Below are 56,415 nucleotides of genomic sequence, written 5' to 3'. Positions count from 1 at the left end.
AGTGTCGGCTGCACAAGATGATGTCACGGTAGAAGGCGTCATAGCACTCGGGGAAATTGCTAGCAACGGCGAGAAAGCAACCAACTTTTATAACAAAACATTTGGCATCTGTAGTTTTCATGACTGATCATCCAGCTGATATTTGGTCTGACCTCCAGCGAATGTATGAACTTTCACTTGCTGTTGGAAATAGCCTTGATCCTAATGAAGTTTGCCGCCAATTTGGTAATGAGCTCATGCGCCAGAGCGAACTCAATTATGTTGGAATTTGGACGCTACCAGAGAAACATGAAGCTGAGCTTCCTATATACCATTTGCAGTACGCTTTCCCTTTCAGTCGAGCGATACACTCACAACTAACTCCTGAGCATCCGGCTCTGCAAATAGATGATGAAGAGAGCTTTATCTTCTATAGCTGTGCCGACTCTCTATTGGCAAATAGATCCCGCAGAAGAAAATACATCAAACAGTTTTTGCGCCCTGTTTCGCTTAGGCTCATTAGGCTATATACGCCTTCTAAGGGACAAAGAAACGTTCAATCTACGAGAATTACGTCAATTAAGAACCCTTATCGATAAATTTTACATCGCATTAAAGGGGGCCTTAGCTTACGAACGTCTTAATACCGAACGGATTTTCTTAACCTCTTTAATCAACAATATTCCTGATCTTGTCTGGCTTAAAGATATGGAGGGGGTCTATGTATCTTGCAACTCCCGTTTTGAAGAGTTTTTTGGTGCCCTAGAGCATCAGATCATAGGGAAAACGGATTACGATTTTGTAGACAAAGAGCTCGCCGACCATTTTAGAGAAAAGGACCAAGATGTTACAGATGCAAACGCCCCTCTGGTTAATCAGGAGTGGGTGACCTTTGCTAGTAATGGACAACGGGTTCTGCTTGAAACCATCAAAACACCGATGGGCTCCCCAACCAATGAAACATTCGGTGTGCTGGGCGTTAGCAGAGACATCACCCCTCTACATCACGCTCAACAAGCCGTTAAAGCTAGCGAATCACTGTTTAGAAGCTATTTTGAATTAGGTTTAATTGGAATGGCTCTCATATCTTCTGAGGGGAAATGGATTCAAGTAAACCAGTATTTATGCGAAATGCTGGGCTACTTGGAAACAGAATTAAAGAGTGAACCACTCACAAAATATATCCACCCTGATGATCAATCCATCTTCGCCGATATGCTTACAGAACAAGAGCTACCGCTACGCAAGAACAGACGCGTAGAGATCCGTTTTTTGCATCACCAAGGCTTACTTATCCATTCTGAAATTGCCATGAGCACCCTACAGACAGAAGATAGGGGGCTTCAATACATCACTCTAATTTCAGACATTACGGAACGTAAGCAAGCTGAGCAACAGCTAAGCCTAGCTGCAAGTGTTTTCGAACATGCAAGCGAAGGCATCATGATCACTAATGATCAAGGTCTGATTATTAATGTAAACCAAGCCTTTGAAAGCCTGACTGGGTACAAATTAAAAGAAGTGATTGGTAAAACGCCCAGCATGCTTAAGTCAGGACACCACAGTGAAGAGTTCTTTGCTTCTATGTGGCACAGCCTTCGCCAAGACAAACATTGGAGAGGAGAGGTCTGGAACCGTAATAAATCCGGTGAGATCTATGCAGAGTTACTAAATATAGCGGCCGTGCAAAACAGACATGGTGTAACAACTCACTATGTGAGTATCTTTTCAGACATTACCCAATTGAAAGAGCATCAGCATGAGCTAGAGAAAATGGCACACTTCGATGCACTCACTCAGTTGCCTAACAGAGTGCTCTTATCTGATCGTTTGAAAACAGCTATCAGTCACTGCCAGCCCTCTGAAATGATGGCGATCGCCTATATTGATCTTGATGAGTTCAAACCGATTAACGATACCTACGGACATGATACAGGTGATCTATTACTTATAGAGGCCTCAAAGCGCATGCGTAATCGACTTGATAAGCACAACGAACTTGCAAGGTTAGGAGGTGATGAGTTTATTGTCATACTTAATAATCTAACCTCCGCATCCCAATGCAGAAAGATTTTAGAAGAGCTTCTGGATACGCTTTCTCACCCATTTATTATTAGGCAACAGACACTTACTATTTCAGCCAGTATCGGTGTCACCGTATACCCTGAATACAATGCAGATCCAGACACACTGATAAGACATGCTGACCAAGCGATGTACACTGCAAAACAAACAGGCCGAAACCGGTATCATTTCTTTGATCCTGCTTTTGATAAACAAACCCAAGACCAACATAGGACTCAAGATGAGATTTCAGCCGCTCTAAGCAAAAAAGAGTTTGTGCTTTACTACCAGCCCAAAATTAATATGCATAGTGGCAAGGTATATGGTGTTGAAGCCTTGATTCGTTGGCAACACCCTACACTAAATTTGCTACCACCAAATAGCTTCCTGCCATTTATAACCGACCTTAAGCTTGCAACTGCACTAGGGAACTGGGTAATGGAAAAAGCGATTTCCCATTTGAGAATATGGCGTTTAGCCGGTCTTGATCTTTCAACCAGCATCAATATTTCTGCGCAACACTTACAAGATTCATCATTCCCGAATCACCTCTCAACACTTTTAGAAAAGTACCCTGAAGTCCCACCCGCAGCCATTGAGCTAGAAGTACTAGAAACCACCGCATTTGATGATCTAAGCGCTGCATCGGATATCATTAAGAAATGTCGTCTTTTAGGCGTTCGCTTTGCTTTAGACGACTTCGGAACCGGATACTCATCACTAACCTATCTACGAAAATTCCCTGCAGATACCGTTAAAATTGATCGTAGTTTTATAATGGATATTTTAGAGGACGAAGAGGATAAAGCGATTGTCGGTAGCATTATCGATTTAGGACATGCATTTAATAAAGAGGTGATTGCTGAAGGAGTAGAAAGTGCTGATCATGGCCACTGTTTATCAGAGATGGGATGTAACCTTGCCCAAGGCTTTGGTATCGCAAAACCTATGCCCGCTGACCATATTCCAGATTGGGTATCTGCATTTAATCTACAAAAACATTGGCAAGATCAATCCACCAAAAAGTCAAAATAGGTATCCGTATACGGCTCATCTTGCAGGGTGAAATGCCACCACTCCTGCTGAAACGGTATAAAACCATATTGAACCATAAGCGTCTGCAACAGCATTCTATTCGCTCTTGCCTGCGCAGAAATATCTTGGCTATCGATCCAAGATTCAGGACCAAAAAAGTCAAACTCTGTCCCCATTTCAAGCTCTTCACCCGTCTGCAAATCAATGAGCGTTAGATCAACCGTACTCCCTCGGCTATGGCTTGAATGACGAACCAAATAACCCCGTTTAAACAACTCCCCTCGCTGAAGGCTAGGAAAAAAACGCGCTTTTGACGCACTAGGCTCAGACTGTTCACACCAATCTATAAAATGATCAACCGCTTGCTGCGGACGATAAGCATCAAACACTTTAATACCTAGGCCAAATTCAGCTAACGCATGCTGTACACGTAGAAGCGCTTGAGCAGCTGGGGACGTAATGAGGCATGTTTCACGCTGATAACCTTTGACCCTTAAGCCAACAAAGTTATCCCCGCTAAAATACTTAAGGTCTAAAACCGCAGAGGGAACAATACTCAGCAGATCAACAAACAGTTCAGGGCGCACCGTTTTATCAGACAAATCTATCTCCAACAGCCATAAACAACTTCTTCAATCATTCGAGCCAGATCAAACTCGCTAAACGCCCTGTTTGACCATCTCGACGATAGGAGTAAAAACGTTCACTGTCACTATAGGTGCACAGATCTGAACTAGAAACATTAACCACGCCCTGACTGCGTAGGCGCATTGCGGCTAACTCATAAATATTGGCCAAGTACTTAGTATGTTTTGAATCAACAGGTTTAAACGCTACGGAAGCCTCTCGGCTGTTATCGCAAAACTGCTCGCGTACTTCAGCACCGACTTCAAATGCATCAGGTCCAATCGCAGGCCCAAACCACACATGTACATCACTTGGATCAGGATAGAGGCTTAAAGTATTTTCAAGTACGCCATTTAACAAACCTCGCCAGCCTGCGTGCGCAACAGCTACTTTACTCCCGGCACTGTCACTAAAAAAAACAGGAAGACAATCCGCGGTCATAACAACACATGCGAGTCCCTTCTCATCAGTCCAGCAAGCATCCGCTTCACGACGAACAGCATCATCCTGAGCTTGAACCAGCTCGATTCCGTGGACTTGAGACAACCATTGAGGTTCACGTGACAGTTTTAAACTGGATGACAACAATTCACGATTTTTGCGAACATCAAGCTCAAGATCAGAAACATGATCTCCTACATTTAGCGCCGCAAAAACGCCTTGGCTGACCCCGCCGAGCCGTGTAGTAGTTAGGGCATGCACATGTTTCGGGGCTTTCCAGTTAGCCGTCACAAAATCCATTATTGACTAGATCTCTTCATCAGCCGCATCAACATCCTCAACTAGAACATCGAGTAATTTTTGGAAGTCATCAGGTAGATCAACCTCCCAGGAAACCAGTTCACCCGTATGTGGGTGCCATAACTCTAATTTTTTCGCATGTAATGCTTGGCGCTTAAAATTACGCAGCGTATCAATCATTTCATCACTACAGCCTTTAGGTAAACGGAAGCGACCGCCGTAAAGCTGATCGCCCACTAAAGGATAGTTAATATGCGCCATATGCACACGGATCTGGTGGGTACGCCCGGTTTCTAGCTTCAATCGAATATGCGTATGCGCACGTAGCTTTTTCAACAAACGGTAATGTGTCACCGCCTCTTTACCTACACCTACAACCGCCATTTTCTGTCGATGCTTGGAATGACGCCCCATCGGTTCATCAACCAAACCACCTCCGGTCATTACTCCGTTAACGATCGCCTCATATTCACGTCCCATAGAGCGATCTTGTAACTGATCCACCAGCTCCGTTTGAGCAATAATCGTTTTAGCTACAACCATTAAACCCGTCGTATCCATATCTAAGCGATGTACAATCCCTGCACGTGGCACTTGGGCAATATCAGGATGATGATGAAGCAAAGCATTAAGTAAGGTGCCATCACGATGACCCACGGCTGGATGCACAACCAAACCCGCCGGTTTATTAACCACTAAGATGTGGTCATCTTCATAGACGATATCTAAAGGAATATCTTCAGCCTTATGGTCCTCAATAACCTCTAATTCAGCGTCAACTTTGACAAGTTCCCCGCCAAACAGCTTATCTCTTGGGCGCTTAATAGCTCCATCTACGGTAAGAGACCCATCTTTGATCCAGCCCTGTAATCGGGAACGAGAATAATCAGGAAAGAGCTTCGCTACCGCTTGATCAAGGCGTTTACCAATCAGATCATTACTTACTTGTGCTTCGAGTTGTATTTGGTCAGACATTAGAACCTGTCAGAACTTTCTATTTGTTGGGCCTATGTGTGTTAACAGGTCCAACCAGTTATGTTTAAATAGGCCGTTGAATTGCTTATAGCCTCTTTCTGCCCAGTATAACCGTTCGGGCCGGAGACTACACTGGGATTAATTAAAGATGCGTACTACCAAAATACTTATTATTGCACTGTTCTGCTTTATGACAGCGGCTTGCTCATGGTTTGAGGATATCCAAACCGCACCGGACATTCCTGAGCAAGACCTTTACCAAGAAGCTATGAGCGCAATGGACAATGAAAACTTCGACATTGCCATCGAAAAACTACAGCTGCTAGAAGCCCGTTACCCGTTCGGTCGTTTTTCAGAACAAGCTCAGCTGGAACTCATTTACGCTTATTTTAGTAGTTATGAGCCGGAAGCCGCACGCGCAGCAGCTGACCGCTTCATCCGCTTACACCCGAATCACGACAATATTGATTATGCGTATTACCTCAAAGGCCTAACAGCATTTGAGCAGGATATCTCATGGATCACTCAATACTTGCCTATTGATGAAACACAACGTGACCCAGGCGCCGCTCTCGATTCATTTGAGAGCTTTGCAACACTGGTAAGCCGCTACCCTGAGAGCCAATATGCGCCGGACTCACAAAAACGTATGGTCTACCTGAAAAACCGCCTAGCCGCTTATGAAGTCCATGTTGCCCGTTACTATATCCAACGTGAAGCCTTTGTCGCAGCAGCTAACCGTGGCCGTTACGTTATAGAGAACATGCAGGAAACACCTGCTGTACCTGACGCACTTGCCGTAATGATTGAAGCCTATACTCATTTAGGGCAACAAGATTTAGCCGCAGACACGCAGTCAGTTTTAGCAAAAAACTTCCCGAGCTATCAGTACTCACCTATTTTCAAAGGTGAGAAAACACTACTGGATGCTGCCACTTTTGACCTATTTAGTGACACAAAAGAAGCGCCAATTGCTAGCCCAGTTCGAATGAGTCAAGAGGCACCAAAACCTGAAAGAAGCATTTTCAGTACAGTAACCTTTGGTGTTTTTGATGACGATGAAAAGCAAAACGCTGAATAATTAATTTTAAGGCACCCTCGGGTGCCTTTTTTAATGGTAAAAATCACATAGACTACGACAACGCGTCAACCAGCTGAGAGAATAAACATGCAAGCCAAAGCCATAATAGAAGAGATGAAAGTTTTAGCTGAGATTAATCCAAACGAAGAGATCTTACTCAGAACAGCCTTTATCAAAGACACACTTCATAAGTCTGGCTTAAAAAATTTAGTTTTAGGCATTAGCGGCGGCGTGGACTCTTCCACCTGTGGTCGTCTAGCTCAATTAGCTGTTGATCAACTAAACAAAGAGCATAACAGTAGCGATTATAACTTTATTGCCGTCCGCCTTCCTTATGGTACTCAGCACGATGAAGAAGATGCGCAAACTGCATTGAACTTTATCCAGCCCAGCCAGCGATTAACGGTTAATGTTAAGCCCTCGGTTGAAGGATTACATGCTGAGGTCTGCCAATCTTTAGCCTCGAACAATCTTAATCAAGCGACAGAATCAGCCGTTGATTTTGCTAAAGGCAATGTAAAAGCGCGGGCACGTATGATGGCTCAATATGAGGTCGCAGGCATTGTTGGCGCTCTTGTTATTGGAACAGATCATTCCGCAGAGAATATAACCGGTTTTTATACAAAATGGGGCGATGGCGCCTGTGATTTAGCCCCTCTTTTTGGGTTAAGTAAACGCCAAGTAAGAGCAGTAGCCAAAACTCTTGGTGCACCCGCTCTCTTAGTTGAGAAAACGCCCACAGCAGACTTAGAGTGCTTGGCTCCGCAGAAAGCAGATGAACACGCATTAGGGCTTAGCTACGATGAAATAGATGATTTTCTTGAAGGGAAACCGGTAACGGCTGAAGTAGAGAAACGCCTCATCGATATCTATACAAAAACTCAGCACAAGCGCGCGCCGATTCCTACCATTTACGACTAAGATCAGCGGTGTATGACTAAGGGCATCGCTCATCTACCTTGTAGGAGCTCAGCCCTTTATTCTACAAGTTAAAGCTATCTATCCCCTGCTATCTATCAAACCGATAGGGTTCAGCTGGAATAATCGTTTCTCGCTGCAACATAAGATCTACCAACAAACGGGTAGACGCAGGCGCAAGCACTAAGCCGTTTCGATACTGCCCAGCATTTACAAACAAATTGTCGTAACCGGGCACAGCGCCAATATAAGGAATTCCTTCAGGTGAACCTGGGCGCAAACCAGACCAGTGATGCTCCACTGAATAATTATCTAGCTCAGGGATAATATCGAGTGCCGTTGCATGCAAAGAAGCCGCTGCCTCTTGCGTGGTACGTTTTTCGAAACCGAAGTGCTCCAAGGTACTTCCAACAAGTACGCGCCCGTCATTACGTGGTATCACATAGCGACCACCCTTAAGCACCACCCGATCGACTAACCCAGGTTTTGCTTTGAACAGCATCATCTGCCCATGTACAGGCTTAACAGGGATCTCTTGACCTAACAGTTTCAACAGATCAGCACTCCATGCCCCTGCAGCGATAACTACTTTATCCCCAGTAACCAACCCTTGTTTTGTATTAACACCCACAATCCGATTAGCATCTTGAGCAAAACTTTCTACTTCCTGCTGCTCCAACAACCTTACATTAGGCTTTCTAACTAAGCTCTCACGCAGCGAACGTCCTAAACGCGGGTTACGAATGCTGCAAACCTCTGGCATCCATAACGCCTCTTCCAACCCTTTTACTAGATTAGGCTCTTTTTGATAAAGAAAATCAGCGTCAACTTTACGTAACGGGCGATGGTATTTTTGCGCCCAAGCCAAAGCATCTTCCTGATCTTCCACATCAACCATAAACATACCCTTCTGACGAAGCTCAGGGTCATAGCCAGTTTCATCTAGCAGCTCATCAGCAAGGTGGATATAACTACTTTGCGACCAAGTAGCTAACTGCGTGACCGCCTCAGGATAACGCCAGGGGTACAATGGGGAAACAATCCCGCCACCCGCCCACGAAGACTCCTGAGCACACAGTTTACGATCCACTAATGTAATTTCAGCCCCTGTTTGCGCTAACTCTCGCGCCAACATCAAACCGATCACACCACCGCCAACAATTAGAAAATCAGACATTGTAATATCCTAGATACCGACTAAACGGGTTCCATTGTGAAGATAAACGGAAATAGAGCATATAATACGAGGTGCTTAATTTGGAGATTGATACCGTAAACGACCTGTTCTCGATAAAACAAGCAGCGCTGCGGTTACCCCGTTACCATCCGTTAATGTAAAAGTACCATTATACCCCGGAGAACTCCCATTGGGTTGAAAGATCACCTTTTCCCCATTGTTCCATATAATGTTATTACTTAACGTAAAAGGAATAATTTTAAGCTGTTGATCAACCAAAGGGGTCCATATCTTATTTTCATCAATATCGATATAAACAAGCAAACCCATCTGCCACACTAATGTCCCTAAGCCTGCATCGCCAGTACAATTATTAATTCCGTCCCAACGGCAAGCGATAACCTGTTTATTTTTAGAGAGGGCAGCCATCCGAGAAAAGGAAAGCCCTGCACGGATAGCCGAAACGTCGGAATCTAACTGCAGACGGGTAAGTAAAGAAGAAAAGCTAGGAAATGCAACTGCCAACACCACAGACAGCAACGCCAACGACATCAGCAATTCGATTAATGAGAAGCCTTTTAAAAAGCCAACAGATAACGTCCAGCGAACTCTGGCGTAAAATTCCTTTTTCATATGTCTCCCCGCAATCCTTTGCAGGTTAGAAAGCTATTTTATTAAAGCAGTACTACCAACAATCATTCTCCGAAGCAGACTTCTGCCCTAAATGATTGACCGTCATATCGCCACAACGATCACCTGCCATCCCATTTTTGGGCCTTGCACGTAAGATATAAGTAGTTGCCGTTTGTACTGGCAAGGCCAAATCATAGAACTTATCCGCACCATCCTTTGGAGCTTCGTTATAAGGCAATGCAGCCCCTACATAAGTTCCATTTTCTGTATATTCTCGCTCCATATGTTGAGCTAAAGATAAAATATTGGCTTGGGCATCAACACGGCGCCCATCTGCAACCTGCTCTTGGTAGCTAGGGTAAGCAATAGATGCCAAAATGCCTACAATAGCCACAACAATCATTAACTCTAATAGAGAAAAGCCTAATTCATATTTACCCTGCATTACCTTACCTCTCTCCATCCTTTACGGCCTTGGCTGAACGTTCCATTAAATTCAGGGCAACTAATCCCAGTACTACTACTATTACTCAAACAAGCACGAACAGTAGTTGATGTTTCACCATCTGCGGGAATCTCCCTTACAAATGACCCATCACCTAAATTTGCAAAGCCCCCACCTTGGTTCATCATAACACCAGAGCCAACCTTATTCTCCACAACAGGGTTACCATCCGCATCAGTCCCCGGCGTAGCCACTAAATCTGAGGCCCCAAAATCACCATCTTCGTCATAGTCAAATGTTGAATTACTCAAAGCAGAACCCGATTCATAGTCAAGAGCCATAATCCAACTGCTCCCCCCCGCTGCGCAAGGATCAGAGGAAGGAATTTTAGTAGCAACCAATACTTGTCCAATTCTTAGCACTGGGCGCGTATCAATTAACTCACCAATACCTCCTGGGCCACTGTAGGTAGTAGACCACGCTAAATCTAAAAACCAACCTTTATCCGATAGCTGTAAACTATTATCTGAAGTAACACGCGCTCCATGATTACCTATTACCCCTTCATAGATAATATCCTGTTGTAATAATTGCGTGCGATCACTAATAATTATCCCTGTATCTAAAACGCCATACAGAGATTGCACTTGAGGGGTTGAACCGACTTGGTTATCACCACTCAGGTAATAGCTACCTGTGCCAAACAGCACCATATGGCGCCCCTTACTATCAAAGGCAGTATTCACAGGTCCCGTAATAGGCTGCCTTGTTCCTGAAGCATCTTTTGCAACAAAAAAAGGAACGGGGGTCGTACCGCTCACTAGCGCTGCAGGCGGAGCCCAGTTTGCAGGTAGGGTACTGGTAATATCAAAGCGCCAGACGTTACCTAAAGTATCCCCAACAATAATACGATCTGCAATTTTGTCTCGATTCAAATCAACTACTGCCGGCTGGCCTACCCCCCCCGTTGTAGGGATGACAATATCCCTAATAATTGACCCATCTGCTATATTTAAAACCCAAATATGCCCCTCTGTAGCCCCATGTGAAAAACCGCTTGTGACTATCACGCCGAATTTACCGTTATGTAAAGGAGTGATAAATGGCTGCTGAATTAATACCCCCATATCCTCATGAGAAAACTCCCATAAGACTTCATCTTCAGTCATATTTTCAGGGTCACTAATATCCAATAATGACACCCCAGCACCTCCTGCTCCGGGGGTAATAGCAACAACGCTTTTCCAGCCACCGGATACTCCGGTAGGTACATCCGCTGGATCAAACCAAGCATCAAACGCTCTTGGAACGCCATCAACATAGTAACGATGGCTATAATCTGGATACACTAACTCATACAAATTACTAAACACGCCTGAAGGGACATAGGCAAATAACTCCTTACCTCCGTCACTACCCAATGTCGCATCAAAGGCATGCAGCATGCCATCATTGGCTCCCACCAACAAAATGGGTGGTTTATTAACATAAACCGAGGATGCTCTGTAAGTCAGATAATCACTTCCTATCGAACTCGTAAAAACAGGAGTACCTAAAGCACTATAGCCAAAGTTATTTTTATTAACATACTGAGGCGAAGAGTTTACGATATCGCCTAACCGGCTCCCACGTTGACGGAATGGATTCGAGTTATTTGTGACCGTCTGTTCAAGCAAGCGACTACCACGTAAAAAATCTAATCTCTGCTGGGCTATTGCTTCAGTGGTCAAAGGACCACTTGAAGGGGTTGTTCGTAGCATCTCTTTTTGCTCTGCGGATAGACTCGCCCACTTAAATTCCACTCCACTAGTATTTAACGTAATACCTGTAATCGAGTCTTTCGAAGCATAAGTACTTGTAAATATTTTCCGATTCGTAAGGGAGGACTCAGCCAACGCATCCATAACGGTGGCCGCACTCCAAGTATCTGAAGTAGCCAACACCCCTGTAGAACTAATCCCGCGAGCAACAAGATCACCTGACCATAAGGTAGTATCCATCAAAGCATTAAATAACGCAGATCCCGTACCTAGACGGGAAGTATTGGCAGTTAAGGCTGATGCTGCACCACGAACCGATGCCGCGATGGAAGCAAATGCATCCGTCAGGCCATCAACCATTTTCCGCGCATCTCCCGCGGTATAGAAATTATCCGCTCTCTTATAATCACTGCCTGAATTTGGGTCCAATATATCTGTATTGGTATACCACCACCATTCTGGCAGAGCATCTGTACGAAGGTAAGGATCACCTAAACTTTGATCATCGCACTCTGTTCCTGTTGGAGTATAACTAGGCAAAGAACAACTAGGGTGCTTACGGACAACAAACCCACCATACTTTGCCGTGAGCCAGAATTGATTGTTTCTCTTGTCGCGTAAAACTTCATTCTCTAATACATCGACCCAATAGGTTTGAACTGTCTGAGTGCCCGCATAATCACCACTATCAGACCGAATATCGGTTGTATTTGCATCATAAGCAAGACCTGCCATAAATGCAGAATTATTTCGTCCAGAATAGCTAGCAGCGCTGGTATCAATACTTATACCTTCAAGGGCTGCGATTTTATCTGTTGCCGTTCGAACATCAACAGTGATGTCATTCGTAACTCCTGAAGGTTTTGAAGGCTCATCAGTTCCAGATGTATTACCAGGCAAATTCTTATCTCGGTGAGTATTTACATCACCAATCCCTAAAACTACGTTTTTCTGGCAAGCGTATTGAATAGGATCACTCCACGTCCGAACAACAGGAAATCCATCAACCCATTTCGCTATTTCAGTGCTACCAGGAGAAGAGTTATGATTAGGCGTTTTCGTATAATATTCTTCTATGCTGCTTTGGTTTTTGTAATACCTAAGCGCCGTATAATATAGTTCACTTACAGGATCATAACTTTTAAAGTTATTGCTATTAAGCTGCCCAAACTTATTAAGGTAATTAAGAACACCACTATTTGATACACTTGCCCCATAATATGTTGCGGTATCAGATGCATCGGCAGCGTCAGGATTTTGAATCAGCACCCCTGTACTAGCATCCCATTCGGTATTTGGATTGGTAATAACCCCCAAGGTAGGATCCAACTGCGTAGGACCAACATATTTCTTGCTAGCCCTTAAAACGCCACCATCTCTATTGTAATTAGAATCATTAAGGTAGCCAAAAATACTGTATCGGATTTCATCTGAATATCGTTGAATAAGACCTTCAGGTTTCCAGTTAGAGCCATACTGTTTACAGTTATCCTCTACTCCAATATTAGAATCACAGACCTTAACCCTTACTGTTGTCCCATATTTATCACTAGAAACATTATCGTAGGCAACCGATCCAGCACTTGTAATTTCATGAATAGTAAGATTATCTACATAATACTCATGACCTCCATGTACATATAACCGACTGAAATTATTATAGTTAGTATCTGCATTGCTAGTAACTGTGCCTAACTGTGTACCAGAACTGTTAAAAACAGTTAACTTGAATTTATTACCAGATACAGACTGAAAAACAAAACGATACCACTGATCAGAGGGGCGAGAAATCGAGACGCTACTGCTTATTGTTGTTCCAGATCCCCCGTTACGACGCTCAATTCGAATGTTTCCGGAAGAAATATTAAAACCATAACCATTCGCGCTGCTATTAGATAAAGCTAAGCGATCGGATTGCCCATTTTGAGTACCGACTGTAGGCCGATAAATCCAGCCATCAAAAATGAAGTCATCATAATCCACTGTGGTGCCAAGATTTTTATACCCCCCATTAGGGTCGTCATTGTTAGTCTTTTTTAGAGAAAAACTATCATCCTGCGCTTGAGTTGAGCTTCGTGAAACCGATCCACTAGAATACGTACTCCATCCCGAACTAAAATCAGTATCATGAAAAGCTATAACAGATGCGGCACCTGTCAGGTTTGTAAACCCATGACCTGATGGCAACGTAAAATGCATCTGGTTAGCCAGCCCACCTACCTCTGACTTAAAGGTAGCTGTAGAAAACGGTGTCGCATTATTTACAACAGTCGCTCCCGAGATCGTCCTTTCATCAAAATAATTATTTTGACCGCTATGACGAGCTTTCTCTAACCAAGTTTCAGTGGTTGTGTCTTTAACTCTATAACCGCCTGTCAATGCCCAACGAAATGGATCAATTGTCTGGGTCGTAGCCCAATTTAAATAATTTCCGCTCCATACATCTCCGGAACATTTAAAATCACTTGTGAGACTGACCGGATAAAAGTGACGATCGGCTTCTGTTGTTTCATACTGGTAGCGATAACATTTTCCTGAATCAAAATACCCGATGCTTTCCACATCCTCATCATAACTACCTATATTCGCAGCACTTAACACCGTCGGCCATTCAACAGATGGGACTAATGCTAAATTTCCTGGCACATTACCTTCACCTAAAAACAAGGGGGTTTGAGCTACAGTAGAAGCCATACTTAAAGGCGTCCATAAGCTAACAGAAACAAGCGCAGAGACTAACCAACAGAGGCTTGTAGATTTTGAATACTTCATTGAACAGTCTCCCATAACCGTGAAAGTAATCTTATTCTTCCACTACATAAATTGATTCAAGCCGAACATCCGATTGTCCGGTAAAGCCCGCTGATGAGGCTGTCACTCTAATCACAGCTCCAGAAGAATCAGCATCAATACCTGTACTTACGTAAATCTCCGCCAACAATTCAGCATTCCAAGAAGGAACTGCTGCCGAGGAGAAAGAGGCTGCATAACTTCCACTAATCGATGTATCTTGATCTAGAGCGTCATCGAAATAATCAGTTCTTGCCTGCCGTTCCCCTTCTCGTAATCCAGCCTCTGCTGCATTAAAAGCAGAATATTGGTCTCGCAAGTTACCTGACATTGTCTCCTGCATCGTCGTTCCCTGCATGGAGCTAACGCCAATCAATGATAAAACTACCAAAAAGATAAGCGCAACAATCAACACAGCGCCCTTCTGATCTGATTTAATCTGACGCTGAGTAATCATTGCAAACGATTCCTTATCGCTATAGTGGTAGAAAACTGGTGCGATATATTTTGGTCTCCTACAACATCCACCGTCACCCTGACTGCTACAACATCATCCCACTCATTAGCTGCCGTTATCTGAACAGCAGTATTCGAGTAGTTGAGCGCAGGCCCTGCACCCGATACAACAGCGTAGTTAAACGTGAGATCCGTTACACCTTCAACCAACTCTTGATCATCAGGAGCACCATTATCATAGCTAACGCTCCGAAGCGCACTTGAGGTAGTTAAGCCCGAACCTACATAAAATAGAGTACTAGACAATAACGAAATATCTGTACTCCCCCCGGAAAGATATGAGTGACTTAATGCTTGCGTTGCCACAGTTTTATTATTCATCGTTTCCCCAGCGGTCCCTCGCTCTAAGTCAGCAGTATCACTCGCGGCCGTGTTCTGAAAAATATCGCAACCTATTGCATCCGAGAGGACTAAAATAGCTCCCGGCGTTTCACCACCAATCGTAGAAAACGTAGTATCAGTCGAATCTACATTTGCCGATAAAATAGCTCCAGCAGCCTCGGCAGCATGCTTCACTATTATCAAATCCGTGCCTGCCTGATAGCCCGTTAAATCACCTGCAAAGAATTCACCTGTAGAATTGGCCCAACCTTTAATTGGATCATTGAGATCATAGGCATCCGACTCATAATCTGAATCTGCTGTATTAATAACATCTACCGCATCCACAAAACAGCTACCTTTATAGCCTGTATTTCGAATATCTTGAGCGATGAGTTCCAAGGCAAAGCGTCCGTTTTCCTGGACTCTGGACAATGCTTCATTGGATCTAAAGCTTTGAGAGCTACCAATAAAGACCGAGATAACACCACCAATTACAAACAAGCCAAGGACTAAAGCGATCATCAACTCTACTAAACTAAAACCCTTTTCCTTCGCGCTCAGCCCCCTAGCCCTCATTCACTAAAACTCCATCTGGTAATTAAAACTAGTTAATACTGACTCATCAGCATCACTTGCAGCACGAATTCTAGCCCTATTATCATTCCACTGAATCGTTATTGATGCCGCATTCGCAGTAGAACCTATAACCATCACTACCTGCCCAGAAGCACCAGAACCCAACTGATTTACAACTCGCGCATCCCATTCTGCTCGATCACCACCTTGACCATCATTATAATCGCCATTTTCTGCAGAATCGGGAGCAGCTCGAATCCTATCCGCAAGATCGTAGGCTAAAAAAGTAGCCTGTGATCTTAAATAAGATCCATTATTACTTTTCAGGGCAACTGTTTGTAAAGCGGCAACAGATAACAACCCTATAGAAATAATCACTATAGCAATCAGCACTTCAATCAACGTTGTGCCCTTTTGTTTTTTTGATTGGCAAGCTTTTGAATCAATCATGGGCAACTATCTCCTGCGCTAATTTCCTGCACAGCAGTTCGTCCAGTTATATTCACAGATATACACCGATGATCTGTATCATTCTGAATTCTCACCCCTCCAATGGTAATACCTCGTCCTAAGCGATCAAACGCAAAACCATTCGCTGCTCCTGACGCAACCAAATCAACAGATTCCCAGATTTTTATTACGGTAACATCCGCTGCGTCCTCTAAATCAGAACCCTGCTGCGCAACAACCATCCAACCACTACTCCAATCCACATCAAAATCACAAGCGTCTTGAGCTGAATTTGAACGACAAACAGCCGCATTTTCCCTGCGACTTAAAGCCTCAGAGCGAGCAAGTTGAACCGCGGTATTTAAACTATGGGTTGCAGCCCGAAGTCGAGACGACTCAATGAAGGAATTGAAGCTAGGAACTCCAAGGCCGAGAACGAACCCCAGTATGATGACTGCGATCATTAATTCTAATAACGTGAAGCCTTTTTCCTTTACAGACATTACCTACTTCCAGTAAATAAAAAATACTTTATATACTTAAGATTAGTCGTTTAAGGAAACATACGCCATACAAACATTAAGGGGGGTCTTAGGAAAGCGTAGACCTAAGATCGTCATAATACAAAAAACCCGAATAATTTTATTCGGGCTTGGGTGTTTGTTGCTTAGCTGACTTTAAGTATATCTACTTCAAAGTCTAGCTGTTTCCCTGCTAATGGATGGTTAAAATCCACCGACACCATTTTGTCGTCAAATTCCGATATTACTCCAGGAAGCTCTCCGTTACCAGCATCCGCAAATGAGATCACTAACCCTTGCTCTAACTCCATTCCCTCAAACTGTGAACGGGGTACCTTCTGTATATTGCTTGGGTTTGGCATACCAAAGCCGTTTTCTGGCAGTATTCTTAAGGTCTGTTTCATCCCTTCTTCAAGACCAAACAGTGCTTTTTCAAAACCTTCTGTAAGATTACCATCACCTACCGTAAACGTAGCCGGCTCTTTATCAAAGTTAGTGTCGATGATCTGCCCATCTTCTAATTTAATAGCAAAATGTAGAGTGACAGTTTTTCCAGGGCCTATTAATTTACTCATTACTCATCTCTTCAGAGGTTTTACGTTTAGCTTCCAGAAAAAGCATATCAAAAATCAATATTATCGCGCCCAGCGTAATTGCTGAATCTGCTAGATTAAAGGCAGGGAAGTAATAGCCATTATAATGCAGAGAGATAAAATCAATCACGTAGCCAAGAACAACACGATCATAAAGATTACCTAAAGCGCCGCCTAGAACCATTGATAACGCTAGACCTAACCACCAATAACGACGCTCCGTACGTTGCATCCAAATAACTAACACCACACTGACAACCATAGCAATCAGAGCAAAAGCCCAACGTTGCCAGCCCCCCGCATTCGCTAAAAAGCTAAATGCAGCACCTGTATTATGTAGCAAGGTAAGATCAAAAAACGGGAGCAAAGGTATAGTTTCGGCGTAACTGATATTAGCAACAGCTAACTGTTTACTGCCTAGATCAAGAACAATGACTAATAACGAAAGCCACCCCCAAACGAGGCAGCTCCGTTTTACGCTATCGGCTTGATGGCTCACAGCATTCTGCCCAGCATCAACATTTTCACTTGTCGTTGTCATTATACAATGCCATCACACAAAGCCATTATGCAAAGCTACGGCTTTCGCCTTCGCCGGTAACATTTTCAACACAGCGGCCACAAAGTTCTGGCTCATCTGCATTTTGGCCAATGTCAGCACGATAATGCCAGCAACGTGGGCATTTCTGCTCTTCACTCTTAACAACACTCAACTTTAAGCCTTCCAGCTCGGTATCTTCAGCATTAGCAGCATCTGATAGAGGCGCCACAGCGGCTTGAGATGTAATTAAGACAAAACGCAATTCATCTTCCAGTTTAGACAGCACTTGTAACAAGTTATCATCGCAGTACAAGGTCACTTCCGCTTCCAAACTACCGCCGACATTACCCGCATTACGCTGCTCTTCTAGCTGTTTGTTAACGGCAGTTTTAACCGCCATAACCTGCTCCCAGTATGCACCACCTAACGCAGTACCTTCTGGAAGTTTAGTCAGCCCTTGATACCAAGCATCCAAATGAACAGATTCAGCTCTTTCACCTGATAACTCAGCCCAAATTTCATCCGCAGTGAAGCTGCAGATTGGAGCGATCCAACGAGCCAATGCTTCAACGATGTGGTGCAGAGCCGTCTGAGCTGATTTACGTGCAGGTGAATCCGTTGCCGCAGTGTATTGACGGTCTTTAATGATATCTAGATAGAAACCACCCATATCCTGCGAGCAGAAATGAGAGATTTTCTGGAATACTTGAAGTAGCTCATACTGTTCGTAATGACCTAGCAATTCCTCTTGTAGGCGTGCAGCACGATCAACCGCCCAAGCATCTAATGCAACCATCTCTTCCGATTGCACCATATCCGTTTTAGGATCAAAACCGTTCAAGTTAGCCAAGAAGAAACGTGCAGTGTTACGAATACGTCGATAAGCATCTGCAGCACGCTTTAAGATATCGTCAGAGCAGGTCATCTCACCGCTATAATCGGTAGACGCTACCCATAAACGTAAGATATCCGCGCCATATTTGTTCATCACTTCCTGAGGAGAAACAACGTTACCAACAGACTTGGACATCTTGCGGCCTTGGCCATCCACTGTAAAACCGTGAGTAAGCACTTGTTTATAAGGTGCGCACCCTTTAATCGCTATGCCGGTTTTAAGCGAAGACTGGAACCAACCACGGTGCTGATCTGAACCTTCAAGATACAGGTCAGCCGGGAAATTTAGCCCTTCACGCTGATCAACAACAGAGTAGTGAGTAACACCGGAATCAAACCAAACATCTAGCGTATCGGTTACTTTCTCATATTGATCCGCATCTACACCCAATAGATCAGCCGGATCAAGATCAAACCAAGCATCAATGCCTTCTTGCTCAACACGAAGCGCAACTTGTTCGATCAGTTCAGCCGTTTTAGGGTGTAGCTGTTGAGTTTCTTTATGGATAAACAACGTGATAGGTACGCCCCAAGTACGCTGTCTAGAAACACACCAATCAGGGCTTTGCTCAACCATAGATTCAATGCGGTTTTGACCCCAACCAGGGAACCACTCAACACCCTTAATAGCAGAAAGCGCATCAGCTTTTAGGCCTTTCTCTTCCATGCTGATAAACCACTGAGGCGTAGCACGGTAGATAAGCGGTGTTTTTGTACGCCAGCAATGTGGGTAACTGTGCTGGAACTTATGTTCAAGCACGAGTGCATTATTTTCTTTAAGTAAAGTGACAACGTTGTCATCTACTTTATAAACGTGCTGGCCGGCAAATACGCCTGCACCTTCACCAAGGACACCCGATGCATTAACAAGATTAAGCGTGCCTATACCGTATTTGCGACCTACCTCGAAATCTTCTACACCGTGGTCGGGTGCTGTATGTACCGCACCCGTACCTGCATCTAAGGTTACATGGTCGCCTAGAATCACAGGCACTTTACGATCGGCAAAAGGATGCTGTAGCTGAACTTTTTCTAGCGCGGCGCCCTGACAACGACCTACAATTTTATGCCCTTCAGCACCGTAGCGTGTCATCACATCGTCAACTAAACCTTCAGCTAACAGGATTCGCTCTGTTCCAGCTCCTAGATCTAGCTGAACCAACACATAATCTAACTCTGCATTGATTGAAACCGCTTGGTTTGAAGGCAACGTCCAAGGCGTGGTAGTCCAGATAACGACAGAAGTATTTCCTTCGCCCTCTTCAGCACCATCAAAACGAGCTAAAAAGTCCGCCTGATCTACCGGCGCAAAACGCACATCAATAGCAGTCGATGTTTTATCTTGGTATTCCACTTCCGCTTCAGCTAGAGCAGAACCACCTACAACACTCCAATAAACGGGTTTAAAGCCTTTAACTAAATGTCCATTTTCAACAATTTTTCCTAAGGCGCGAATGATATTGGCCTCAGTATCAAAATTCATTGTCAGATAAGGATTTTCCCAATCACCTTGAACACCTAGGCGAATAAAGTCCTTCTTCTGACCTTCAACTTGTCGATGAGCATAATCTCGGCATTTCTGACGAAATACTTTATGCGAAACTTTAACGCCAGCCTTACCGATTTTGGTCTCAACCTTGTGTTCAATCGGCAAACCATGACAATCCCAACCAGGAACATATGGCGCATCAAAACCACTCATGGTTTTAGATTTGATGATAATATCTTTCAGAATCTTATTAACCGAATGACCAATATGGATATCACCATTTGCGTAAGGAGGGCCATCATGCAAGATAAACTTATCTCGCCCAGCACTCACGTCACGAATTTTTTGGTAAAGATCCATCTTCTGCCAACCCTTTAGCATTTTCGGCTCGCGCTGAGCCAAATTGCCGCGCATAGGGAAAGAGGTTTCAGGAAGGTTCAATGTTACTTTATAATCGGTCATGGTTATTAAGTTCCGAATTAACTACGGGTACAGGCAAAAAACGCCCGCACGTCATCAATATCTGCAAAAATCTGTTGTTTCAGCTGTTCTAATCCGTCGAATTTCTTTTCAGCACGAATAAACTTCTTAAATTCGACCGTTAACAGCTGGCCATAAATATCTTTATCAAAATCAAATAGGTGTGCCTCTAACACAGGCTGTTGACCGCACACTGTTGGGCGCAATCCCACATTACATACACCTTGCTGTTTAAGACCACCACCGGTGACCTCAACCGCATAAACACCTTTTAGCGGACAGGGAAATCGATGCATACGCACATTAGCAGTGGGTACACCCAACTGACGCCCTAATTTCTGCCCATGCATCACCCGACCTGAAACCGTATAAGGGCGTCCAAGTAAACTGTTTGCTTTTTCTAATTCGTTTTCTTCCAACGCTTCACGTATTCGGGAACTACTCACCCGCTCATCAGCACTGATAAATGTTTCGGTATTCACAACAGAGAAACCATGTTTCTCGCCTGCTCTACATAGCATGGTGTAATCACCTGAACGATCGCAGCCAAAGCGAAAATCATCACCCACAACAAAATGCTCTACGGCCAAACCTCGTAACAGCAACTCTTCCACAAAACCTTCAGCTGTCATCGCTCTTAAACGCTCATTGAAGGTTAAGCATAGATGCCTGTCGATTCCTTCTGCTGCCAGTAGCCTGTGCTTTTCACTAAAACGCGTCAGCCTAGGTGGTGCGTTGTTACCCGCAAAAAACTCTCTAGGCTGAGGTTCAAAAGTTATAACGATAGATGGAAGGTTTAGCTCATCTGCTTTTGCTTTAACCTGCGCCAAAACTTTACGGTGACCTAAATGAACACCGTCAAAATTACCAATTGTCGCAACGCAACCTCGGTGTTTTTCACGTAGGTTATGTAATCCGCGGATTAATTCCATCAAGAACTCTTGTGACTAACGATATGTGAAAACTCATCCTCCAGAACAGAAACAAACGCCCTAGAAAACTTCCACCCAAAACAAACGCGGCATTATAGCTCAGATAATGGCCAACGAGTACCTTTGAAGGCAGATGTTTAAGCTGCCCCATAAACCCGGCACTAATCAGCTTATGTACAAGGTGCAACTAGCAACCGACTATCCATGTTTCAGGTGATTCGGTCTTAAACCACAGATCAATAAAACCAAAACATAAACACCGCCACCTACCGTAACTAAAATAGCCATATTCATCACCCGCTGCCACAGATCCATGAGCAACCAATTTTCAGGCGCATCCATCATAAAATAAAGCGACACACCCATTGCCACGTTCGCAGCCAACATACGCAGTAGACTGCTCAGCCAACCAGCACTCCAAGAAAAAAGCCCGGTTTTAATCAATCCATGTAACAACAACCCGGCATTTAAAAATGCCGACATTGCTGTCGCGGCCGCTAAACCTACATGCGCAAAAGGTCCAATCAGTAACAAGTTAAACACCATATTGAGCGCGGCAGCTTGAATACCAATTTTCACAGGCGTTTTCGTATCCTGTCGAGAGAAGTAACCCGTCGCCAAAACTTTGATCAGCATAAATGCCAATAAGCCACAGGCATAAGCTCTTAAGCTCATAGCAGCCATCATGACATCTCGATCACCTAAAGCCCCGTAGTGAAACAGAGTCACGAGCATAGGTTCTGCCAAAATAAACAACGCCACTGCAGCAGGTATACCGATTAACATCACCATCTGCATCGCCCAATTTAGCGTTGAGGAAAAGTGTTCGCTCGATTGCTCTGCATGTTTACGCGAAAGACTGGGCAAAATTACCGTCGCGATCGCAATACCAAAAACCCCTAAAGGGAGCTCAGCCAAACGATCCGAATAGTAGAGCCACGACACACTGCCCGTTTGTAAAAAGGAGGCCAGCACTGTATCCAAAAGAAGGTTTATCTGCGTTACGGAAACACCAAAGAGCGCGGGCAACATCAACGTCATAATGCGACGGACACCCGGATCGTTCCAACCCCACTTAGGCCTAGGCAAAAGATGAATCTGCGCCATAAACGGCAACTGAAACACAAGCTGAACAACACCTGCGATCATCACCCCCCACGCCAACGCTAATACCGGCGGGTCGAATAACGGACTTAGAAAGATGGCTGAGCAGATGAGTGAAATGTTCAGCAACACCGGTGTAAATGCCGGAATGGCAAACCGCTCATAACTATTGAGCACCGCCCCCGCAAACGCCGTTAACGAGATAAGTAGCAGATAAGGGAAGGTTATTCGCAACATTTCCGCAGCCAGTTCAAACTTACCCTCGTCGCCCATATAAAAACCGGGTGCAAATACCGCGGTTAACATGGGCGCGCCTACAACAGCCAGTACAGTGATCGCAATCAATACACTGCCCAACGTACCCGCAACGTAGTTAACGAGCATCTGCACAGCTTTAAGGTCTTTCTGGGTGCGGTATTCAGATAGGACTGGCACAAACGCTTGAGCAAAGGCCCCCTCAGCAAACAAACGTCGCAAAAAATTTGGGATTTTAAACGCCACAAAAAAAGCATCTGCACTTCCGCTGGCGCCAAAATAGTTAGCCACCACAACGTCACGCGCCAACCCTAAAACACGCGAAAGCATCGTCATAATGCCCACAATGGCACTGGAGCGTAGTAATCCGACTGATTTTTTAGGTTCTGAAGTTTGCTGTGACACCGATAAATACCATTATTTTCATGAATAACACTCAAGAGAATGCGCATATTACTGCTTCAACAAGAAAATTTCTGTAGTTTTATTGACAGCGGGCCAACAAATATGAATAATCTCGCCTCTGATTTTTCGGCTTTTATGCCGATAATAATTATTTAACTCATTTATAAGGAGCCGAACTGTGGCAAATTCCGCAGGATCTCGTAAACGCGCTCGCCAGGCAGAGAAGCGTCGCCAGCATAACGCTAGCCTGCGTTCCATGGTACGTACCTATATTAAGAAAGTTCAAGCAGCTATCGAAGCTGGTGACCAGGCAGCAGCTCAAGAAGCATTCAAAGTTGCACAGCCTATCTTGGACGGTTCTGTAAATAAGGGCATCTTCCATAAGAACACAGTTGCCCGCACTAAGAGCCGCATGGTTAAGCAGATTGTTGGTCTAGCTTAATTTAAGCTAGAGCAATACTAAAAAAACCGGCAATAGCCGGTTTTTTTATGTCTAACTTATACCTAGACGGCATACATTTTAACTATCGCTTAAGCCAGCACCAAATTATCCCGATGAACCAACTCTTCTTCACCCATAAATCCTAATATCGATTCTATTTCATGACTGGATTTACCAATGATTTTACCTGCCGCATCAACACCATAGTTAACCAAACCACGCGCAACGATACGACCAAACTCATCACTAATGATAACCATTTCTCCGCGCGAGAAATCACCACTAACGCTACGAACACCCGCAGGTAGAAGACTCTTACCTCGCTCACGCAACGCCCGAACGGCACCTTCATCCAAGACAAGATTACCTCTAGCTTGCAAATGACCGGCGATCCACTGTTTACGCGCAACCACAGGACTTTTTTCCGGCACCAGCAAAGTACCTAAAGCCTCTGCATCCCTCAAACGAAGCAAGACATCATCTTCGCGCCCACTTGCAATAACCGTCACCGCACCCGAACGCGCAGCTAACTGAGCAGCACGTACTTTAGTCGCCATACCGCCACGACCCAACTTACCACCATCACCCGCCATAGCAGACAACGATTCATCTTCAGAGCGTGCTTCAGAGATAAGCGTCGCTGTATTGTCATGACGCGGATCCGCCGTGAAAAGACCGTCCTGATCAGTTAGAAGAATCAACGCATCCGCTTCCACTAAATTAGCAACCAACGCACCTAGAGTATCGTTATCACCAAAACGAATCTCTTTCGTAACAACTGTATCATTCTCATTAACTACTGGCACCACCCCCATCCCTAGAAGAGACCGAAGCGTTGCTTGAGCGTTTAAATAGCGTTTACGGTTTGAATGATCTTCATGAGTCAATAAAATTTGAGCAGTATGCATAGAATGGCGTTGAAAATTTGTCTCATACGCCTGCACTAAACCCATCTGACCCACAGCCGCAGCCGCTTGAAGATTATAAATTTCACTAGGGCGCTCAGACCAACCTAAGCGCGTCATCCCCTCAGCCACTGAACCAGAGGATACCAGAACCACTTCAAGACCTGACGACTGGAGAGCTGCGATTTGATCAACCCAACGGGAGATCGCCTGCTGATCTAACCCCTGACCGTCATTCGTCAGAAGCGCACTACCAATCTTAACCACCCAACGCTTAGCACGTTTAAGCTTATCCCTACCCACAGCCACTCCAATACCTCTAAAATCGCAAAGAAGACTAACTACTTTATCTACTCACGAACATATTCAACTTCAACGTCATAATCATCATCGTCAAAGTCGCCGCCATCTACATCTTCACCTTCTCGACGCGCACGCATATCCGCTCGCATCTGCTCCACACGCTCACGCGCTTCCACATCTACCTGATGACGTATAGCCTGCTCTTGCTCGAGAATACTTGGATCTTCCTCTATCGCTTCGAGACGCTGATCCAAGAATGCTTGAATATCACGCATCATCTCTTCTGTTCCCTGCTTACTCAATGCAGAGATACGATAAACCGGACCGTCCCAATCTAACGCATCTAGAACAGCCTGACAGCGCTCTTCTCGCTCATCTTCAGGAACCATATCTAACTTATTCAATACCAACCAACGCGGCTGCTCAGAAAGCGTCTGACTAAACTTAGTCAATTCAGATACAGCAACTTCAGCAGCCTGCGCAGGCGTCACATCATCCCAAGGCGCCATATCAACAAGATGCAGTAAAATACGATTTCGCGCTAGATGCTTAAGGAAACGAATACCTAAACCCGCGCCCTCTGCCGCACCCTCGATAATTCCAGGAATATCAGCAATAACAAAGCTTCGAGACTGCTCTATACGCACCACACCCAAATTTGGCACCAGCGTAGTAAACGGATAGTTAGCTACTTTTGGCTTCGCCGCAGAAACCGCACGGATCAATGTCGATTTACCCGCATTAGGCAGACCCAGCAAACCAACATCCGCCAGAACCTTAAGCTCCAACTTGATATTACGCGTTTCACCAAACGAGCCTTTAGTGGTCTGACGAGGCGCACGGTTCACACTACTTTTAAAGCGCGTATTGCCCAAACCATGAAAACCACCCTGAGAGACTTTTTCAACCTGACCAATCACCGTCATATCAGCCAACACTTCATCCGTGTCAGTATCGATGATTGTCGTCCCTACAGGAACACGCAAGACAAGGTCATCACCTTTATGACCTGTGCAGTTACGGCTTGTACCGTTCTTTCCGTTTTCCGACTTATAGTGACGGGTAAAACGATAATCTATCAGCGTGTTTAAATTCTCATCCGCTTCAAAAAAGATAGAACCGCCATCGCCACCATCGCCACCGTCTGGACCACCTCTGGGGATATACTTCTCACGTCGAAAGCTCATACACCCATTACCGCCCTTACCGGCTTCCACCGTAATGACCGCTTCATCGACAAATTTCATTTTATCTCCCCAAAGTTTTCGGTAGGAAATCTACTATTAAGTCCTGCTTCAACATCAAGACTCAGCGGTAGATACCCTATTTTCTAATTTAAATAACTCTTTTAAATAACCACTTCAAATAACCATTTGAAACAATTATAAACAAAAAAGCTCCGCCATAGCGGAGCTTTTAATAAAGCAAGAAACCGTTACTTACGCATCTACAACAGAGATGTATTTACGCTTTAGCGGGCCTTTAACTTCAAATTTCACAACGCCGTCTGCTTTCGCAAACAAAGTGTGGTCTTTACCACAACCTACGTTTTCACCTGCGTGGAATTTAGTTCCGCGCTGACGAATAAGGATGTTTCCAGCAATAACTGCCTGACCGCCGAAACGTTTGACACCAAGTCGTTTCGACTCCGAGTCGCGACCGTTCTTAGTAGAACCACCAGCTTTCTTATGAGCCATCTATCTGTCTCCCAGATCGGTTAATTTAGGCAGAGATGCCAGTAATTTTAACTTCAGTAAACCACTGACGGTGGCCCTGACGTTTCATGTGGTGCTTACGACGCTTGAATTTGATGATCTCAACTTTCTTCGCGCGGCCGTGCTGAACAACTTCAGCAGTCACTTTAGCACCTTCTACAACAGGCGCGCCGATTTTTAGATCGTCGCCGTTGCCTACTAATAGAACACGATCAAAATCTACATTTGAACCGGCTTCTACAGGTAGTTTTTCCAGCTTAAGGGTTTCACCTTCCTGGACGCGGTACTGTTTACCACCGCTTACGATTACTGCGTACATGTCTATCTCCGTTTAATGCCCACCCAGCTACTAAAAAAAGAAGGCCTACTTCTAATGGATACACCATATGGTAGGGAGCCATTATTGGATGGGTCAGGGCGCGCGATTATAAAGCAAACACCACACACACACAAGTACAGATCAAACTATCGCACGATAAGCACGCTCGATTCTTGACAGCTTCATGCCAGCCCCATAGCATTCGCGTTACAACTAAACATACATTTGCCAATAAGCAGCCATCAACTATGCAGCCACACCAGCTTAACTCCGCTATTGAACCTCAATTCGAAGCCGTTAATGATTATATTATCAATCATCTGGGCTCCAACGTTCCTTTAGTCGAGAAAATAGGCCATTACATCGTGGAGAGCGGCGGAAAAAGAATTCGTCCATTATTAGTACTGCTGGCAGCCAACGCCGCTGACTACCAAGGCAAAGACCATATCCCTCTCGCCGCAATCATCGAGTTTATTCACACAGCAACACTGCTACACGATGATGTTGTCGATAATTCTGATCTACGTCGTGGCAAAGACACCGCAAATGCGAAATGGGGTAACGCTCCAAGCGTATTAGTCGGCGACTTTTTATACTCTCGCGCTTTTCAAATCATGGTAGAGATTGGCTCTATGGATATTATGTCTGTGATATCCAATGCTACAAACGTGATTGCCGAAGGTGAAGTTTTACAGCTATTAAACACGAAAAACCCTGACACAACCGAAGATGCTTACATGCAAGTTATCTTAGGAAAAACAGCCATGCTTTTTGAAGCAGCTACTGAAGCGGGCGCAATCCTCGCTAGTAGTAGCAGCGAAGAAAGAGAAGGGCTTCGTCTCTACGGACGTCACCTAGGCACCGCATTCCAATTAATCGACGACGTCATGGATTACTTATCCACAGCCGAAGAGATGGGTAAAAATGTAGGCGACGACCTTGCAGAAGGTAAAGCAACCTTACCTTTAATTCACGCTATGCGCGAAGGTAACGACGAGCAGCGCTTGCTCATTCGTCAAGCCATCCGCAAAGGCGGTTTAGACGACTTACAGCCTATTATGGATATAGTTAAAGAGACTGGGGCTATAGAATATACTCAGCAAAAGGCACAGCAAGAAGCTGATCTTGCCATCGAAGCGCTTGCATCTTTACCTGAGACTTCATTTAAAGAAACCCTAATTCATCTAGCGAACATTGCCGTTAAACGTAAGAGCTAACCCCCCCTCTATTACAGAGAGCCCTTAAATGGAAATTGAGGGTTCACACCTCCCCCATCCTCATCAAAACCCTAAAAACCTACCTCAAAAAGAGCATCGACCAGCCAATTCCTGTTCAAAAAAGCACTTTTTTTAAAACTTTTCGCTGCAGACTGACCAAGTAACAATCCTCTCTAGCCCAGTATTCACGGCACAAAACACACTACACAAGACCAAATACACCTTAAGTCTTAAGCTTTTCGATGAATAAATATGACACAGATCGTGCCTCAAGCGGCTCAAGTCTGTATAATTGCGCGATATTTTTACTTATAAAAATCTAGGTAAACAGAAGCTAATGACAAGACCTTCCTCTTTTAATCGCGATGAGCTGCTATCTTGTGGCCACGGCGAGATGTTTGGACCAGGCAATGCGCGCCTACCAATTGGCAATATGCTAATGATGGATCGCATCCTGGAAATCACCGAAGATGGTGGAGAATTCGGTAAAGGCGAAATTGTCGCTGAACTGGATATAAACCCTGACTTATGGTTCTTCGGTTGTCATTTCGAAGAAGATCCTGTCATGCCGGGCTGCTTAGGCCTTGACGCAATGTGGCAAATAGTTGGCTTTTTCCTTGGCTGGAAAGGCAACCCAGGACGCGGACGCGCTCTAGGTTCAGGAGAAGTAAAATTCTTCGGACAAGTGCTACCAACTGCGAAGAAAGTCACCTATCGTGTCCAGCTTAAGCGCGTAATCGAGCGCAAACTGGTTATGGGCATTGCAGATGCAAGCATGTCTGTTGATGGACGTGAAATCTACACAGCTAAAGATCTACGTGTAGGACTGTTCACTTCCACTGATAGTTTCTGATCAAATTAAGGCCCTTTTTTTAGGGCCTTCTCCTGTTTTCCGTCTAGTTTTTTACGAATCGGCTAGCCAAACGCTTATGATTCACGGAAAATAAGCACCTCAATTTAGAATAGAGAGAGAAGCATATGCGTCGCGTTGTTGTTACTGGCATGGGGATCGTTTCTTGTCTGGGTACAGATAAAGAGACTGTTCTGGAATCACTGCAGCTAGGTCGTTCTGGTATCAAGTTCCAGGAAGATTATAAAGAGCGCGGTTTCCGTAGCCAGGTAGCCGGCAGCATTGATATCGATTTCTCCGAGCAAATCGACCGCAAACTGCTACGCTTCATGGGCGATGCCGCTGCATATACTTATATCGCTATGAAAGAAGCGATCGCCGATGCCAACCTTACTGAAGAGCAAGTATCTAATGAACGCACAGGCCTAGTTGTAGGTTCTGGCGGCGCTTCAGCGGATAACATTGTTGAAAGTGCTGACATTACGCGCAACAAAGGCGTAAAGCGTGTTGGCCCTTACCGCGTTACTCGCACAATGGGCTCGACTGTATCAGCCTGCCTTGCAACACCTTTTAAAATCAAAGGCGTTAACTACTCAATCACTTCAGCTTGCGCAACTAGCGCACACTGTATCGGTAATGCAGTAGAGCAGATCCAACTTGGTAAACAAGATATGGTTTTTGCGGGCGGCGGTGAAGAACTACATTGGGTACAGACAGCAATGTTTGACGCAATGGGCGCACTTTCTAGCAAATACAACGAAACACCCGATAAAGCATCACGCGCTTATGATGCAAACCGCGATGGATTTGTTATTTCTGGTGGTGCTGGCGTTCTTGTTGTCGAAGAACTTGAACACGCAAAAGCACGTGGCGCAAAAATCTATGCTGAGATCGTAGGCTACGGCGCGACATCTGATGGCTATGATATGGTTGCACCTTCTGGTGAAGGCGCTGCTCGCTGCATGAAGCAGGCAATGGCGACTGTTGATGGCGACATCGATTACATCAATGCCCACGGCACATCGACACCTGCTGGCGACATGCAGGAATTGAAAGCGATGAAAGAAGCGTTCGGTAATAACATGCCAACCGTTACTTCTACTAAATCTCTTTCTGGTCACTCACTAGGTGCTGCTGGCGTTCAAGAAGCTATCTACTCACTGCTAATGCAAGAGAACAACTTTATTGCTGCATCAGCAAATATTGACGAGCTAGATGAAGAAGCAAAAGGCCTGCCTATCGCTATCGAGAAGCAAGATAACGTTGACCTGAAGCGCGTTATGTCTAACAGCTTCGGCTTCGGTGGAACAAATGCGACACTGGTATTTGAAAAGCTAGACAGCTAAGCAAATACCCAGCATAAAAAAACCGCCTAATGGCGGTTTTTTTATGCTTTAAATTTACGCTGATAGATCACAATAGATTTAACTCATCCATATGCTGCTCAAGCCAAGCCACCATATCTGCATGAATTTCATCAACACTCCGCCCCTCTACGGGGATAGGCTCGCCCACATGTACCTGAACAGTTCCCGGGAGCTTAGCAAAACTCTTACCTGGCCAGTAAATGCCTGCATCATGAATAATCGGAACAACCGGCACCCCAGCACTTAAAGCCAACATAGCACCACCTTTATTAAACTTACCCATTTTACCTACAGGAACACGCGTGCCCTGAGGAAAAATAACGACAGGAATATCATCTTCTAGACGCGATTTACCCTCTGTCAGAAGCTGCTTCAACGCCCCCCGCCTTTGGCTTCGGTCAATAGCAATCGGATCGAGTAAACCTAACGCCCAGCCAAAAAAAGGAATCTTTAACAGCTCTTTCTTTAATACAGCACACTGAGGGCGCACAAAGGTTTGTAAAAATAGCGTTTCCCATTCACTTGAATGGTTAGCGATTGCAACGTAAGCGCCATCAGCAGGTAAATTTTCACGCCCTGTGATTTTCACCCCTACACCGCAGCAAATACGTAGCCAGAAAATATAGAAATAGTTGATCAACGTAACAAACTTAAAACGCTGGCGAAAATTCAGCACCGGCGAAACAATCAAACTTAAAGTTGAGTGAATAATCGTTACAGGGTAAAAGCCAAGGTAATAAATAAAAGCCCTTATATAATGGAGCACACCGACCTTAGGTTGTGACATTGTCTATCCCCCTGTTACCGGTGGAAAAAAAGCAACTTCATCACCATCAACAACCTGCTGATCTTGATCACACATCTCTTGATTGACCGCGGTTAATACCTGGCTTTCCAAAAGTACCTGCTGCCAAAGGTCGCCATTCAAGGCAACCAATGCATCAATAACACCTGCCACTGTATTAACTTCCGGCGATACAATCTCATCCTGACTTTTACCTAAGCGCTCACGCAGACTTGCAAAGTAAACGATCTTTAACATCTCTACTTCTCCACCGTCCAATCACCACTTTTCCCGCCTTTTTTAGCAAGCACTTTAACCGAGCTAATCACCATCTCCTTATCCACAGCTTTACACATGTCATAGATCGTTAGGCCCGCAACCGATGCAGCAGTCAAAGCTTCCATCTCTACACCCGTTTGCCCAGCTAATTTACAAGTAGCCGTAATCTCAACAACATTACGCTCAAGATTAGGGATAAGCTCAACCCCAACCTTACTCAACATCAAAGGGTGGCATAGCGGTATCAGATCACTGGTACGCTTAGCCGCCTGAATGCCAGCGATTCGGGCAACAGCAAGAACATCACCTTTTTTATGCCCGCCTTCGGTAATTAATTTAATTGTATCTGGTCGCATTTCAACTTCAGAATAAGCAACCGCTTCCCGGAACGTCACTTTCTTCTCAGAGACATCCACCATATTGGCATTTCCTTGCTCATCCAAGTGGGTCAATTGACTCATGACGGCTCCTGCATCTTTTGCTGATTAATAACCGGGTTAGCATACATCTGACGTAATATATCTTCGGCGCCATTCACTGTACTGTCGATACGTGCCTGCAGCCCCTGCTTATCTAAATCACTTGCATCATCACCTTGTCCTGCCGCAAGCAAGTTAGATGAATGTAAGTAGTAATTGGAAATAATTTGTCTATCAATCTCTTCAGCCAAAGCCTCAGGGCTGTCAAAATCATCTTCTATAGGATCACCAAAAGCCACATGAACATGACCTTTATCCCCTGTAATCCCTTTTACAATACTCGAGATATCTTCAAATTCTGACTTCTCATACCCACCCTCTGTTGCCTTAGCATACAGCTCGTTTGCCTTAAGTGAATCACAAGGGTCGTACTCATAAGAGATAGAGACCGGCACAATATTCAGCCGCTTAGCATGCTCAGCAAAGCTACGGTTTTTACGGTGTGCCATATACAGCATCTTTAGAATTGCAGGATCAGTCGCATCATTACCATCTTTTGCACGACCTTCACGCTGAGCCAACCAGATCGAATGCCCGCCTTGCACACTGTGATCAATATATGACGATAACTGAGTCAACGCCTTCATCATTTCACGCCCTGCAGCTGAGCGATTCACAATAAAGCTTTTATTTAAGCGCATGATGTCGGAAACATATGGCTTACGGAGTAAATTATCACCAATAGCGATACGTACCGTACTCATACCATACTGATAACGAACCCAGTTCACGAATGCTGGATCCATTGCTATATCACGGTGATTTGAAATGAACAGATACGCTTCATCAGGATCTAGCTGATCAATCCCGCTACAGGTCAGCTTAGTGGTGCTACGCGCGATCATCTTCTTCATATAGCCAGCAACAAGTGCCTGAAAGTCAGAGATACTTTCAACATCACCCACTTTAGCAGCAAGTGCTATGCGTACGAATGGTTTTAATAGCCACCCAAAATTCGTCGCCATTTTAGGGAACTGATAACGGGTTACAGCAGAGACAAACTCATCGTTCTGAAGGATATGGTTAAGCGCATCCCCCACCTCACTATCATTAAACGGTCTAATCTCTTGATACGGATCCTGCTGTTCTGTCATGCGTTCCTCAGCACTGCATATAATAAAGGGCGTATTTTAGCGCTTTCCCCAACATTGTGCAGGGAAAATAAATGCACTAAGCCAACAATTCAGAAAAGGGGATGAATCCAATAGCATCCCCCTTGTTTACTTTTGTATGAGGCGGCACGATTGCGATGCCATTGGCCCAACTCGCTGAAGCTAAGACTCCGGAGCTTTGGTTTTTAAAGGGAACAACGCGCCCCTCTTCAAAGCGTACCCGTAAATATTCCTGACGCTGAATTTCCCTTGTTCTCTCAAACCCAGCGGCAACAGGTAGCTCCAATGGAGCTTGGTAGATAGCACCCTGCAAGCCAAGCAAACAAGGCCGAGCCAATAAACAAAAAGTTATTAACGTAGAGGTCGGGTTACCAGGCAAACCAAGGAAAGGCGTTCCTTTTACATGTCCATAAGCAACGGGCTTACCGGGCTTAATACGCATCTTCCACATATTAAGTTGGCCTAACTGTTCAACACAGCCTTTGACATGATCCTCTTCACCTACAGAGACCCCTCCCGTGCTCAAAATAGCATCCGCACGTATAGCCGCATCAGAAAGCGCGGCCAGCGTCGCTTCTTCAGTATCAGCAACACAACCGAGGTCAACAACCTCCATGCCTAAGCCATGAAGTAATCCAGTCAAAATATAACGATTAGAATTAAAGATTTGACCAGAAGCCAGTGAATTACCAGGCTCCACCAGCTCATCACCTGTGGATAAGATAGCAACCTTTAACCGGCTATAAACTTTAACTTCCGCTAGCCCGACAGAGGCTAACATTCCAAGATCAGAAGGCTGAAGGCGCACCCCTTTAGCAAGAACGCTTTCCCCTTCTTTTATATCCTGACCTTTACATCGAATGTTCTCACCCACTGAAATACCCGGCGTGAAAACTGCATAATCACCGTCAGCGGTCACATTTTCTTGCATGATAACCGCATCAGAACCTTGCGGGATTTCAGCACCGGTAAAGATCCGTGCACAGCTATTCTTTTGCAATGCATTAGGAGGGGTACCTGCGGGTATACGCTGACTGACAAATAAACGAGTTTCACCCGTCTCACTTAGCTCAGAGGTATTAACTGCGTAGCCATCCATACTGCTATTATCCGCAGGCGGGACAGAAACTGATGCCACTGGTGATTCAGCAAGCACTCGCCCCGCGGCCTCAAACAAAGGAATTGTCTCTACATCAACAACAGGTTTAGCATCACTTACAAGGCGCTCTAAAGCATCCTTAATATCAATCAGCCCCTTCTGCGAATCACAACTGTGCATAATCTTCCTTAAGCGTTATCTGCTCTATGCTTCATGATTAAAGAAACAAAATTACACGGACGGTGACGACTATCTAGCTGCTCAACAATCACATCATCCCAGCCTGTACGACAAGCGCCTGTAGAACCCGGTAGGCAAAAGATCACTGTACCATTGGCTAAACCACCTAAAGCACGCGATTGTATAGTAGAAGTACCTATTTGGCCGGCTGATACTTGACGGAAAAACTCACCAAAACCTTCAATCGTTTTATCAAATAATGGAGCCATCGCTTCAGGAGTAGAGTCTCTACCCGCAAAACCCGTTCCCCCAGTAGAGATAATAATATGAATCTCTGGGTCAGCAATCCATTTGGACGTTACAGCCCTCATCTGATAAATATCATCGATCACTATTTCACGCGCACCTAGCTTATGGCCAGCGGCTTCCAAGCGATCGACTAACGTTTGGCCGGAAGTATCGTTTTCTAAAGTTCGGGTATCAGAAACAGTCAACACCGCTATATTTAGAGGTGTAAATTCAACATGATTAGGATTGTGGGACATAAAGGAAAATCCTTGCAAACAAAGACGGAGGGAAGATTACCCCCCGGTCATATTCATAAATCGGACAATTTGTGGCTCGTCATCCAGATCAAATTCATGCTTCTCTGGCTTCAAGTCCATTGCATCAATAATTACTTGTTGTAATCGCTCTATATCATCAGGATATTGACGTAGCGTTTCACGTAGATCGACAGAATGCTCATTTCCTAAACAAAGTAATAAACGCCCTTCGACCGTCACGCGCACACGATTACATTCTGAACAAAAATTATGGCTATGAGGAGAGATAAAACCGACACGACTATCAGTCCCTGCCATACGGTAATAACGTGAAGGACCCGCGGTACGCTCAGTTGTTGGCTGCAATGCATATCGTTCTTCAATAATGCTGCGAACCTCATCACTGGAACAGTAGGCTTCAGCACGATCATGCTCTGAAATATGACCTAAAGGCATCTCTTCAATAAAACAGACATCGACACCTGAGGAGCGCGCATACTCAACGAGATCTAAAACCTCATCATCATTACGCCCCTTCATGACGACAGCATTCAACTTTATCCGTTGAAAACCTGCATCAACCGCCGCTTTGATGCCTGCCATAACCTGAGGAAGCTTTCCTGTGCGAGTCATCTCCTTAAACTTATCTTCTTTAAGGCTATCAATGCTGATATTTAAACGATCAACTCCCGCTTCTTTTAGATCGGCAGCCATTTGAACCAATTGAGAACCATTGGTCGTAATTGCAAGCTCAGCATCTAGAGCACCAACAGCTCTGATCAGCTTAATAGCATCACGGCGCACCAAAGGCTCACCACCGGTCAAACGTATCTTTTTAACGCCTAAACCAACAAAAGCAGCAGCAACCTGCTCAAGTTCTTCAAGTGACAATACCTGTTTATGTGGTAGGAAAGTCATATCTTCAGCCATGCAATACACACAGCGAAAATCACAACGATCCGTTACGGAGAGCCGAATATAATCAACAGTACGGCCAAAACGATCGACCAGGGCGGGTGTTTCATTTTTATTATTAAGCATGAATATCTTGCATATACAGTATAAAGCTTTATTTTTAGGCCTCTAAAATAGCATAGAATTCAATCAACAGCAGTGCTTTGCTGTCTTGAACTAAAAAGAGATGAACAAAAGACCATGTATTTAGCCATAAAACACATCCACTTAACGACTGTTGCGCTCAGTATTTCTTTCTTTTTACTCAGAGCCCTATGGGTCTTCTTTAAACCTCAAATGATGGAAAAACGCTGGGTTAAAATAATCCCGCATATCATCGATACAACGCTTTTAATCAGCGCGATCAGCTTAGCCGTTCTTATACAGCAATACCCATTTGTCGATCATTGGCTTACAGCTAAACTACTGGCTTTATGTGTATATATAGTTTTAGGCACCATCGCACTGAAACGTGGAAAAACCTGTCTTATAAAAGGCGGCGCATTCGCGGGCTCACTGTTGACGTTTGCCTATATTGCAGCCGTAGCAATTACCCACTCACCTACCCCTTGGACCTAGACAATAACGACTAAGAACAGTAGGTACTAGACAAAATAAAGCCGCTTAATTATTCATAATTAGCGGCTTTATTATAGTTTTTAGAATAAAAAAATTATCGTGGTGAATCGTAGATAACACGCATCAACCACTGCAGCTCCTGCCGCCATGGCCTTTGGCGAATACCAAAAACACTTAATAGCTTTTTACAAGTAAGAATAGATGTATTGGGGCGCTGCGCTTCTGTTACATAATCTTTGCTCGATATAGGTACTAACTTTTCTACCTTGAAGCTTTCATAGCTCCCCGCAGCAATGAGTATCTCTTTACAGAAATCATATCGATTAGTTATTTCTGCTCCGCAGTAGTGATACGTACCCCAGACTTCAGCACCATTATGCACCTGCTTGAGCATCGCTAAAACAACCCTAGCAACATCTGAAGCCGATGTAGGGCACCCTCGTCTATCACTAACCGCCTCAAGCGCATTCTTGTGTCTTGCCGATTCTAAGGTTCTTAATACAAAGTTATTTCCCTGTTCACTAAAAAGCCAACTAACCCTTAAAATAAGATGCTTAGGCAATACCCTACGAAGCACCTCTTCGCCCTGCCACTTACTATCGCCGTAGATACCTAATGGCGCAACGTCATCATCTTCAGTGTAACCACTCGCATAATGACCATCGAACACATAGTCAGTTGAAAGATGAAACATAGGAATTGAAAGATCACCGCAAGCTAAAGCAAGCTTTTCGACGCCCAGAGCATTAACGTCATAACAGAGTTCAGCTTTATGCTCAGCCTCATCTATATGATCAAAAGCAGCACAGTTAACAACATAATCAGGAAGATGCAGTGCTAGCTGCTCTTTAATCTGCTGCTCATCAGTAATATCAAGTTGGGATTTATCCAATGCACAGATTTCAAAAAAAGGCTCAGTCTCAGCTAAACGTGTAAGAGCCGTACCCACCTGTCCCTGAGCACCTGTCACTAGCAATTTCATTGGTTTGAGCAATAATTCAAGATCCATCAGCAATACATCTTCTATTCGTACGGGTCACACACAATAATCTGAAGAACAAATCTGTACACCGCATAAAATTATTCCGATAAAAACATAAGGTACCAATTAAAAAAATATACCCTAATCTACACATTAGACCAGTGAAATTTTCGGCTATTACCGATATAGATCGCGCTAAAGCCAACTTGGTTCACGCTTTACATTCAACAAGGTCTAAAAGAGTTATCCACAAAAATAAAAAAACCCGCTTTTCGGCGGGTTCTATTATTCTAACTTAGAGATATAAGTTAGAACGGAATATCGTCATCAAAATCATCAAAACCCGGAGCCGCCTGCGGTGCTGGAGCTTGCTGCTGCGGTGCAGGTGCTGCAGGACGCTGCTGCGCTTGAGGCGCTGGCGCAGCCTGCTGTGGCGCTGCGGCATATTGCTGTTTAGGAGCCGCTTGCTGTGCCGGCGCGGCTTGCTGCTGTGGTGCATAACCGCCTTGTTGAGGCTGCTGGTAACCACCTTCATTTCCACCACGGCTATCAAGCAACTGCATCTCACTCGCTACAATTTCAGTCGTGTAGCGATCGGCACCACTTTGATCCTGCCATTTGCGTGTACGTAATGCGCCTTCGACATAGACTTTGCCGCCCTTACGCATATACTCACCCGCAATCTCTGCTAGGCGATTAAAAAATACAACACGGTGCCACTCTGTGCGCTCCTGCTGCTGACCTGTTTGCTTATCTTTCCACGACTCAGATGTCGCGATTGTTACGTTAGTCACAGCATTGCCATTTGGCATATAACGTACTTCTGGATCTCCACCCAGATTACCAACCAGAATTACTTTGTTAACACCACGTGCCATTTTTCTCTCCAAAATCTTTGTTCGCGTTAGATGCTAAAATCCACGCTTATAGCTGTAAAGCTTACCATGCGATCACTCAGACTCCCATAGCTTAACGCATTCATAATTTGATCAACACGACTAAGTGAAAGATAGCACTTCAGAGTAAGCAAAAAGTCTTTATAATGATCGGTTGGGTCGTTTATTACACTTACATACAACATATGAACATTGGCCCACTAGAAGAGATGATACCGAGCCCTAATGGCTCAACGATAGCCGTTTATATCAATGCTATCCTTTCACTGAATGCAAACAGGCATATACATGGATAAGATACTGGTCCGGGGTGCTCGCACCCACAACCTGAAAGATGTTGATCTAGAGATTCCTCGCGACAAACTTATTGTTATCACAGGATTGTCAGGTTCCGGAAAGTCATCGCTCGCATTCGATACCCTTTATGCAGAAGGGCAAAGGCGGTACGTAGAGTCGCTGTCTACCTATGCTCGCCAATTTTTATCCATGATGGAAAAACCTGATGTCGATCATATAGAAGGGCTCTCGCCAGCCATCTCTATTGAACAGAAATCAACCTCACACAACCCTCGGTCGACTGTCGGCACCATTACAGAGATATACGATTACCTACGACTTCTGTTTGCCCGTGCAGGGGAACCGCGATGCCCGGATCATGATCTTCCTCTTGCAGCCCAAACCATTAGCCAGATGGTTGACCAGGTACTGGAGTTGGGAGAAGGCAGTAAGCTGATGTTGCTTGCTCCTGTGGCACAAGGCAAAAAAGGTGAGCACTTACATACACTGAGCAACCTAAGAGCTGAAGGCTTTATCCGCGCACGCATAGACGGCATAGTGGTTGACTTAGATTCAGCACCTGAACTCGACAAAAACAAAAAGCATGATATTGAAGTGGTCATTGACCGCTTTAAAGTCCGTCCAGATCTACAAACCCGGTTATCAGAATCATTTGAAACGGCTCTGAACTTAACCGATGGAATAGCTAAAGTGGCCTATATGGACAGCGATAGCCCAGAGTTAATATTCTCTGCGCGTTTCGCCTGCCCAACCTGTGGTCATAGCATTCAAGAGCTCGAACCAAGACTGTTCTCTTTTAACAATCCACACGGTGCTTGTCCAAGCTGTGATGGTTTAGGCGTTAAACAATATTTTGATAAGAGCAAAGTCGTACACGACAACAGTTTGACCCTATCAGAAGGTGCGATCAGAGGCTGGGACCGTAGAAGCTTATACTACTTTCAACAGCTTAAAGCCGTAGCAGAACAATATGGTTTTGATATGGAGACCCCTTTTAGGGACTTAAGCCCTGAGCAACAGGGGCTGATTTTAGAAGGTACCGGAAGTGAAACGGTCACGTTTAGGTATCTTAATGATCGCGGCGATATTATTAACAAAGCACACCCCTTTGAAGGTGTTCTTAACAACCTACAAAGACGCTACAAAGAGACTGAATCAGATACCGTTCGAGAGGATTTAGCTAAGTACCTCAATATGCAGCCTTGCTCATCTTGTGGTGGTAGCCGACTTCGTAGAGATGCACGCCATGTATTTATAGACGAGCATACCCTTCCTCAGATCGTGACTCGCCCTATTGGAGATAGCCTAGATTATTTTAATCAACTTGAATTAACAGGTAAGCAAGGCGAAATTGCAGACAAAATTCTTAAGGAGATCCGAGAGCGTCTCAGCTTTTTAGTTAATGTAGGACTCGAATACCTTTCATTAGACCGAAATGCAGATACGTTGTCTGGGGGTGAAGCGCAACGTATTCGCCTTGCAAGTCAAATTGGCGCCGGTCTTGTTGGCGTTATGTACATTCTTGACGAACCCTCAATAGGTCTACATCAACGGGATAATGAGCGCCTTTTAAAAACTCTGGTTCATCTTCGAGATCTGGGCAATACAGTGATTGTGGTAGAACATGATGAAGACGCAATTAGGTTAGCTGACTATGTTATCGACATCGGTCCTGGAGCGGGTGTACACGGTGGCGAAGTGATTGCTCAGGGCACTCCGGACGAAGTGATGAACAACCCGGCCTCGATTACAGGCCAGTACCTTACGGGCGTGAAAGAGATCGCTATTCCGACAAAAAGGCATCAAGCTGATTCAAGTAAACAGCTGTGCCTTAATGGAGCGAGCGGAAACAACCTCAATGACGTCGACCTTAAAATACCTGTTGGTCTGCTAACCTGCGTGACAGGGGTCTCAGGCTCGGGGAAATCCACACTAATTAACGGTACTCTTTACCCTATTGCAGCAACAGAGTTAAACAACGCCACGACGCTAGATGCAGCACCACACAAATCGGTAGAAGGTATTAAGCATTTCGATAAAGTAATCGATATTGACCAAAGCCCTATCGGACGCACACCTAGATCTAATCCCGCTACTTACACAGGCATTTTCACACCGGTACGTGAACTGTTTGCAGGAACACAAGAAGCCCGTTCTCGCGGATACAAGCCCGGAAGGTTCAGCTTTAACGTCAAAGGCGGTCGCTGTGAGGCGTGCCAAGGGGATGGCGTGATCAAAGTGGAGATGCACTTCCTGCCTGATATATATGTGCCTTGTGATGTCTGTAAAGGGAAGCGTTATAACCGTGAAACTCTGGAGATAAAGTATAAGGGCAAGAACATCCATGAAGTACTGGATCAAACAGTAGAGGATGCCCGCGTTTTCTTTGATGCAATCCCTGCGCTAGCAAGAAGATTACAAACACTGATGGATGTAGGCTTATCCTATATACGTCTCGGACAAGCGGCAACAACCTTATCCGGCGGTGAAGCCCAGCGAGTGAAGTTAGCCAAAGAACTATCCAAGCGCGATACAGGTAAAACCCTATACATCTTAGATGAGCCAACCACCGGCCTGCATTTCTATGATATTCAGCAATTACTCAATGTCCTATACCGTCTACGAGACCATGGAAATACCATTGTAGTGATTGAGCATAATCTGGATGTTATCAAGACTGCAGACTGGATAGTCGACCTTGGGCCTGAAGGCGGCGTTAAAGGCGGAATGATAATCGCAGAAGGGACCCCAGAAGAAATCGCATTAAACCCAGCATCTCATACAGGAAGATTTTTGAAACCTATGTTAGACCCGCGATAGCGGATTATCAGGGACTAAAAGCAGGTAAACTAAAAGCAGAAGAACTAAAGCTTTAAGTTTAATGACTCCACTTAATGCCAGTTTTAACAACTTTCGGTGGAGTTCCTGCAATAATAGTGGATCGCTGACCAAACGAGCGCGTAAGCGTAGTATTTGCAGCAATAATACAACCATCTGCTATGGTTGAATTTTTAAGCACAAAGCACCTTGCGCCAAGCCAAACATTACTCCCAATCATTACCTTAATATCCTTATTAATCTGATTATCGTCAGCATCAAAAATTTGATGCTGATCTGTATCCATGACAATAGACTCCCATGCGAACATACAGTTGTCCCCGATTATCATCTCCTTTTCACAGATAATTGTATTATCACCCGTAGTAATCAAATTCTCCCCAAGTGAAAGTTTACCCGTAACAATTAACCGAGAGCCTTTACCGATTTTAACCTTTCCCTCTATGTTTACCTCACCATCAATGTGCAAGATAGAACGATGATATCGATAATCGATCATATCTGCTCCCGTAAAACCTATTCGTACGATTCCAGTCTTAACCTTGCTGAGATTAACTTTACCCCGCAGAGAGACAAGCTTGGTTTTATTAGAAACAATGATAGGAAGCTTAACTGCTTGACCTAAAGGCAACAGACGTAGATTTACATAAATGCTTTTAGGTAGCGCAAGAACATATCGAAGCAATTTAACAATTTTGTCAGTATTCATAGATCATCAGTAATGTTATTTACGGGTAGGAGCGTGTAATGCATTTATTACACAATCTGTAAAATTGAGCAATGAATAGGTAAGAAGATCAGCCATTGCAGTAATTCTTATAATTGTGAACAGTGAAATTTAGGCAATAAAAAACCCGGCACTAGGCCGGGTTTTTTAAGATCAAGAAACCTTAATCTTATGCTTCGTCAGCAGCTTCAGCAGCTGGACGATCAACTAGCTCAACATAAGCCATAGGCGCATTATCACCAGGGCGGAAACCGCACTTTAGAATGCGAACATAACCACCAGGACGAGCGTTATAACGCGGACCTAGTTCGTTGAACAGTTTACCAACAGCTACTTTGCTGCCAGTGCGTGCGAATGCCAAACGGCGGTTCGCTACAGTGTCGTTTTTAGCCAAAGTAATCAGTGGCTCAGCATAGCCGCGCAGTTCTTTTGCTTTAGGCAGAGTTGTACGAATCAACTCATGCTCAAACAAAGAAACTGACATGTTTTTAAACATGGCTTTGCGGTGCGCACTGGTACGGCTTAATTTACGACCAGATTTACGATGACGCATGATAAATACCTACCAAACTAGTCAGTTTAATCGCTGAATCAGGAAGCGACTTTATCGTCATTCTTAAGGCTAGCCGGTGGCCAGTTCTCAAGACGCATACCCAGAGACAAGCCCTTCGATGCTAAAACGTCTTTAATTTCTGTCAGCGACTTCTTACCTAAATTCGGAGTCTTCAACAGCTCAACTTCTGTACGCTGAATCAGATCACCAATATAGTAGATCTGTTCTGCTTTCAGACAGTTGGCGGAACGTACAGTCAACTCCAGATCATCTACTGGACGAAGAAGAATCGGATCAATTTCCGGCTCTTCTGGAACGTCTTTAGCTTGATCAGCACCGTCTTCCAGGTCAACAAATACAATGAGTTGTTGCTGTAAGATAGTCGCTGCACGACGGATAGCTTCTTCTGGATCGATCGTACCGTTAGATTCGATATCGATAACCAGTTTATCTAAGTCCGTACGTTGCTCAACACGCGCGCTTTCTACAACGTAGGAAACACGGCGCACTGGGCTGAATGTAGCGTCTAACTGTAGACGACCGATTGCACGAGTCTCTTCTTCATCAGAAACACGCAAGTCAGCTGGAACGTAGCCACGGCCACGACCAATTGTCAGTTGCATGTTAAGACTCGCACCTTCATTTAGGTGAGCAATCACGTGGTCCGGATTAGCAATTTCAACATCCTGATTCAGTTGAATATCACCAGCAGTCACAGGACCCGCTTCAGATTTGCTCAGAGTCAAGGTCACTTCGTCGTTGTTATGCAACAACACAGAGACCCCTTTAAGGTTCAGGAGGATTTCAATCACATCTTCCTGAACACCTTCAATTGTGCTGTACTCATGCAAAACGCCATCAATCTCAACTTCTGTTACGGCACAACCCGGCATAGAAGATAAAAGAATTCGACGTAATGCACTGCCCAGCGTATGGCCAAATCCACGCTCAAGTGGCTCAAGAGTCACCTTAGCACGCGTTTTGCTGATTTCTTGTACGTCAATATGACGTGGACTTAGAAACTCATTTACCGAACGCTGCATATTTCCACCAAATTAAAGTTAAAATTACTTCGAGTACAGCTCAACAATCAGCTGCTCGTTGATATCAGCAGATAGATCAGAACGCTCCGGAGTAGACTTGTAAGTCCCTTCCAGTTTAGCAGCGTCAACTTCTACCCACTCAATAGCTGTACGCTGTCCAGCAATCTCTAGTGCATTTTTAATACGCAACTGAGCCTTTGCCTTTTCACGAACGGCTACTACATCGCCTGCTTTAACCTGGTATGAAGCAATGTTCACAACCTGGCCGTTAACAGTGATCGAGCGGTGAGAAACGATCTGACGAGATTCAGCGCGAGTAGCACCAAAACCCATACGATATACAACGTTGTCCAAACGGCCTTCCAACAGCTGCAACAAGTTTTCACCTGTAGCACCGTTGCGACGAGCCGCTTCTTTATAATAACTACGGAACTGTCGTTCCAGTACGCCGTACATACGACGAACTTTCTGTTTTTCACGTAACTGCAGGCCGTAGTCGGATAAACGACCACGACGAGCGCCGTGAACACCAGGGACAGTCTCAGCTTTACACTTGCTGTCCAGTGCACGAACACCGCTCTTTAAGAAAAGGTCTGTGCCTTCTCTACGAGACAGTTTGCACTTAGGTCCAAGATAACGAGCCATAATACCGTCTCCAGGTTAAACGCGACGTTTCTTCGGAGGACGACAACCATTGTGTGGAATTGGCGTCACATCCGTAATATTTGCGATTTTATAACCGCATGAATTCAGTGCACGCACTGCAGATTCACGTCCAGGTCCAGGACCCTTCACAAATACGTCGAGGTTTTTCAGGCCATACTCAAGTGCAGCCTGTCCAGCGCGCTCAGCAGCAACCTGAGCAGCGAATGGGGTACTCTTACGAGAACCGCGGAAGCCGGAGCCACCTGCAGTTGCCCAAGAAAGAGCATTACCCTGGCGATCAGTAATAGTAATGATCGTGTTGTTAAAAGAAGCATGAATATGGGCGAACCCATCCGCAATCTGCTTCTTCACTTTTTTGCGTGTGCGATTACCTGGCTTTGCCATATTGGGAATTCCTATCGCTTACCACTTATTTACGGATCGGCTTACGCGGGCCTTTTCGAGTACGCGCGTTAGTCTTACTACGCTGACCGCGAACCGGAAGGTTACGACGGTGGCGAATCCCACGGAAACAACCAAGATCCATCAATCGCTTGATGCTCATGGATACTTCACGACGAAGATCGCCTTCAACAGTCAACTTAGCAACTTCTCCACGAATGACGTCCAATTGTTCATCGGACAAATCAGAAATCTTAGAAGTCGGTGTAACACCGGAAGCTTCTAAAATACTGGTGGCAGTCGTGCGGCCAATACCGTAAATGTAAGTCAGAGAAATTACCGCATGCTTATTGTCAGGAATGTTGACGCCAGCTATACGGGCCATTCTATTACTCCGTTAAAAAAAGGCGTATGTATTTATTTACATACACCAGTAAAATATATGTTCTGTACGCAGAAGGCGCGCAATATTACACACTGATTAATAATAAATCAAGTATAAAACGCCTTCTACGCCTAAATCAGCGGTTAAAAATTAACCCTGACGCTGTTTGTGACGCGGCTCTACTTTACAGATCACGCGAACTGAACCGTTACGACGAACGATTTTGCAGTTACGACAGATCTTCTTAACAGATGCACGTACTTTCATGATCTACTCCAGTTGTGGCACTTAGCGCAATTAACGTGCGCTGCCACCTTTGAGATTAGATTTCTTCATCAGGGATTCGTACTGATGAGACATCAGATGAGATTGAACCTGCGCCATAAAATCCATCACGACAACTACGACGATCAAGAGCGAGGTACCACCGAAATAAAACGGCACATTAGCAGCTACTACAAGGAACTGAGGCATCAGAGATACAGCAGTAATGTATAGAGCGCCAAACAATGTCAATCTTCCCAGCACAGTATCTATATACCGCGCTGACTGGTCACCTGGACGAATTCCCGGAATAAAAGCACCTGATTTCTTCAGGTTATCTGCTACGTCCTTAGGATTGAATACAATCGCTGTATAGAAATAGCAGAAAAATATAATTGCAACCGAGAACAGCAAAATATAAAGCGGCTGACCTGGGCCAAGCGCTAAAGCAACATTTTGCAGCCAATCCATGCCTTCTGTTTGACCAAACCATTGGCCCATAGACGCAGGGAAAAGCAATATGCTCGAGGCAAAAATCGGCGGAATCACACCAGCCATATTAACCTTAAGAGGCAAATGACTAGACTGAGCCGCAAATACACGGTTACCTTGCTGTCGTTTCGCATAGTTAATGGTAATACGGCGTTGACCGCGCTCCATAAACACAACGAAACCGACCGTAGCAACCGCCATAAAAGCGATAGCAAGCAGCGCAAGGATGTTTAAATCACCTTGACGCGCTGCTTCAAAGGCCTGACCGATTGCACTAGGCAAACCAGCCACAATACCAGCAAAGATCAGAATAGAGATACCGTTACCGATACCGCGCTCTGTTACCTGCTCACCTAGCCACATCAAGAAGACAGCACCTGCCACAAGCGTAACAACAGCAACAAAATAGAAGCTAATATCTGCCGTGAAGGAGATTCCCTGATTGGCAAGCCCTACGGCCATACCGAATGCTTGAACGGTTGCAAGTATCACAGTTCCGTAGCGGGTATACTGGTTAATCTTACGACGCCCAGCCTCTCCGTCTTTCTTCAACTGAGCAAGAGTTGGGCTTACCACCGTCATCAACTGCATAATAATAGATGCAGAGATATACGGCATAATACCTAACGCCAAGATACTCATTCTCTCCAATGCACCACCGGAGAACATGTTAAAGAGACTCAGGATAGTGCCCTGATTCTGATCAAATAATGCGGCTAGACGATCAGGGTTGATACCAGGTACCGGAATATGAGCTCCGATACGGTATACAATGATCGCAATCAAAACGAATAGTAGACGAGACTTAAGCTCACCTAGTCCATTTTGTGCTCCAGCCGGTATTGGTCCTTTTTTAGCCATTTACGCCTCGACTTTACCGCCAGCAGCTTCGATAGCAGCCTGTGCACCTTTAGTCACTTTAAGACCTTTAACGGTGACAGCCTTAGTGATCTCACCAGACAGAATCACTTTGGCAGTTTTAATTTCCTGCTTGATGATATCTGCAGCTTTCAAAGCTTCAAGATCAATTACTTCTGACTCGATTTTCGCAAGTTCACCAAGACGAATCTCAGTAACATAACGAGCAATACGAGAAGTAAAACCAAACTTAGGCAGACGACGCTGCAAAGGCATCTGACCGCCTTCAAAACCTGGTTTTACTGATCCGCCAGAGCGGGATTTCTGACCTTTGTGACCGCGGCCACAAGTCTTACCCAGGCCAGAACCGATACCACGACCAACACGCTTAGGTGCTTTACGTGAACCGTCTGCTGGGCTTAGAGTGTTCAGACGCATGTTGTGAACTCCCTTATTAGTCTTCTACACGAACCATGTAGTTAACTTTGTTTATCATGCCACGGACAGATGGAGTATCTTCTACTTCAACTGTGTGTCCAATACGGCGTAGACCAAGACCCTTAACGCACAATTTGTGGTTAGGAAGAGTACCGATAGGGCTACGTACCAATGTTACTTTTACAGTGTTAGCCATTTTCGATTACCCCAGAATGTCTTCTACGGACTTGCCACGCTTAGCTGCAACATCATCCGGAGATTTCATTGCAGATAGACCTTTAACAGTCGCACGAACAACGTTCACTGGATTAGTAGAGCCATAGCACTTAGCTAGTACGTTATGGACACCTGCCAATTCAAGAACTGCACGCATCGCACCACCGGCGATTACACCAGTACCCTGTGAAGCAGGCTGCATGTAAACTTTAGAAGCACCGTGACGTGCTTTGATTGGGTACTGCAACGTATCGCCGTTCAGTTCAACTGAAACCATGTTACGACGAGCTTGTTCCATTGCTTTTTGAATAGCAGCAGGAACTTCACGAGCTTTACCACGACCGAATCCTACACGACCTTTACCATCTCCAACTACTGTAAGAGCGGTAAAGCCGAAGATACGACCACCTTTAACTACTTTAGCGACGCGGTTAACCTGAACCAGCTTTTCCTGCAGATCGCCGTCTTTCTGATCATGATTTGACATATTCGATCCCTTTAGAATTCCAGGCCGCCTTCGCGGGCTGCATCAGCCAAAGCTTTAACACGACCGTGATACTGGTAACCAGAACGGTCGAATGCTACTTCAGATACACCAGCTTCTTTAGCACGCTGTGCAATCAAAGTACCAACCTTTTCAGCAGCAGATACGTTACCGCCTGTTGACTCGCGTAGATCTTTTTCTACAGTTGATGCAGCCGCTAGGACCTGTCCACCATCTGCAGAGATAACCTGAGCGTAGATATGACGCGGTGTGCGTGTAACGCACAGACGTGTTGCACCTAACTCACGCATTTTGCAACGGGAGCGGCGAGCACGACGAATACGAGATTGTTTCTTAGTGTTCATAACCCTGCCCTATTTACTTTTTCTTCGCTTCTTTACGGCGAACATACTCATCAGCATAACGAACACCCTTACCTTTATAAGGCTCTGGTGGACGGAACGCGCGAATTTCAGCTGCTACCTGTCCTAGAGTTTGCTTGTCAGCACCTGACAAGATAACTGTAGTTACGTTAGGAGTCTCAGCAGAAATACCTTCTGGTAGTTCGTAATCGATTGGGTGTGAGAAACCAAGACTTAGGTTAAGCACTTTGCCTTTAGCAGCAGCACGATAACCAACACCTTGTAGCTCAAGAGTTTTCTTGAAGCCTTCGGACACGCCAATAACCATGTTATTAACAAGTGAGCGAGTAGTACCAGACAGAGCAAGAGACAGCTTAGAGTTTTCTAGGGGAGCAAACTTCACACCGTCTTCTTCAAGAACAACGGATACTGAAGAATGTGCGTCCATAGAAAGCTGGCCATTCTTACCTTTAACATTAACGGACTGACCGTCAATCTTAACTTCAACACCTGCAGGTACAACTACGGGGCTTTTCGCAATACGTGACATTGAAATACCTCTTAGAATACCGTGCAGATTACTTCGCCACCAACACCAGCACTACGTGCTGCGCGGTCAGCCATTACACCTTTGCTTGTAGAGATAATCGCTACGCCAAGGCCATTTGATACTTGTGGCAACTCGTTTGCGTTCTTGTAGATACGCAAACCTGGACGACTAACGCGTTTTATCTCTTCAATAACCGGCTTTCCTTCAAAGTATTTTAGCTCGATGTTCAGAACTGGTTTTACATCGCCTTCAACTGAGTATTCAGTGATGTAACCTTCGTCCTTAAGAACTTCAGCAATTGATACTTTTACTTTGGAAGACGGCATGGATACGGCCTGCTTTTCAGCCATATGACCATTACGAATACGAGTAAACATATCCGCTAGAGTATCTTGCATGCTCATGCATTTACTTCCTCATTGTGCAGCACAATGCGGTACCCCAAAAGGGCCAGACCATCGTGCTTACCATTTTACTAACTGGATATTACCAGCTAGCCTTTTTCAGACCCGGAACATCACCGCGCATTGCTGCTTCACGTAACTTGTTACGGCTAAGACCGAACTTACGGTAAACACCGTGTGGACGACCTGTAACCTGACAACGATTACGCTGACGAGACTTGCTGGAATCGCGTGGTAGCTTCTGAAGAGCCATCGCCGCATCCCAGATCTCATCTTCAGATGAGTTAGGGCTACTAATAATTGCTTTTAGTTCAGCACGCTTTACAGCGAACTTAGCAACTAACTTTGCACGTTTATCTTCGCGTGCCTTCATAGATTCTTTAGCCATGATGTTTGCCTATCACTTACGGAATGGGAAGTTAAGGGCAGTCAACAGAGCGCGACCCTCATCATTATTCTGAGCAGTCGTCGTGATAGTAATATCCATACCACGCATTTTATCTACCTTATCGAATTCGATTTCAGGGAAGATAATCTGCTCTTTAACACCCATGCTGTAGTTGCCACGACCATCAAATGATTTTGGGTTCAGGCCACGGAAGTCACGAACACGTGGGATAGAAATATCTACCAAACGATCAAGGAATTCCCACATACGCTCACCGCGTAGAGTAACCTTACAGCCAATCGGCCAACCTTCACGAACTTTGAAGCCCGCGATAGATTTACGTGCCAGACAAACAACAGGTTTCTGACCTGCAATTGCAGTCATATCTGCAACAGCATTTTCTAGCTGTTTCTTGTCGCCAAGAGCTTCACCAACACCCATATTAAGAGTGATTTTAGTCAAACGTGGAACAGCCATAACGTTAGGGCAGTTCAGCTCATCTTTAAGCTGCTGCTTAACGGAATCGTTATAAAGCGCTTTTAATCTAGACATGATATCAGCTCCCCTTATCCGCCAATGATTTCGCCGGTAGACTTGAAGATGCGAGATTTAGTGCCGTCTTCAAGAATTTTGAAGCCTACACGATCGCCCTTACCAGTCTGCGGGTTGAAGATAGCTACATTAGAAACAGCAATAGCCGCTTCTTTTTCAACGATGCCACCGGCCTTGCCCAACATTGGGTTTGGCTTAGTGTGCTTCTTCACCATGTTGATACCAGAAACGATCAAACGATCGTCCAGAACACGCATGACACTGCCACGCTTGCCCTTATCTTTTCCTGCGATGACAATTACTTCATCGTCACGTTTAATTTTGCGCATAATTTACCTATATCGCTTCCTGCTACCCTCTCATGCTCAAAAACGCCAACACTTTACAGTGTTAGCGTTTTTACATAAACCGAACATAAATGTTCGATCTTTATAGCACTTCAGGCGCCAGGGAAATGATTTTCATGAACTTCTCACTGCGAAGTTCACGCGTCACTGGGCCAAAGATACGAGTACCGATAGGCGCGTCGCTTGCGTTCAATAAAACCGCTGAGTTTGTGTCAAAGCGGATTACTGAGCCATCAGAACGACGAACACCTTTACGGGTACGTACCACTACGGCGTTAAGTACTTGGCCTTTCTTCACCTTACCGCGAGGAATCGCTTCTTTAACAGTGACTTTAATAATGTCACCTACAGAAGCGTAGCGGCGGTGTGAACCACCAAGGACCTTAATACACTGTACTCGCTTAGCACCGCTGTTATCAGCGACATCAAGCATAGATTCAGTTTGAATCATGGTCTACTCCATAAACATTTAGAGGGCCGCCCGATAATCGGACGGACCGGCTAATGGAGCAAAGGCGCAATAGTTTACACCTTTGCTGCACGCTCTTCAATACGAACAAGCGCCCAAGATTTATTCTTGGACAGAGGACGAGTTTCAGCGATGGTAACTAGGTCACCTTGCTGGCACTCATTTTTCTCATCGTGAGCATGCAGTTTAGAAGAGCGCTTCATGAATTTTCCGTAGATCGGATGCTTCTCTTTACGCTCAACTAGAACTGTGATGGTTTTATCCATCTTGTCGCTTACAACGCGACCAGTAACAGTTCGAGTACGTTTTTCGGCGCTCATACTTAGTTACCTGCCTTTTCGTTGAGTATTGTCTTCACACGAGCAATGTCACGACGAACCTGACCTAACAGGTGGTTCTGTGCTAGCTGACCAGTAGTCTTCTGCATGCGCAGATTAAACTGCTCTTTTAGAAGACCCAATAGCTCCTGCTGAAGCTCATCAACGGACTTTTCACGTAGTTCAATTGCTTTCATTACATCACCGTCCGCTTAACAATGGTTGTAGCAACAGGCAATTTAGCAGCAGCAAGCGTGAATGCTTCAGAAGCTAGCTCTTCAGGTACACCGCTCATTTCGAACAGAACCTTACCAGGCTTAATCTGAGCAACCCAATACTCAACTGCACCCTTACCTTTACCCATACGTACTTCAAGCGGTTTCTTAGAGATTGGCTTATCTGGGAAAACACGAATCCAGATTTTACCACCACGCTTAACGTGACGTGTCATGGTACGACGCGCTGCTTCGATCTGACGTGCAGTGATACGACCACGACCGGTCGCTTTCAGTGCAAATTCACCAAAACTTACAGTGCTACCGCGTTGTGCTAGGCCGCGGTTGCGACCTTTCATCATTTTGCGGAACTTAAGACGTTTAGGTTGTAGCATCGGCGTCTACCTCACTTACCTTTCTTCTTAGGCGCATTTTTCTCAGCACGCACCTGTTCGATGCCACCAAGAACTTCACCCTTGAAGATCCAGACTTTAACGCCGATCACACCGTATGTAGTGTGCGCTTCGTAAGTTGCGTAATCGATATCAGCACGTAATGTGTGCAATGGCACACGGCCTTCACGATACCACTCACTACGAGCAATCTCGGCACCACCTAGACGACCACCCAGCTGAATCTTGATACCCTTGGCACCAAGACGCATTGCGTTTTGTACTGCGCGCTTCATAGCACGACGGAACATAACACGACGCTCTAGCTGACTAGCAACACCTTGGGCTACCAAGCGTGCGTCTAGCTCTGGCTTACGAATTTCTTCAATGTTGATGTGAACTGGAACACCCATCATCTCTGATACAGTGTTACGTAGTTTCTCAACATCTTCGCCTTTTTTACCAATCACGATGCCTGGACGGGCAGTGTGGATGGTAATTTTAGCATTCTGTGCAGGACGCTCGATCTCGATGCGGCTAACAGATGCTTTTACAAGCTGCTTGTCTAGGTACTCACGTACTTCTAGATCATTTAGCAACTTGCTTGCGTACTCGGACTTGTCTGCATACCACACAGAAGTGTGATCTTTAACAATACCGAGACGAATACCGGTCGGATGTACTTTCTGACCCATAACGAACTCTCCTAGCTGTCAGCTTAGTCGGCCACTTTTACAGTGATGTGGCAGGAGCGCTTCAAAATTCTATCAGCACGACCTTTCGCACGCGGCTTAATACGCTTCATCGTCATTGCTTCATCAACAAAAACCGTAGAAACGTGTAGCTCATCAATATCTGCACCATCGTTATGCTCTGCGTTAGCAATAGCTGACTCTAATACTTTCTTGACAAGATCCGCACCTTTTTTTGGACTAAACGCCAGGATGTTCAGAGCTTCACCGACAGATTTACCACGGATCTGGTCACAAACCAGTCTCGCTTTCTGTGCAGAGATGCGGGCGCCCATGTGCTTAGCGGCAACTTCCATCATCTAACTCCTTATCGCTTGGCTTTTTTGTCTACTACGTGTCCACGGTATGTACGTGTCACGGCAAACTCGCCCAATTTATGACCAACCATGTCTTCGGTAACAAATACCGGAACATGCTGACGGCCGTTGTGTACTGCAATTGTAAGACCTACGAAATTCGGAAAAATCGTAGAACGACGTGACCAAGTTTTAATCGGACGACGCTCGTTGCTGTCAATCGCAGCTTCTACCTTTTTCAACAAGTGAAGGTCGATAAATGGACCTTTCTTAAGTGAACGTGGCACAGCTGTATCCTCTTACTTAGCGTTACGACGGCGTACAATTAACTTATCAGTACGCTTGTTCTTACGAGTTTTATAACCCTTAGTCGGAAGACCCCATGGAGAAACCGGATGACGGCCACCAGAAGTACGACCTTCACCACCACCATGTGGGTGATCAACTGGGTTCATCGCAACACCACGTACAGTAGGTCGAACACCACGCCAGCGCGTAGCACCAGCTTTACCCAGCTGACGCAAGGAGTGTTCACTGTTGCTCACTTCACCCAGAGTAGCGCGACATTCAACAAGAACTTTACGCATCTCGCCTGAACGCAGACGTAGAGTTGCGTAAGCACCTTCACGTGCTACCAACTGTGCAGATGTACCCGCAGAACGAGCAATCTGAGCACCTTTACCAGGCTTCAACTCAACGCAATGGATTACAGAACCCACTGGTACGTTGCGAATCGGCATAGTATTACCAGGCTTAATTTCTACTGAGTCACCAGAAATAATCTGTGTGCCCGCAGAAACGCCTTTAGGTGCGATGATGTAACGACGCTCACCGTCTGCATATACAACAAGTGCGATATGCGCGGAACGGTTAGGATCATATTCCAAGCGTTCAACTGTCGCTGGAATACCGTCTTTGTTACGACGGAAATCTATTACACGGTACTGCTGCTTGTGCCCACCGCCAACATGACGAGTAGTGATGCGACCATGATGGTTACGACCACCACTTTTGCTCTTCTTCTCAACAAGAGGCGCGTAAGGCTTGCCCTTGTGTAGCTCAGAGTTAGTCACTGTCACTACATGACGGCGTCCAGCAGAGGTCGGCTTAGTTTTAGTCACTGCCATTGTATAAACCCTCTATTACTCGCCACCCAAGAAATCAATCTCAGAGCCATCAGCCAGTGCAACATATGCTTTACGCACATCGCTACGCTTGCCTAGACCACGCTGTGTACGCTTGGTCTTGCCCTTAGCATTAAGAACGTTCACGCCTTTAACTTTGACGTTAAACAATTCTTCAACTGCTGTCTTGATTTCCGGTTTAGTAGCGTCTTTTGCTACACGAAAAACAACCTGCTGAGAACCATCAGCTACGATAGTAGCTTTCTCGGAGATGTGCGGACCCAGCAGCACTTGATAAATGCGTTCCTGTTTCATGCCAACTTCTCCTCGATTTTCTTCAGAGCAGCAACAGTAACTAGAACCTTATCGAAGCCAACCAGTGAAACTGGATCAACTCCTGCAGCATCACGTACGTCCACATGTGGAACGTTGCGTGCAGCAAGGAACAAGTTCTGCTCTACTTCTTCAGTAACCAGCAGCGCGTTAGTCAGCTCAAGCTCATTCAGCTTAGCTACAAACTGTTTTGTTTTTGGAGATTCCATAGCGAAATCTTCAACTACAACCAGGCGATCCTGACGAACCAACTCAGAGAAGATGCAACGCAAAGCTGCGCGGTACATTTTCTTGTTAACTTTCTGAGAATGGTCGCGAGGCTGTGCAGCAAAAGTAACACCACCGGCACGCCATATTGGAGAACGACTTGTTCCCGCACGCGCACGGCCAGTACCTTTCTGACGCCATGGTTTAGCACCTCCACCAGAAACCGCAGAACGGTTTTTCTGTGCTTTAGTACCTTGACGACCGCCAGCCATATAAGCAGTAACTACTTGATGGACTAGCGTTTCGTTGAATTCTTTACCAAAAGCAAGTTCGGAAACTTCCACCGAACCTTTAGCTCCAGCTAAATTCAGATTCATTTCAAACCCCCTAGGCGCCAGCTTTAACAGCTAGTTTAACGATTACGTCACCGCCAGTTGCGCCTGGAACAGCACCCTTGATCAATAACAGGTTACGTTCAGCATCAACACGCACGACTTCAAGAGTTTGAACAGTTACCTGAACATTACCCATCTGCCCTGCCATCTTTTTGCCTTTCCAAACACGACCAGGAGTTTGACATTGACCGATTGAACCCGGAGCACGATGAGAAAGAGAGTTACCATGAGTCGCATCTTGCATAGCAAAGTTCCAGCGCTTAACACCGCCCTGAAAGCCTTTACCTTTAGATTGACCAGTTACATCTACTTTCTGACCAGCTTCGAAGCGCGCAACAGTCAGCTCATCACCAACGTTGACTTCGTCGCCACCCGACAGGCGGAACTCCCATAAACCGCGACCAGCTTCTACACCAGCTTTTGCGAAGTTACCAGCTTCTGGCTTAGAAAGGGTATTAGCCTTTTTAGAACCAGTAGTAACCTGCACTGCTGCATAGCCGTCAGTTTCTTCTGTTTTAACAGAAGTAACGCGGTTCGGTTCCACTTCGATGACGGTGACTGGCACGGATACGCCGTCTTCAGTGAAGACGCGAGTCATACCCGCTTTACGTCCGATTAAACCTACAGACATTTTTTAAAACCTCTTGCCAGTTGTGTACGGGGCTGTTACCCACTACGGCTGCCCTTCCCAGAGCATTCCACACTAAATAAGCGCTTCATTAATTAATATTAATTCTGCGCAGTTGCCTTTAGCCAAGGCTGATCTGCACTTCAACACCCGCAGCTAGATCTAGTTTCATTAGAGCATCAACTGTTTTTTCAGTTGGCTCAACGATGTCTAGAACACGCTTATGAGTACGGATTTCATACTGATCACGTGCATCTTTATTCACGTGAGGAGAAACCAGAACTGTAAAACGTTCTTTGCGAGTAGGAAGTGGGATCGGACCACGTACTTGAGCGCCAGTTCTCTTTGCAGTATCTACGATTTCCTGCGCAGAAGAGTCGATCAAGCGATGATCAAAGGCTTTCAGACGAATACGAATTTTCTGATTCTGCATTTCGATCACACATTTCCAAAAAATTTTATTAACGGCACAATGCCGACCTCCCCCTACATTAAGGGGGACGCAAATTCTACTGGCACACAACCCTCAGGTCAACACCAGATTGACAATTTTGCTCAATTATCAGTCAACACCCTGCCAACCAAACTCTAAAAACTAAAAAGCCCTCACACAGGAGGGCTTTTTATTATTGCTGAGTATTACTCAACAATTTTAGATACAACGCCAGCACCTACTGTACGACCGCCTTCACGGATCGCAAAACGTAGGCCTTCTTCCATTGCAACTGGG

Annotated in this window: 68 protein-coding genes and 1 pseudogene (1 of these 69 only partly in view); 10 read left to right on the top strand and 59 right to left on the bottom strand. The window is 45.1% G+C overall.

The genetic code is table 11. The annotated features are described in order from the left end of the window. Both B4K11_RS05415 and B4K11_RS05410 read left to right on the top strand, forming a co-directional pair. Positions 1-127, top strand: the 3' end of a protein-coding gene (locus B4K11_RS05415; RefSeq protein WP_292949107.1) for an FIST signal transduction protein. Its footprint begins 983 nt before the window's first position; the window shows 127 of its 1,110 coding nt (coding positions 984-1,110); its start codon lies beyond the left edge, outside the window; its stop codon occupies positions 125-127. Positions 128-387: 260 nt separating this feature from the next. Next, positions 388-3,078, top strand: coding sequence for a sensor domain-containing protein (locus B4K11_RS05410; protein WP_292949108.1), 2,691 nt, complete (start codon positions 388-390; stop codon positions 3,076-3,078). On the opposite strand, the gene B4K11_RS05405 is transcribed toward B4K11_RS05410, so the two are convergent. Genes B4K11_RS05405 through rluD form a run of 3 tightly spaced genes read right to left on the bottom strand, consistent with a single transcriptional unit; the run spans position 3,054 to position 5,421 of the window. Continuing rightward, entirely contained in the window at positions 3,054-3,680 is a 627-nt protein-coding gene (locus tag B4K11_RS05405; RefSeq protein WP_292949110.1) for a M15 family metallopeptidase, read from the bottom strand. The genes B4K11_RS05410 and B4K11_RS05405 overlap by 25 nt on opposite strands. Positions 3,681-3,714: 34 nt before the next feature. After that, positions 3,715-4,446 carry a peptidoglycan editing factor PgeF gene (gene pgeF, locus B4K11_RS05400; protein ID WP_292949112.1) on the bottom strand — a complete coding sequence of 244 codons (732 nt, stop codon included), beginning with the start codon at positions 4,444-4,446 and terminating at the stop codon, positions 3,715-3,717. A 6-nt stretch (positions 4,447-4,452) separates the two neighbouring features. Further along, on the bottom strand, positions 4,453-5,421 hold the full coding sequence (rluD, locus tag B4K11_RS05395) for a 23S rRNA pseudouridine(1911/1915/1917) synthase RluD (protein ID WP_292949115.1): 969 nt from the start codon (positions 5,419-5,421) through the stop codon (positions 4,453-4,455). A gap of 148 nt (positions 5,422-5,569) precedes the next feature. On the opposite strand from rluD, the gene B4K11_RS05390 reads away from it, so the two are divergent. Both B4K11_RS05390 and nadE read left to right on the top strand, forming a co-directional pair. Beyond that, entirely contained in the window at positions 5,570-6,502 is a 933-nt protein-coding gene (locus B4K11_RS05390) for an outer membrane protein assembly factor BamD (protein WP_292949118.1), read from the top strand. Between the two features lie 87 nt (positions 6,503-6,589). Continuing rightward, a complete protein-coding gene (gene nadE, locus B4K11_RS05385) occupies positions 6,590-7,423 on the top strand; it encodes an ammonia-dependent NAD(+) synthetase (RefSeq protein WP_292949120.1) in 834 nt (277 codons plus the stop codon). Between the two features lie 88 nt (positions 7,424-7,511). Here the strand turns inward: nadE and thiO are convergent, their stop codons facing one another. The 13 genes from thiO to murJ form a co-directional block, all read right to left on the bottom strand. Next, entirely contained in the window at positions 7,512-8,597 is a 1,086-nt protein-coding gene (thiO, locus tag B4K11_RS05380) for a glycine oxidase ThiO (RefSeq protein ID WP_292949122.1), read from the bottom strand. 75 nt (positions 8,598-8,672) lie between these two features. After that, entirely contained in the window at positions 8,673-9,230 is a 558-nt protein-coding gene (locus tag B4K11_RS05375) for a GspH/FimT family pseudopilin (RefSeq protein ID WP_292949124.1), read from the bottom strand. A gap of 52 nt (positions 9,231-9,282) precedes the next feature. Continuing rightward, positions 9,283-9,675 (bottom strand): type IV pilin protein, encoded by a 393-nt coding sequence (locus B4K11_RS05370; protein WP_292949126.1) that lies wholly within the window; start codon positions 9,673-9,675, stop codon positions 9,283-9,285. Then, positions 9,675-14,207, bottom strand: coding sequence for a pilus assembly protein (locus tag B4K11_RS05365; RefSeq protein ID WP_292949129.1), 4,533 nt, complete (start codon positions 14,205-14,207; stop codon positions 9,675-9,677). Before B4K11_RS05365 ends, B4K11_RS05370 begins: the two co-directional genes overlap by 1 nt. Before the next feature lie 31 nt (positions 14,208-14,238). After that, positions 14,239-14,682: a pilus assembly PilX family protein gene (locus B4K11_RS05360; RefSeq protein WP_292949132.1), complete on the bottom strand. Its 444-nt coding sequence runs from the start codon at positions 14,680-14,682 to the stop codon at positions 14,239-14,241. Next, on the bottom strand, positions 14,679-15,641 hold the full coding sequence (locus B4K11_RS05355; RefSeq protein WP_292949135.1) for a PilW family protein: 963 nt from the start codon (positions 15,639-15,641) through the stop codon (positions 14,679-14,681). Before B4K11_RS05355 ends, B4K11_RS05360 begins: the two co-directional genes overlap by 4 nt. Before the next feature lie 3 nt (positions 15,642-15,644). Then, positions 15,645-16,091, bottom strand: a complete 447-nt coding sequence (pilV, locus tag B4K11_RS05350) for a type IV pilus modification protein PilV (protein WP_292949137.1) — start codon at positions 16,089-16,091, stop codon at positions 15,645-15,647. Then, complete coding sequence (locus B4K11_RS05345; RefSeq protein WP_292949139.1) at positions 16,088-16,594, bottom strand: GspH/FimT family pseudopilin; 507 nt, start codon at positions 16,592-16,594, stop codon at positions 16,088-16,090. The genes pilV and B4K11_RS05345 overlap by 4 nt, the downstream gene beginning before the upstream one ends. 164 nt (positions 16,595-16,758) lie before the next feature. Next, the gene (locus B4K11_RS05340) at positions 16,759-17,187 is read right to left on the bottom strand and encodes an FKBP-type peptidyl-prolyl cis-trans isomerase (protein WP_292949141.1); all 429 of its coding nucleotides are present in this window, start codon (positions 17,185-17,187) and stop codon (positions 16,759-16,761) included. After that, positions 17,180-17,746 carry a signal peptidase II gene (lspA, locus tag B4K11_RS05335; RefSeq protein ID WP_292949143.1) on the bottom strand — a complete coding sequence of 189 codons (567 nt, stop codon included), beginning with the start codon at positions 17,744-17,746 and terminating at the stop codon, positions 17,180-17,182. Before lspA ends, B4K11_RS05340 begins: the two co-directional genes overlap by 8 nt. 25 nt (positions 17,747-17,771) lie before the next feature. Further along, positions 17,772-20,591: an isoleucine--tRNA ligase gene (gene ileS, locus B4K11_RS05330; RefSeq protein WP_292949145.1), complete on the bottom strand. Its 2,820-nt coding sequence runs from the start codon at positions 20,589-20,591 to the stop codon at positions 17,772-17,774. 17 nt (positions 20,592-20,608) lie between these two features. Next, a complete protein-coding gene (gene ribF / locus B4K11_RS05325; protein WP_292949147.1) occupies positions 20,609-21,541 on the bottom strand; it encodes a bifunctional riboflavin kinase/FAD synthetase in 933 nt (310 codons plus the stop codon). 198 nt (positions 21,542-21,739) lie between these two features. Beyond that, entirely contained in the window at positions 21,740-23,305 is a 1,566-nt protein-coding gene (gene murJ / locus B4K11_RS05320; RefSeq protein ID WP_292949149.1) for a murein biosynthesis integral membrane protein MurJ, read from the bottom strand. Between the two features lie 178 nt (positions 23,306-23,483). Between murJ and rpsT the strand changes: the two genes are divergently transcribed. Beyond that, positions 23,484-23,747, top strand: coding sequence for a 30S ribosomal protein S20 (gene rpsT / locus B4K11_RS05315; protein WP_292949151.1), 264 nt, complete (start codon positions 23,484-23,486; stop codon positions 23,745-23,747). 89 nt (positions 23,748-23,836) lie between these two features. On the opposite strand, the gene proB is transcribed toward rpsT, so the two are convergent. The 4 genes from proB to rplU all read right to left on the bottom strand — a co-directional run bounded on the left by proB (position 23,837) and on the right by rplU (position 26,989). Next, positions 23,837-24,961, bottom strand: coding sequence for a glutamate 5-kinase (gene proB, locus B4K11_RS05310; RefSeq protein WP_292949153.1), 1,125 nt, complete (start codon positions 24,959-24,961; stop codon positions 23,837-23,839). Positions 24,962-25,002: 41 nt separating this feature from the next. After that, positions 25,003-26,202 carry an Obg family GTPase CgtA gene (cgtA, locus tag B4K11_RS05305; protein ID WP_292949155.1) on the bottom strand — a complete coding sequence of 400 codons (1,200 nt, stop codon included), beginning with the start codon at positions 26,200-26,202 and terminating at the stop codon, positions 25,003-25,005. A gap of 192 nt (positions 26,203-26,394) precedes the next feature. Further along, entirely contained in the window at positions 26,395-26,652 is a 258-nt protein-coding gene (gene rpmA / locus B4K11_RS05300) for a 50S ribosomal protein L27 (protein ID WP_292949157.1), read from the bottom strand. Between the two features lie 25 nt (positions 26,653-26,677). After that, positions 26,678-26,989: a 50S ribosomal protein L21 gene (gene rplU / locus B4K11_RS05295; protein WP_292949158.1), complete on the bottom strand. Its 312-nt coding sequence runs from the start codon at positions 26,987-26,989 to the stop codon at positions 26,678-26,680. 248 nt (positions 26,990-27,237) lie between these two features. Between rplU and ispB the strand changes: the two genes are divergently transcribed. The 3 genes from ispB (at position 27,238) to fabB (ending at position 30,402) form a co-directional block, all read left to right on the top strand. Further along, positions 27,238-28,206 carry an octaprenyl diphosphate synthase gene (ispB, locus tag B4K11_RS05290; protein ID WP_292949159.1) on the top strand — a complete coding sequence of 323 codons (969 nt, stop codon included), beginning with the start codon at positions 27,238-27,240 and terminating at the stop codon, positions 28,204-28,206. Between the two features lie 337 nt (positions 28,207-28,543). Further along, positions 28,544-29,059 (top strand): 3-hydroxyacyl-[acyl-carrier-protein] dehydratase FabA, encoded by a 516-nt coding sequence (fabA, locus tag B4K11_RS05285; protein WP_292949161.1) that lies wholly within the window; start codon positions 28,544-28,546, stop codon positions 29,057-29,059. Positions 29,060-29,184: 125 nt separating this feature from the next. Beyond that, on the top strand, positions 29,185-30,402 hold the full coding sequence (fabB, locus tag B4K11_RS05280; protein ID WP_292949163.1) for a beta-ketoacyl-ACP synthase I: 1,218 nt from the start codon (positions 29,185-29,187) through the stop codon (positions 30,400-30,402). A gap of 67 nt (positions 30,403-30,469) precedes the next feature. On the opposite strand, the gene B4K11_RS05275 is transcribed toward fabB, so the two are convergent. The 7 genes from B4K11_RS05275 to moaA form a co-directional block, all read right to left on the bottom strand. Further along, the gene (locus B4K11_RS05275) at positions 30,470-31,210 is read right to left on the bottom strand and encodes a lysophospholipid acyltransferase family protein (RefSeq protein WP_292949165.1); all 741 of its coding nucleotides are present in this window, start codon (positions 31,208-31,210) and stop codon (positions 30,470-30,472) included. Between the two features lie 3 nt (positions 31,211-31,213). After that, a complete protein-coding gene (gene moaD, locus B4K11_RS05270) occupies positions 31,214-31,465 on the bottom strand; it encodes a molybdopterin converting factor subunit 1 (protein ID WP_292949168.1) in 252 nt (83 codons plus the stop codon). A 2-nt stretch (positions 31,466-31,467) separates the two neighbouring features. Continuing rightward, entirely contained in the window at positions 31,468-31,947 is a 480-nt protein-coding gene (moaC, locus tag B4K11_RS05265) for a cyclic pyranopterin monophosphate synthase MoaC (protein ID WP_292949170.1), read from the bottom strand. Beyond that, positions 31,944-33,059, bottom strand: coding sequence for a 1-acyl-sn-glycerol-3-phosphate acyltransferase (locus B4K11_RS05260; protein ID WP_292949172.1), 1,116 nt, complete (start codon positions 33,057-33,059; stop codon positions 31,944-31,946). Before B4K11_RS05260 ends, moaC begins: the two co-directional genes overlap by 4 nt. Before the next feature lie 76 nt (positions 33,060-33,135). Next, positions 33,136-34,356, bottom strand: coding sequence for a gephyrin-like molybdotransferase Glp (gene glp / locus B4K11_RS05255; protein ID WP_292949174.1), 1,221 nt, complete (start codon positions 34,354-34,356; stop codon positions 33,136-33,138). An 8-nt stretch (positions 34,357-34,364) separates the two neighbouring features. Beyond that, positions 34,365-34,901, bottom strand: coding sequence for a molybdenum cofactor biosynthesis protein B (gene moaB / locus B4K11_RS05250; protein ID WP_292949176.1), 537 nt, complete (start codon positions 34,899-34,901; stop codon positions 34,365-34,367). Positions 34,902-34,937: 36 nt separating this feature from the next. Beyond that, positions 34,938-35,942: a GTP 3',8-cyclase MoaA gene (gene moaA, locus B4K11_RS05245; protein WP_292949179.1), complete on the bottom strand. Its 1,005-nt coding sequence runs from the start codon at positions 35,940-35,942 to the stop codon at positions 34,938-34,940. A gap of 114 nt (positions 35,943-36,056) precedes the next feature. Here moaA and B4K11_RS05240 point away from each other — a divergent pair, with 114 nt between their 5' ends. Continuing rightward, complete coding sequence (locus B4K11_RS05240) at positions 36,057-36,434, top strand: SirB2 family protein (protein ID WP_292949182.1); 378 nt, start codon at positions 36,057-36,059, stop codon at positions 36,432-36,434. Positions 36,435-36,528: 94 nt separating this feature from the next. Here the strand turns inward: B4K11_RS05240 and rfbD are convergent, their stop codons facing one another. Both rfbD and ssb read right to left on the bottom strand, forming a co-directional pair. Beyond that, the gene (gene rfbD, locus B4K11_RS05235; protein WP_292949185.1) at positions 36,529-37,443 is read right to left on the bottom strand and encodes a dTDP-4-dehydrorhamnose reductase; all 915 of its coding nucleotides are present in this window, start codon (positions 37,441-37,443) and stop codon (positions 36,529-36,531) included. A 281-nt stretch (positions 37,444-37,724) separates the two neighbouring features. Further along, positions 37,725-38,294: a single-stranded DNA-binding protein gene (ssb, locus tag B4K11_RS05230; RefSeq protein ID WP_292949188.1), complete on the bottom strand. Its 570-nt coding sequence runs from the start codon at positions 38,292-38,294 to the stop codon at positions 37,725-37,727. A 306-nt stretch (positions 38,295-38,600) separates the two neighbouring features. Between ssb and uvrA the strand changes: the two genes are divergently transcribed. Beyond that, on the top strand, positions 38,601-41,429 hold the full coding sequence (gene uvrA, locus B4K11_RS05225) for an excinuclease ABC subunit UvrA (RefSeq protein ID WP_292949190.1): 2,829 nt from the start codon (positions 38,601-38,603) through the stop codon (positions 41,427-41,429). A 58-nt stretch (positions 41,430-41,487) separates the two neighbouring features. On the opposite strand, the gene B4K11_RS05220 is transcribed toward uvrA, so the two are convergent. The 30 genes and pseudogenes from B4K11_RS05220 to B4K11_RS05075 form a co-directional block, all read right to left on the bottom strand. Further along, positions 41,488-42,156, bottom strand: coding sequence for a DapH/DapD/GlmU-related protein (locus B4K11_RS05220; protein ID WP_292949192.1), 669 nt, complete (start codon positions 42,154-42,156; stop codon positions 41,488-41,490). Between the two features lie 187 nt (positions 42,157-42,343). Continuing rightward, on the bottom strand, positions 42,344-42,727 hold the full coding sequence (gene rplQ, locus B4K11_RS05215; protein WP_292949193.1) for a 50S ribosomal protein L17: 384 nt from the start codon (positions 42,725-42,727) through the stop codon (positions 42,344-42,346). A gap of 38 nt (positions 42,728-42,765) precedes the next feature. Next, positions 42,766-43,770, bottom strand: coding sequence for a DNA-directed RNA polymerase subunit alpha (locus B4K11_RS05210; protein WP_292949196.1), 1,005 nt, complete (start codon positions 43,768-43,770; stop codon positions 42,766-42,768). A 24-nt stretch (positions 43,771-43,794) separates the two neighbouring features. Next, positions 43,795-44,415, bottom strand: coding sequence for a 30S ribosomal protein S4 (gene rpsD, locus B4K11_RS05205; RefSeq protein ID WP_292949199.1), 621 nt, complete (start codon positions 44,413-44,415; stop codon positions 43,795-43,797). A 15-nt stretch (positions 44,416-44,430) separates the two neighbouring features. Continuing rightward, on the bottom strand, positions 44,431-44,820 hold the full coding sequence (rpsK, locus tag B4K11_RS05200; RefSeq protein WP_292949202.1) for a 30S ribosomal protein S11: 390 nt from the start codon (positions 44,818-44,820) through the stop codon (positions 44,431-44,433). A 25-nt stretch (positions 44,821-44,845) separates the two neighbouring features. Continuing rightward, positions 44,846-45,202 (bottom strand): 30S ribosomal protein S13, encoded by a 357-nt coding sequence (rpsM, locus tag B4K11_RS05195; protein ID WP_292949205.1) that lies wholly within the window; start codon positions 45,200-45,202, stop codon positions 44,846-44,848. 150 nt (positions 45,203-45,352) lie between these two features. Continuing rightward, complete coding sequence (rpmJ, locus tag B4K11_RS05190) at positions 45,353-45,469, bottom strand: 50S ribosomal protein L36 (RefSeq protein ID WP_007021200.1); 117 nt, start codon at positions 45,467-45,469, stop codon at positions 45,353-45,355. Between the two features lie 30 nt (positions 45,470-45,499). Continuing rightward, complete coding sequence (secY, locus tag B4K11_RS05185) at positions 45,500-46,819, bottom strand: preprotein translocase subunit SecY (protein ID WP_292949244.1); 1,320 nt, start codon at positions 46,817-46,819, stop codon at positions 45,500-45,502. Further along, complete coding sequence (rplO, locus tag B4K11_RS05180; protein WP_067983814.1) at positions 46,820-47,254, bottom strand: 50S ribosomal protein L15; 435 nt, start codon at positions 47,252-47,254, stop codon at positions 46,820-46,822. A 16-nt stretch (positions 47,255-47,270) separates the two neighbouring features. Then, positions 47,271-47,450 (bottom strand): 50S ribosomal protein L30, encoded by a 180-nt coding sequence (gene rpmD, locus B4K11_RS05175; protein WP_292949259.1) that lies wholly within the window; start codon positions 47,448-47,450, stop codon positions 47,271-47,273. Positions 47,451-47,456: 6 nt separating this feature from the next. Beyond that, positions 47,457-47,957, bottom strand: a complete 501-nt coding sequence (gene rpsE, locus B4K11_RS05170; RefSeq protein WP_292949262.1) for a 30S ribosomal protein S5 — start codon at positions 47,955-47,957, stop codon at positions 47,457-47,459. Between the two features lie 11 nt (positions 47,958-47,968). Then, complete coding sequence (rplR, locus tag B4K11_RS05165) at positions 47,969-48,319, bottom strand: 50S ribosomal protein L18 (protein WP_292949264.1); 351 nt, start codon at positions 48,317-48,319, stop codon at positions 47,969-47,971. 13 nt (positions 48,320-48,332) lie between these two features. Continuing rightward, positions 48,333-48,866: a 50S ribosomal protein L6 gene (rplF, locus tag B4K11_RS05160; protein ID WP_292949267.1), complete on the bottom strand. Its 534-nt coding sequence runs from the start codon at positions 48,864-48,866 to the stop codon at positions 48,333-48,335. 11 nt (positions 48,867-48,877) lie between these two features. Next, the gene (gene rpsH, locus B4K11_RS05155) at positions 48,878-49,270 is read right to left on the bottom strand and encodes a 30S ribosomal protein S8 (RefSeq protein ID WP_292949270.1); all 393 of its coding nucleotides are present in this window, start codon (positions 49,268-49,270) and stop codon (positions 48,878-48,880) included. 82 nt (positions 49,271-49,352) lie between these two features. Beyond that, the gene (gene rpsN, locus B4K11_RS05150; protein WP_292949273.1) at positions 49,353-49,658 is read right to left on the bottom strand and encodes a 30S ribosomal protein S14; all 306 of its coding nucleotides are present in this window, start codon (positions 49,656-49,658) and stop codon (positions 49,353-49,355) included. A gap of 12 nt (positions 49,659-49,670) precedes the next feature. Then, positions 49,671-50,210, bottom strand: coding sequence for a 50S ribosomal protein L5 (rplE, locus tag B4K11_RS05145; protein WP_292949276.1), 540 nt, complete (start codon positions 50,208-50,210; stop codon positions 49,671-49,673). 14 nt (positions 50,211-50,224) lie between these two features. Next, positions 50,225-50,539 (bottom strand): 50S ribosomal protein L24, encoded by a 315-nt coding sequence (gene rplX / locus B4K11_RS05140; protein WP_292949279.1) that lies wholly within the window; start codon positions 50,537-50,539, stop codon positions 50,225-50,227. Between the two features lie 100 nt (positions 50,540-50,639). Continuing rightward, positions 50,640-51,008: a 50S ribosomal protein L14 gene (gene rplN / locus B4K11_RS05135; protein WP_292949282.1), complete on the bottom strand. Its 369-nt coding sequence runs from the start codon at positions 51,006-51,008 to the stop codon at positions 50,640-50,642. A 74-nt stretch (positions 51,009-51,082) separates the two neighbouring features. Then, positions 51,083-51,346 carry a 30S ribosomal protein S17 gene (gene rpsQ / locus B4K11_RS05130; protein ID WP_292949289.1) on the bottom strand — a complete coding sequence of 88 codons (264 nt, stop codon included), beginning with the start codon at positions 51,344-51,346 and terminating at the stop codon, positions 51,083-51,085. Between the two features lie 2 nt (positions 51,347-51,348). Then, entirely contained in the window at positions 51,349-51,540 is a 192-nt protein-coding gene (gene rpmC / locus B4K11_RS05125; RefSeq protein ID WP_292949292.1) for a 50S ribosomal protein L29, read from the bottom strand. Then, positions 51,540-51,953, bottom strand: a complete 414-nt coding sequence (gene rplP, locus B4K11_RS05120; protein WP_292949294.1) for a 50S ribosomal protein L16 — start codon at positions 51,951-51,953, stop codon at positions 51,540-51,542. Before rplP ends, rpmC begins: the two co-directional genes overlap by 1 nt. Positions 51,954-51,964: 11 nt before the next feature. Beyond that, positions 51,965-52,645, bottom strand: coding sequence for a 30S ribosomal protein S3 (rpsC, locus tag B4K11_RS05115; RefSeq protein WP_292949295.1), 681 nt, complete (start codon positions 52,643-52,645; stop codon positions 51,965-51,967). A gap of 23 nt (positions 52,646-52,668) precedes the next feature. After that, positions 52,669-52,998 (bottom strand): 50S ribosomal protein L22, encoded by a 330-nt coding sequence (gene rplV / locus B4K11_RS05110; protein WP_292949316.1) that lies wholly within the window; start codon positions 52,996-52,998, stop codon positions 52,669-52,671. An 11-nt stretch (positions 52,999-53,009) separates the two neighbouring features. Next, entirely contained in the window at positions 53,010-53,285 is a 276-nt protein-coding gene (gene rpsS, locus B4K11_RS05105) for a 30S ribosomal protein S19 (protein ID WP_292949297.1), read from the bottom strand. 12 nt (positions 53,286-53,297) lie between these two features. After that, the gene (rplB, locus tag B4K11_RS05100) at positions 53,298-54,125 is read right to left on the bottom strand and encodes a 50S ribosomal protein L2 (protein WP_292949299.1); all 828 of its coding nucleotides are present in this window, start codon (positions 54,123-54,125) and stop codon (positions 53,298-53,300) included. A 15-nt stretch (positions 54,126-54,140) separates the two neighbouring features. Beyond that, entirely contained in the window at positions 54,141-54,437 is a 297-nt protein-coding gene (gene rplW, locus B4K11_RS05095; RefSeq protein ID WP_292949301.1) for a 50S ribosomal protein L23, read from the bottom strand. Next, a complete protein-coding gene (rplD, locus tag B4K11_RS05090) occupies positions 54,434-55,039 on the bottom strand; it encodes a 50S ribosomal protein L4 (RefSeq protein WP_292949303.1) in 606 nt (201 codons plus the stop codon). Before rplD ends, rplW begins: the two co-directional genes overlap by 4 nt. A 10-nt stretch (positions 55,040-55,049) precedes the next feature. Beyond that, positions 55,050-55,688: a 50S ribosomal protein L3 gene (gene rplC / locus B4K11_RS05085; RefSeq protein WP_292949306.1), complete on the bottom strand. Its 639-nt coding sequence runs from the start codon at positions 55,686-55,688 to the stop codon at positions 55,050-55,052. 118 nt (positions 55,689-55,806) lie between these two features. Beyond that, positions 55,807-56,118, bottom strand: coding sequence for a 30S ribosomal protein S10 (rpsJ, locus tag B4K11_RS05080; protein WP_067863320.1), 312 nt, complete (start codon positions 56,116-56,118; stop codon positions 55,807-55,809). A gap of 206 nt (positions 56,119-56,324) precedes the next feature. After that, positions 56,325-56,415 (bottom strand): annotated as a pseudogene (locus tag B4K11_RS05075) (elongation factor Tu); the annotation flags it as partial.

The sequence above is a fragment of the Neptuniibacter sp. UBA6509 genome (genome assembly GCA_002435145.1).
In the GTDB taxonomy this organism is placed as follows: Bacteria; Pseudomonadota; Gammaproteobacteria; order Pseudomonadales; family Balneatricaceae; genus Neptuniibacter.
Note: the sequence above shows the minus strand (reverse complement) of the source record. Positions and strands in the feature narration are given on the sequence as shown.

Bases quoted from the DNA above. Each gene is read 5' to 3' on its own strand.
- rpmA (WP_292949157.1), bottom strand. From the start codon at position 26,652: ATGGCTCATAAGAAAGCTGGTGGTTCTACTAAGAACGGTCGCGACTCG.
- uvrA (WP_292949190.1), top strand. From the start codon at position 38,601: ATGGATAAGATACTGGTCCGGGGTGCTCGCACCCACAACCTGAAAGAT.
- rplX (WP_292949279.1), bottom strand. From the start codon at position 50,539: ATGCGCAAAATTAAACGTGACGATGAAGTAATTGTCATCGCAGGAAAA.
- fabA (WP_292949161.1), top strand. From the start codon at position 28,544: ATGACAAGACCTTCCTCTTTTAATCGCGATGAGCTGCTATCTTGTGGC.
- rplQ (WP_292949193.1), bottom strand. From the start codon at position 42,727: ATGCGTCATCGTAAATCTGGTCGTAAATTAAGCCGTACCAGTGCGCAC.
- ribF (WP_292949147.1), bottom strand. From the start codon at position 21,541: ATGGAATTAATCCGCGGATTACATAACCTACGTGAAAAACACCGAGGT.
- rplB (WP_292949299.1), bottom strand. From the start codon at position 54,125: ATGGCAGTGACTAAAACTAAGCCGACCTCTGCTGGACGCCGTCATGTA.
- rpsN (WP_292949273.1), bottom strand. From the start codon at position 49,658: ATGGCTAAAGAATCTATGAAGGCACGCGAAGATAAACGTGCAAAGTTA.
- B4K11_RS05240 (WP_292949182.1), top strand. From the start codon at position 36,057: ATGTATTTAGCCATAAAACACATCCACTTAACGACTGTTGCGCTCAGT.
- rpmD (WP_292949259.1), bottom strand. From the start codon at position 47,450: ATGGCTAACACTGTAAAAGTAACATTGGTACGTAGCCCTATCGGTACT.
- rpmJ (WP_007021200.1), bottom strand. From the start codon at position 45,469: ATGAAAGTACGTGCATCTGTTAAGAAGATCTGTCGTAACTGCAAAATC.
- B4K11_RS05210 (WP_292949196.1), bottom strand. From the start codon at position 43,770: ATGCAGCGTTCGGTAAATGAGTTTCTAAGTCCACGTCATATTGACGTA.
- B4K11_RS05365 (WP_292949129.1), bottom strand. From the start codon at position 14,207: ATGAAGTATTCAAAATCTACAAGCCTCTGTTGGTTAGTCTCTGCGCTT.
- moaC (WP_292949170.1), bottom strand. From the start codon at position 31,947: ATGAGTCAATTGACCCACTTGGATGAGCAAGGAAATGCCAATATGGTG.
- ssb (WP_292949188.1), bottom strand. From the start codon at position 38,294: ATGGCACGTGGTGTTAACAAAGTAATTCTGGTTGGTAATCTGGGTGGA.
- rfbD (WP_292949185.1), bottom strand. From the start codon at position 37,443: ATGGATCTTGAATTATTGCTCAAACCAATGAAATTGCTAGTGACAGGT.
- nadE (WP_292949120.1), top strand. From the start codon at position 6,590: ATGCAAGCCAAAGCCATAATAGAAGAGATGAAAGTTTTAGCTGAGATT.
- rpsE (WP_292949262.1), bottom strand. From the start codon at position 47,957: ATGTCAAATCATGATCAGAAAGACGGCGATCTGCAGGAAAAGCTGGTT.
- B4K11_RS05370 (WP_292949126.1), bottom strand. From the start codon at position 9,675: ATGCAGGGTAAATATGAATTAGGCTTTTCTCTATTAGAGTTAATGATT.
- rplU (WP_292949158.1), bottom strand. From the start codon at position 26,989: ATGTACGCAGTAATCGTAAGCGGTGGTAAACAGTACCGCGTCCAGGAA.
- B4K11_RS05360 (WP_292949132.1), bottom strand. From the start codon at position 14,682: ATGATTACTCAGCGTCAGATTAAATCAGATCAGAAGGGCGCTGTGTTG.
- glp (WP_292949174.1), bottom strand. From the start codon at position 34,356: ATGCACAGTTGTGATTCGCAGAAGGGGCTGATTGATATTAAGGATGCT.
- ispB (WP_292949159.1), top strand. From the start codon at position 27,238: ATGCAGCCACACCAGCTTAACTCCGCTATTGAACCTCAATTCGAAGCC.
- rplN (WP_292949282.1), bottom strand. From the start codon at position 51,008: ATGATTCAAACTGAATCTATGCTTGATGTCGCTGATAACAGCGGTGCT.
- lspA (WP_292949143.1), bottom strand. From the start codon at position 17,746: ATGACAACGACAAGTGAAAATGTTGATGCTGGGCAGAATGCTGTGAGC.
- rpmC (WP_292949292.1), bottom strand. From the start codon at position 51,540: ATGAAAGCAATTGAACTACGTGAAAAGTCCGTTGATGAGCTTCAGCAG.
- rplF (WP_292949267.1), bottom strand. From the start codon at position 48,866: ATGTCACGTATTGCGAAAAGCCCCGTAGTTGTACCTGCAGGTGTTGAA.
- rplO (WP_067983814.1), bottom strand. From the start codon at position 47,254: ATGCGTCTGAACACTCTAAGCCCAGCAGACGGTTCACGTAAAGCACCT.
- B4K11_RS05340 (WP_292949141.1), bottom strand. From the start codon at position 17,187: ATGAGTAAATTAATAGGCCCTGGAAAAACTGTCACTCTACATTTTGCT.
- rpsK (WP_292949202.1), bottom strand. From the start codon at position 44,820: ATGGCAAAGCCAGGTAATCGCACACGCAAAAAAGTGAAGAAGCAGATT.
- moaA (WP_292949179.1), bottom strand. From the start codon at position 35,942: ATGCTTAATAATAAAAATGAAACACCCGCCCTGGTCGATCGTTTTGGC.
- cgtA (WP_292949155.1), bottom strand. From the start codon at position 26,202: ATGAAATTTGTCGATGAAGCGGTCATTACGGTGGAAGCCGGTAAGGGC.
- B4K11_RS05410 (WP_292949108.1), top strand. From the start codon at position 388: ATGATGAAGAGAGCTTTATCTTCTATAGCTGTGCCGACTCTCTATTGG.
- ileS (WP_292949145.1), bottom strand. From the start codon at position 20,591: ATGACCGATTATAAAGTAACATTGAACCTTCCTGAAACCTCTTTCCCT.
- B4K11_RS05345 (WP_292949139.1), bottom strand. From the start codon at position 16,594: ATGTCTGTAAAGGAAAAAGGCTTCACGTTATTAGAATTAATGATCGCA.
- rplR (WP_292949264.1), bottom strand. From the start codon at position 48,319: ATGAACACTAAGAAACAATCTCGTATTCGTCGTGCTCGCCGCTCCCGT.
- pilV (WP_292949137.1), bottom strand. From the start codon at position 16,091: ATGATTGATTCAAAAGCTTGCCAATCAAAAAAACAAAAGGGCACAACG.
- rpsH (WP_292949270.1), bottom strand. From the start codon at position 49,270: ATGAGCATGCAAGATACTCTAGCGGATATGTTTACTCGTATTCGTAAT.
- rplD (WP_292949303.1), bottom strand. From the start codon at position 55,039: ATGAATCTGAATTTAGCTGGAGCTAAAGGTTCGGTGGAAGTTTCCGAA.
- rplP (WP_292949294.1), bottom strand. From the start codon at position 51,953: ATGCTACAACCTAAACGTCTTAAGTTCCGCAAAATGATGAAAGGTCGC.
- rpsQ (WP_292949289.1), bottom strand. From the start codon at position 51,346: ATGAGCGCCGAAAAACGTACTCGAACTGTTACTGGTCGCGTTGTAAGC.
- B4K11_RS05390 (WP_292949118.1), top strand. From the start codon at position 5,570: ATGCGTACTACCAAAATACTTATTATTGCACTGTTCTGCTTTATGACA.
- moaD (WP_292949168.1), bottom strand. From the start codon at position 31,465: ATGTTAAAGATCGTTTACTTTGCAAGTCTGCGTGAGCGCTTAGGTAAA.
- rpsJ (WP_067863320.1), bottom strand. From the start codon at position 56,118: ATGCAGAATCAGAAAATTCGTATTCGTCTGAAAGCCTTTGATCATCGC.
- rpsM (WP_292949205.1), bottom strand. From the start codon at position 45,202: ATGGCCCGTATAGCTGGCGTCAACATTCCTGACAATAAGCATGCGGTA.
- rplE (WP_292949276.1), bottom strand. From the start codon at position 50,210: ATGTCTAGATTAAAAGCGCTTTATAACGATTCCGTTAAGCAGCAGCTT.
- rpsC (WP_292949295.1), bottom strand. From the start codon at position 52,645: ATGGGTCAGAAAGTACATCCGACCGGTATTCGTCTCGGTATTGTTAAA.
- secY (WP_292949244.1), bottom strand. From the start codon at position 46,819: ATGGCTAAAAAAGGACCAATACCGGCTGGAGCACAAAATGGACTAGGT.
- rplC (WP_292949306.1), bottom strand. From the start codon at position 55,688: ATGTCTGTAGGTTTAATCGGACGTAAAGCGGGTATGACTCGCGTCTTC.
- B4K11_RS05275 (WP_292949165.1), bottom strand. From the start codon at position 31,210: ATGTCACAACCTAAGGTCGGTGTGCTCCATTATATAAGGGCTTTTATT.
- pgeF (WP_292949112.1), bottom strand. From the start codon at position 4,446: ATGGATTTTGTGACGGCTAACTGGAAAGCCCCGAAACATGTGCATGCC.
- rluD (WP_292949115.1), bottom strand. From the start codon at position 5,421: ATGTCTGACCAAATACAACTCGAAGCACAAGTAAGTAATGATCTGATT.
- rplV (WP_292949316.1), bottom strand. From the start codon at position 52,998: ATGGAAGTTGCCGCTAAGCACATGGGCGCCCGCATCTCTGCACAGAAA.
- thiO (WP_292949122.1), bottom strand. From the start codon at position 8,597: ATGTCTGATTTTCTAATTGTTGGCGGTGGTGTGATCGGTTTGATGTTG.
- rplW (WP_292949301.1), bottom strand. From the start codon at position 54,437: ATGAAACAGGAACGCATTTATCAAGTGCTGCTGGGTCCGCACATCTCC.
- rpsD (WP_292949199.1), bottom strand. From the start codon at position 44,415: ATGGCTCGTTATCTTGGACCTAAGTGCAAACTGTCTCGTAGAGAAGGC.
- fabB (WP_292949163.1), top strand. From the start codon at position 29,185: ATGCGTCGCGTTGTTGTTACTGGCATGGGGATCGTTTCTTGTCTGGGT.
- B4K11_RS05375 (WP_292949124.1), bottom strand. From the start codon at position 9,230: ATGAAAAAGGAATTTTACGCCAGAGTTCGCTGGACGTTATCTGTTGGC.
- B4K11_RS05260 (WP_292949172.1), bottom strand. From the start codon at position 33,059: ATGACAGAACAGCAGGATCCGTATCAAGAGATTAGACCGTTTAATGAT.
- B4K11_RS05355 (WP_292949135.1), bottom strand. From the start codon at position 15,641: ATGAGGGCTAGGGGGCTGAGCGCGAAGGAAAAGGGTTTTAGTTTAGTA.
- B4K11_RS05220 (WP_292949192.1), bottom strand. From the start codon at position 42,156: ATGAATACTGACAAAATTGTTAAATTGCTTCGATATGTTCTTGCGCTA.
- moaB (WP_292949176.1), bottom strand. From the start codon at position 34,901: ATGTCCCACAATCCTAATCATGTTGAATTTACACCTCTAAATATAGCG.